The 57,671-nt window shown below is 68.4% G+C and carries 47 protein-coding genes (1 of these 47 running past the window's edge); 24 read left to right on the top strand and 23 right to left on the bottom strand.

Annotated features, from left to right (window positions below; all coding sequences use genetic code 11):
* The 3 genes in view from IPG05_03995 to IPG05_03985 are tightly spaced (each overlapping or abutting the next) and all read right to left on the bottom strand, a layout consistent with a single transcriptional unit that may run on beyond the window.
* Positions 1-612: the 5' end (the start) of a TIGR01777 family protein gene (locus IPG05_03995; GenBank protein ID MBK6494254.1), read on the bottom strand. The gene continues 759 nt to the left of window position 1, outside the view; only the first 612 of its 1,371 coding nucleotides appear in the window; the start codon lies at positions 610-612; its stop codon lies off the left edge, out of view.
* The gene (locus IPG05_03990; protein ID MBK6494253.1) at positions 609-1,703 is read right to left on the bottom strand and encodes a CBS domain-containing protein; all 1,095 of its coding nucleotides are present in this window, start codon (positions 1,701-1,703) and stop codon (positions 609-611) included. The genes IPG05_03995 and IPG05_03990 overlap by 4 nt, the downstream gene beginning before the upstream one ends.
* Positions 1,703-2,953 carry an FAD-dependent oxidoreductase gene (locus tag IPG05_03985; protein ID MBK6494252.1) on the bottom strand — a complete coding sequence of 417 codons (1,251 nt, stop codon included), beginning with the start codon at positions 2,951-2,953 and terminating at the stop codon, positions 1,703-1,705. The genes IPG05_03990 and IPG05_03985 overlap by 1 nt, the downstream gene beginning before the upstream one ends.
* Positions 2,954-3,132: 179 nt before the next feature.
* Between IPG05_03985 and speA the strand changes: the two genes are divergently transcribed.
* Positions 3,133-5,079 (top strand): biosynthetic arginine decarboxylase, encoded by a 1,947-nt coding sequence (gene speA, locus IPG05_03980; GenBank protein ID MBK6494251.1) that lies wholly within the window; start codon positions 3,133-3,135, stop codon positions 5,077-5,079.
* Between the two features lie 106 nt (positions 5,080-5,185).
* Here the strand turns inward: speA and IPG05_03975 are convergent, their stop codons facing one another.
* Positions 5,186-6,472, bottom strand: coding sequence for a citrate synthase (locus IPG05_03975; protein MBK6494250.1), 1,287 nt, complete (start codon positions 6,470-6,472; stop codon positions 5,186-5,188).
* A gap of 110 nt (positions 6,473-6,582) precedes the next feature.
* Between IPG05_03975 and IPG05_03970 the strand changes: the two genes are divergently transcribed.
* The 7 genes from IPG05_03970 to IPG05_03940 all read left to right on the top strand — a co-directional run bounded on the left by IPG05_03970 (position 6,583) and on the right by IPG05_03940 (position 15,595).
* On the top strand, positions 6,583-7,485 hold the full coding sequence (locus IPG05_03970; GenBank protein ID MBK6494249.1) for an ADP-ribosylglycohydrolase family protein: 903 nt from the start codon (positions 6,583-6,585) through the stop codon (positions 7,483-7,485).
* Between the two features lie 289 nt (positions 7,486-7,774).
* Positions 7,775-9,310 (top strand): hypothetical protein, encoded by a 1,536-nt coding sequence (locus IPG05_03965; GenBank protein ID MBK6494248.1) that lies wholly within the window; start codon positions 7,775-7,777, stop codon positions 9,308-9,310.
* Complete coding sequence (locus IPG05_03960; protein ID MBK6494247.1) at positions 9,307-11,349, top strand: hypothetical protein; 2,043 nt, start codon at positions 9,307-9,309, stop codon at positions 11,347-11,349. The genes IPG05_03965 and IPG05_03960 overlap by 4 nt, the downstream gene beginning before the upstream one ends.
* On the top strand, positions 11,346-12,848 hold the full coding sequence (locus IPG05_03955; protein MBK6494246.1) for a hypothetical protein: 1,503 nt from the start codon (positions 11,346-11,348) through the stop codon (positions 12,846-12,848). Before IPG05_03960 ends, IPG05_03955 begins: the two co-directional genes overlap by 4 nt.
* Positions 12,845-14,302, top strand: coding sequence for a cytochrome c3 family protein (locus tag IPG05_03950; protein MBK6494245.1), 1,458 nt, complete (start codon positions 12,845-12,847; stop codon positions 14,300-14,302). Before IPG05_03955 ends, IPG05_03950 begins: the two co-directional genes overlap by 4 nt.
* Positions 14,303-14,432: 130 nt before the next feature.
* A complete protein-coding gene (msrB, locus tag IPG05_03945) occupies positions 14,433-14,834 on the top strand; it encodes a peptide-methionine (R)-S-oxide reductase MsrB (protein MBK6494244.1) in 402 nt (133 codons plus the stop codon).
* A gap of 95 nt (positions 14,835-14,929) precedes the next feature.
* A complete protein-coding gene (locus tag IPG05_03940; protein MBK6494243.1) occupies positions 14,930-15,595 on the top strand; it encodes an outer membrane beta-barrel protein in 666 nt (221 codons plus the stop codon).
* Between the two features lie 229 nt (positions 15,596-15,824).
* Here the strand turns inward: IPG05_03940 and IPG05_03935 are convergent, their stop codons facing one another.
* The 4 genes from IPG05_03935 to IPG05_03920 all read right to left on the bottom strand — a co-directional run bounded on the left by IPG05_03935 (position 15,825) and on the right by IPG05_03920 (position 22,271).
* Complete coding sequence (locus IPG05_03935) at positions 15,825-16,478, bottom strand: hypothetical protein (protein MBK6494242.1); 654 nt, start codon at positions 16,476-16,478, stop codon at positions 15,825-15,827.
* A 267-nt stretch (positions 16,479-16,745) separates the two neighbouring features.
* Complete coding sequence (locus IPG05_03930) at positions 16,746-18,587, bottom strand: acyl-CoA dehydrogenase family protein (GenBank protein ID MBK6494241.1); 1,842 nt, start codon at positions 18,585-18,587, stop codon at positions 16,746-16,748.
* Entirely contained in the window at positions 18,584-19,261 is a 678-nt protein-coding gene (locus IPG05_03925) for a TetR family transcriptional regulator (protein MBK6494240.1), read from the bottom strand. The genes IPG05_03930 and IPG05_03925 overlap by 4 nt, the downstream gene beginning before the upstream one ends.
* Before the next feature lie 220 nt (positions 19,262-19,481).
* On the bottom strand, positions 19,482-22,271 hold the full coding sequence (locus IPG05_03920) for a TonB-dependent receptor (protein ID MBK6494239.1): 2,790 nt from the start codon (positions 22,269-22,271) through the stop codon (positions 19,482-19,484).
* A gap of 197 nt (positions 22,272-22,468) precedes the next feature.
* Between IPG05_03920 and IPG05_03915 the strand changes: the two genes are divergently transcribed.
* A complete protein-coding gene (locus tag IPG05_03915) occupies positions 22,469-23,557 on the top strand; it encodes a phytase (protein ID MBK6494238.1) in 1,089 nt (362 codons plus the stop codon).
* A gap of 171 nt (positions 23,558-23,728) precedes the next feature.
* Here the strand turns inward: IPG05_03915 and IPG05_03910 are convergent, their stop codons facing one another.
* The 7 genes from IPG05_03910 to dinB all read right to left on the bottom strand — a co-directional run bounded on the left by IPG05_03910 (position 23,729) and on the right by dinB (position 33,813).
* Positions 23,729-25,639: a serine/threonine protein kinase gene (locus IPG05_03910; GenBank protein MBK6494237.1), complete on the bottom strand. Its 1,911-nt coding sequence runs from the start codon at positions 25,637-25,639 to the stop codon at positions 23,729-23,731.
* Positions 25,636-27,603: a serine/threonine protein kinase gene (locus IPG05_03905; protein MBK6494236.1), complete on the bottom strand. Its 1,968-nt coding sequence runs from the start codon at positions 27,601-27,603 to the stop codon at positions 25,636-25,638. The genes IPG05_03910 and IPG05_03905 overlap by 4 nt, the downstream gene beginning before the upstream one ends.
* On the bottom strand, positions 27,600-29,555 hold the full coding sequence (locus IPG05_03900; protein MBK6494235.1) for a serine/threonine protein kinase: 1,956 nt from the start codon (positions 29,553-29,555) through the stop codon (positions 27,600-27,602). The genes IPG05_03905 and IPG05_03900 overlap by 4 nt, the downstream gene beginning before the upstream one ends.
* Positions 29,552-31,513, bottom strand: coding sequence for a serine/threonine protein kinase (locus IPG05_03895; GenBank protein MBK6494234.1), 1,962 nt, complete (start codon positions 31,511-31,513; stop codon positions 29,552-29,554). The genes IPG05_03900 and IPG05_03895 overlap by 4 nt, the downstream gene beginning before the upstream one ends.
* Before the next feature lie 101 nt (positions 31,514-31,614).
* Positions 31,615-32,073 carry a hypothetical protein gene (locus tag IPG05_03890; GenBank protein ID MBK6494233.1) on the bottom strand — a complete coding sequence of 153 codons (459 nt, stop codon included), beginning with the start codon at positions 32,071-32,073 and terminating at the stop codon, positions 31,615-31,617.
* 101 nt (positions 32,074-32,174) lie between these two features.
* Positions 32,175-32,561 (bottom strand): NADPH-dependent 7-cyano-7-deazaguanine reductase QueF, encoded by a 387-nt coding sequence (gene queF / locus IPG05_03885; protein ID MBK6494232.1) that lies wholly within the window; start codon positions 32,559-32,561, stop codon positions 32,175-32,177.
* Positions 32,562-32,595: 34 nt separating this feature from the next.
* Complete coding sequence (dinB, locus tag IPG05_03880; GenBank protein ID MBK6494231.1) at positions 32,596-33,813, bottom strand: DNA polymerase IV; 1,218 nt, start codon at positions 33,811-33,813, stop codon at positions 32,596-32,598.
* 38 nt (positions 33,814-33,851) lie between these two features.
* On the opposite strand from dinB, the gene IPG05_03875 reads away from it, so the two are divergent.
* From IPG05_03875 to IPG05_03840, 8 genes are all read left to right on the top strand, one after another.
* Positions 33,852-34,742 carry an NAD(P)-dependent oxidoreductase gene (locus IPG05_03875; GenBank protein ID MBK6494230.1) on the top strand — a complete coding sequence of 297 codons (891 nt, stop codon included), beginning with the start codon at positions 33,852-33,854 and terminating at the stop codon, positions 34,740-34,742.
* A complete protein-coding gene (locus tag IPG05_03870) occupies positions 34,739-35,581 on the top strand; it encodes a tRNA (cytosine(32)/uridine(32)-2'-O)-methyltransferase TrmJ (protein MBK6494229.1) in 843 nt (280 codons plus the stop codon). Before IPG05_03875 ends, IPG05_03870 begins: the two co-directional genes overlap by 4 nt.
* Positions 35,582-35,710: 129 nt before the next feature.
* The gene (locus tag IPG05_03865) at positions 35,711-36,280 is read left to right on the top strand and encodes a cytochrome c3 family protein (protein ID MBK6494228.1); all 570 of its coding nucleotides are present in this window, start codon (positions 35,711-35,713) and stop codon (positions 36,278-36,280) included.
* A 1-nt stretch (position 36,281) separates the two neighbouring features.
* Positions 36,282-39,329 carry a 4Fe-4S dicluster domain-containing protein gene (locus IPG05_03860; protein ID MBK6494227.1) on the top strand — a complete coding sequence of 1,016 codons (3,048 nt, stop codon included), beginning with the start codon at positions 36,282-36,284 and terminating at the stop codon, positions 39,327-39,329.
* 1 nt (position 39,330) lies between these two features.
* Positions 39,331-40,695, top strand: a complete 1,365-nt coding sequence (gene nrfD / locus IPG05_03855; GenBank protein ID MBK6494226.1) for a polysulfide reductase NrfD — start codon at positions 39,331-39,333, stop codon at positions 40,693-40,695.
* Positions 40,695-41,204: a DUF3341 domain-containing protein gene (locus tag IPG05_03850; GenBank protein ID MBK6494225.1), complete on the top strand. Its 510-nt coding sequence runs from the start codon at positions 40,695-40,697 to the stop codon at positions 41,202-41,204. Before nrfD ends, IPG05_03850 begins: the two co-directional genes overlap by 1 nt.
* Positions 41,194-41,799, top strand: a complete 606-nt coding sequence (locus IPG05_03845) for a cytochrome c (protein MBK6494224.1) — start codon at positions 41,194-41,196, stop codon at positions 41,797-41,799. The genes IPG05_03850 and IPG05_03845 overlap by 11 nt, the downstream gene beginning before the upstream one ends.
* Complete coding sequence (locus IPG05_03840) at positions 41,799-43,064, top strand: hypothetical protein (protein MBK6494223.1); 1,266 nt, start codon at positions 41,799-41,801, stop codon at positions 43,062-43,064. The genes IPG05_03845 and IPG05_03840 overlap by 1 nt, the downstream gene beginning before the upstream one ends.
* Positions 43,065-43,186: 122 nt before the next feature.
* On the opposite strand, the gene IPG05_03835 is transcribed toward IPG05_03840, so the two are convergent.
* The 3 genes from IPG05_03835 to IPG05_03825 all read right to left on the bottom strand — a co-directional run bounded on the left by IPG05_03835 (position 43,187) and on the right by IPG05_03825 (position 45,387).
* Positions 43,187-44,086: a hypothetical protein gene (locus IPG05_03835; protein MBK6494222.1), complete on the bottom strand. Its 900-nt coding sequence runs from the start codon at positions 44,084-44,086 to the stop codon at positions 43,187-43,189.
* Complete coding sequence (locus tag IPG05_03830; GenBank protein MBK6494221.1) at positions 44,055-44,579, bottom strand: sigma-70 family RNA polymerase sigma factor; 525 nt, start codon at positions 44,577-44,579, stop codon at positions 44,055-44,057. The genes IPG05_03835 and IPG05_03830 overlap by 32 nt, the downstream gene beginning before the upstream one ends.
* Positions 44,580-44,670: 91 nt before the next feature.
* Positions 44,671-45,387, bottom strand: a complete 717-nt coding sequence (locus IPG05_03825) for a hypothetical protein (GenBank protein ID MBK6494220.1) — start codon at positions 45,385-45,387, stop codon at positions 44,671-44,673.
* A 261-nt stretch (positions 45,388-45,648) separates the two neighbouring features.
* Between IPG05_03825 and IPG05_03820 the strand changes: the two genes are divergently transcribed.
* Positions 45,649-46,107, top strand: a complete 459-nt coding sequence (locus IPG05_03820) for a cupredoxin domain-containing protein (GenBank protein ID MBK6494219.1) — start codon at positions 45,649-45,651, stop codon at positions 46,105-46,107.
* On the opposite strand, the gene IPG05_03815 is transcribed toward IPG05_03820, so the two are convergent.
* From IPG05_03815 to IPG05_03800, 4 genes are read right to left on the bottom strand one after another with little or no spacing between them, the layout of a single operon-like run.
* Positions 46,094-46,960, bottom strand: a complete 867-nt coding sequence (locus IPG05_03815) for a phosphatase PAP2 family protein (GenBank protein ID MBK6494218.1) — start codon at positions 46,958-46,960, stop codon at positions 46,094-46,096. The genes IPG05_03820 and IPG05_03815 overlap by 14 nt on opposite strands.
* Positions 46,961-46,992: 32 nt before the next feature.
* Complete coding sequence (locus tag IPG05_03810; protein MBK6494217.1) at positions 46,993-47,970, bottom strand: NAD(P)-dependent oxidoreductase; 978 nt, start codon at positions 47,968-47,970, stop codon at positions 46,993-46,995.
* On the bottom strand, positions 47,967-49,205 hold the full coding sequence (locus IPG05_03805; protein MBK6494216.1) for an N-acetyltransferase: 1,239 nt from the start codon (positions 49,203-49,205) through the stop codon (positions 47,967-47,969). Before IPG05_03805 ends, IPG05_03810 begins: the two co-directional genes overlap by 4 nt.
* Positions 49,103-50,284, bottom strand: coding sequence for a pyridoxal phosphate-dependent aminotransferase family protein (locus tag IPG05_03800; GenBank protein MBK6494215.1), 1,182 nt, complete (start codon positions 50,282-50,284; stop codon positions 49,103-49,105). Before IPG05_03800 ends, IPG05_03805 begins: the two co-directional genes overlap by 103 nt.
* 111 nt (positions 50,285-50,395) lie before the next feature.
* On the opposite strand from IPG05_03800, the gene IPG05_03795 reads away from it, so the two are divergent.
* The 4 genes from IPG05_03795 (at position 50,396) to IPG05_03780 (ending at position 55,967) form a co-directional block, all read left to right on the top strand.
* Positions 50,396-52,663 carry a M6 family metalloprotease domain-containing protein gene (locus IPG05_03795; protein MBK6494214.1) on the top strand — a complete coding sequence of 756 codons (2,268 nt, stop codon included), beginning with the start codon at positions 50,396-50,398 and terminating at the stop codon, positions 52,661-52,663.
* On the top strand, positions 52,663-53,046 hold the full coding sequence (locus tag IPG05_03790; protein MBK6494213.1) for a hypothetical protein: 384 nt from the start codon (positions 52,663-52,665) through the stop codon (positions 53,044-53,046). Before IPG05_03795 ends, IPG05_03790 begins: the two co-directional genes overlap by 1 nt.
* Before the next feature lie 145 nt (positions 53,047-53,191).
* On the top strand, positions 53,192-54,550 hold the full coding sequence (hemG, locus tag IPG05_03785; GenBank protein MBK6494212.1) for a protoporphyrinogen oxidase: 1,359 nt from the start codon (positions 53,192-53,194) through the stop codon (positions 54,548-54,550).
* Positions 54,551-54,557: 7 nt separating this feature from the next.
* Positions 54,558-55,967, top strand: a complete 1,410-nt coding sequence (locus IPG05_03780) for a dipeptidase (GenBank protein ID MBK6494211.1) — start codon at positions 54,558-54,560, stop codon at positions 55,965-55,967.
* Positions 55,968-56,124: 157 nt separating this feature from the next.
* Here IPG05_03780 and IPG05_03775 read toward each other — a convergent pair whose 3' ends face one another.
* A complete protein-coding gene (locus IPG05_03775) occupies positions 56,125-56,592 on the bottom strand; it encodes a hypothetical protein (GenBank protein MBK6494210.1) in 468 nt (155 codons plus the stop codon).
* Positions 56,593-57,132: 540 nt separating this feature from the next.
* Here IPG05_03775 and IPG05_03770 point away from each other — a divergent pair.
* Together IPG05_03770 and IPG05_03765 are read left to right on the top strand one after the other, a co-directional pair.
* Complete coding sequence (locus IPG05_03770) at positions 57,133-57,429, top strand: BrnT family toxin (protein ID MBK6494209.1); 297 nt, start codon at positions 57,133-57,135, stop codon at positions 57,427-57,429.
* Positions 57,416-57,671: BrnA antitoxin family protein (locus IPG05_03765; GenBank protein ID MBK6494208.1), on the top strand; the 256-nt coding region annotated here is incomplete at its 3' end. The genes IPG05_03770 and IPG05_03765, both read left to right, overlap by 14 nt.

Below are 57,671 nucleotides of genomic sequence, written 5' to 3'. Positions count from 1 at the left end.
CTCGGGATCCCATCGGATCCCTCCCGGGAGCGCGCGGCGCGACACCGGGACGACGGTGTGCCCCTGTGCGGTGAGGAACGGGGTCAGGGCCGTGCCGACCATCCCCGATGCGCCGGTGATGGCGATCCGCATCGGTGCGAGTGGGGTGGTCATCTGCTGCTCCAGGTCGTGGCGGGTGACGTCGTGACGGTAGCGGAACATCCGGTCGAGTTGGCGCGCCAGGATCGGTGCGCCGATGGCGCGGCCCAGCAACCCACCGGGCAGGCTCGCCGTGATGGTGTCGTCGAGCAGGGCGCCGTCGGGGTGATCGCGGAAGCGGTGCGCGTGATGCCACGTCGCAAAGGGGCCGCGCACCTGCACGTCGTCGAAGCCGACCCCGGGTTCTACGGCCTCGTGACGAAGGACCCAGCGGAGGGCGATCGGACCCCGGCGAAGTCGCAGCGTCACCTGCAGGCCCTCCGTCAGCGCATCGCCACTCCTGGCGAGGATCTCCACCTGCTCCCAGGGCGGTCGCAAGCGCTCGAACGCGCCCGGGGCAGCGTGCCATCGCCAAAGTGCGCCTGCCGTGGTGGCCATCGGCGTCCGCCGTGCCACCACCACCGGGCGGCTCATGCGGGCGTCGGTGAGCCGCCCGCGCGCAGCTGGCGGACCAGCAGCACATCGGTGACGTGCTCCCGCGTGATCAGCCCGACGAAGCGGCCATCGGCATCAATCACCGGCAGCGCCTCGCGGTCGGAGGCAAAGAGCTGTTGCGCGGCGGCGAGCAACGGCGCGTCCACCTGTACCACGTGGTCATCGCGTGGTGGCACCATCGCCGACGCCACCGGGGCATCGACCCCGTGCACCGCGATGCCGTGGAGCACGTCATCGCGGGTCAGCACGCCGAGCAGTTCGCCGGCGGGTGAGGTGACGGGGAAGGCCGACTGCTGCCCGTGGGCGAAGAGCGCCACGACGTCCTGCAGCCGACGGTGCGGTGCGAGGACGCGGACGTCGGTGGTGGTCAATCGCGCGGCCGTCTGCTCGTTGCTCACGTGTCGCTGTTGCACCATCTGCAGCTCGGCCTGCGCGCCGAGGAAGACGAAGAGCGCGATCAGCAACAGCATCGGAGCGCCGTTGAAGCCCAGGACCGCGAAGCCGACCGCCACGACCTGGCCGACGCGCGCGGCGATGCGGGTGCCGCGCACCAGCCCGAGTCGACTGGCCAGCAGCGCGCGCAGTACGCGGCCGCCATCCATCGGGAAGGCCGGGATCAGGTTGAAGACCAGCAGGATCAGGTTGGTCCAGCAGAGCGATTCGAGCAGTGGCAGGTTGCCGAACTCCTGCGGCAGCACAAAGCCCGAGCGGAGCCCGACGGCCACGCCGGTGAGGAGGACGATCAGCAGCGTGACTGCGGGGCCGGCAAGCGCTATCACCAGCTCCTCGCGCGGCCGCTCGGGGAGGTTGGCGATCCGTGCCACGCCGCCGATCGGGGTCAGGAGGACGTCGGGCGTGCCGATGCCGTAGTGGCGTGCGGCGAAGATGTGCCCGAACTCATGCAGCAACACCGAGAGGAAGAGCAGCACCAGAAACGCGAGTTCATCGGCGGCCCCGGCGGCGCCGGCGTCCTGCCACCCTTCCCACGCATACCAGGCGAGCAGCAGGATGAGCGTCGCGTGCACGCGCACCCGGGTTTCGCCGACGCGGCCAAGGCTGATGGACCACATCACGCCGCTCCGCGGTCGCGCAGCAGCGCCTCGGCCGCGCGGCGGCCGGAATGCAGTGCACCATGCAGCGAGGCGGTCTCGCGATGGTCACCGGCGACATACCGGCCCGCGCGCAGCCGCACCGGCCGGGCGACGGGGTCGAGATCGTCGGGCAGTTGATCCGGTTGAGCGTAGCGGATCCGATGCACCCGCAGCAGACGCCACGTCGCCACCGAGGCGCCGAACCAGGTGGACGCCTGCTGCCGGACTGTACGCTCCAGCGCCTCGTCACCCTCGGGGTGGTCGTCGATCACGGCAATCGTCACCAGCGCCTCGCCGGCGGGGGCCACCCCTGCGGACAGTTCGCTCATGACGACAAGCGAGTTGATCGGACCACGCCCCTCGCCATTCAGCAAGAGGTCACGACCGCGCCAAGGCGCCGCTGGTGCGGCGAATGCCAGCGAGATGGCGGACCGCGGTCGGGTCGGAGCCGGGAGTCCGAGCAGCGTGGCGGCAGTGTCTCCTTCGGTCGCAATGATCATGTCGGAGGCGGGGACGAGTTGGCCGTCATCGAGCCGCACGCCCTCCTCTTCGAGCGCCACGACGCGGCGGTGCAGCTGCACGGTGCCGGGCGGCAGTCCCCCGGCCAATTGCGCCGGGATGGCCCCCATGCCGCGTGCGGGGATGGCGGTGTCGCCCTGCGCCATCATTCGCATCACGAAGTCGAGCATGCGGCTCGAGGTGGCGAGATCGCGACCGAGGAAGATCCCGCCGAGCCACGGTTCCAGAAAGGCCGTGGTGAAGTCGGCCGAGAAGCCGAAGGCCTCAAGGACGGTGCGCGCTGACGTCGCGGGGCGTGCAAACATTTCATCGAGCGATCCCTCGAGTGCGCGCTGGCGCAGCCGCAGCACTGCGGCCTTGTCACGCCAGGAACCCAGCCCGTCGAGCAAGGAGGCCACGGCGGGCCCCGGGCGGCGGAAGGGATCGGCGAGCCGGTGCCACGCCTCGCCCGCGCGAACGACCGCACCGGGTTCGAATGCGCACAAGTCGAGCGCCGCGTAGTCGAGGACCGCTCGGCATTCGGGATAGGCCGTCAGCAACACCTGGAAGCCTCGGTCCACGAGGAAGCCGTCGACCGTGTCGGTGCGCACGCGACCGCCGACGCCGTCGCTCGCCTCCAGGACGGTGCACGGCACACGTGCCGCCGTCAGGTGGCGCGCCGCCGCAAGCCCTGCCAGCCCGGCGCCGACGATCACCACGGGGGCGGTCATCCGGCCGATTCCCCGCGGGGCCGGCTCCGGCCCTCCTCGCTCCCCGATCGTGCCATCCTGCCTCCTGGTGGACCTCGTGCCTGGGATACCCCGCCCGGGGGGCGGCGGTCCGCTATCCCGTGCCGCCCGCGCCCGTTAGCTTTGTCGCCCCGAGTGTCCGATCACCCTTGGAGTCGCCGATGTCTGTGCACCGCGCCCCGTACGTCCTCCCCGCCAACGCCGATCCGTCGCGCTGGACCGTCGCGGACGCCGAGAAGTTGTACAATATGGCGGGCTGGGGCCTCGGCTATTTCCGGGTGAACGAGGAAGGCCACGTGACGGTGCATCCGGACCGGGCGCCGGAGCACGGGATCGACCTCTACCAGATTGCGACCGACCTGAACGCCCAGGGGGTCGGACTCCCCCTCCTCCTCCGCTTCTCCGACATCCTGCAGTCGCGGATTGCCGAATTGGCCGATCGCTTCAGCGGGGCGATCGAGGAGTTCGGCTACGAGGGAAGCTACACCACGGTGTACCCGATCAAGGTCAACCAGCAGCGCCACGTGGTCCAGGAGATCGTCGAGTTCGGCACGCCGCACGGCGTCGGGCTGGAGTGCGGCTCGAAGCCGGAGCTGATGGCGGTCCTCGGACTGCACGAGTCGACGTCGCACCTGGTGATCTGCAACGGCTACAAGGACGAGGAGTTCATGCGCCTCGCCCTCATCGGCCAGCAGCTCGGCCATCGGGTGATCATCGTCCTCGAGCAGCTCACCGAACTCGACGTGCTGTTGAAGGTCGCGGCCGAAATGGGTGTCGAGCCGACGGTCGGCGTTCGGATCAAGTTGGCCACCGAAGGCTCGGGTCGCTGGGCCAAGAGCGGTGGCGAGAAGTCGAAGTTCGGCCTCTCCGCCGTGGAGCTGGTCCGGCTGCTCGACATCCTCACGGCGGCCGGGAAGCAACACCTCCTCAAGCTGGTGCATTTCCATCTTGGCTCGCAGATCACCGACATCCGCTTCGTGAAGGCGGGGCTCGCCGAAGTCGGCCGCTACTACGTCGAGCTGCGGAAGATGGGCTTCGACATCACCCACGTCGACGTCGGGGGCGGGCTCGGGGTCGACTACGACGGCTCGCACTCCACGCGCCCGGCGTCGATGAACTACACCATGCGGGAATACGCCAACGACGTGGTGTACACCATCGGCGGCATTTGCCGCGACGAGGAGGTGCCGATGCCGCACCTCATCTCCGAGTCGGGGCGCGCCATCACGGCGCACCACTCGCTGCTGCTCATCAACGTGATCGATTGTGAATCGCAGTTCGCGCCGCGGCCCGTCACGCTGGGCGAGGATGCGCAGCAGCTGTTGCTCGACATGCAGGAGAATCTCGACTCGCTCACCCATGACCGCGTCGAGGAGGCGTTCCACGACGCACTCTTCGCCAAGGAACGCGCCCAGGAGTACTTCGCCACGGGCGTCTATACCCTGCGCGAACGCGCCGACGCCGAGCAGCTCTACCTGACCACGCTCAACGCGTTGGCCGGGGCCATCGGCGACGACCGCGCCTCCTACCCCGAGATCGCAGCGCATCTCGAGACGACACTGGTCGACCGCTACTTCTGCAACTTCTCGATCTTCCAGTCGGTCCCCGACAACTGGGCCATCGACCAGCTCTTCCCGATCATGCCGATCCACCGGCTCGGCGAGATGCCGGAGCGTCGCGGCACCATCCAGGACGTCACCTGCGACTCCGACGGCGTGATCGACCGCTTCACCGGCGGGCGCAAGGGCAAGCCGTCGCTGGAGCTCCATCCCTGGCGCGAAGGGGAGCCGTACATTCTCGGCATCTTCCTCACCGGTGCCTACCAGGAAATCCTCGGCGACCTGCACAATCTCTTCGGCGACACCAACGCGGTGCACGTGCGCCTCAAGGAGCACGGCTACGAGATCACCGACCTCGTCCACGGCGACACCGTGACCGAGGTGCTGACCTACGTCCAGTTCCATGCCTCCGACCTGCTGGCGACCTTCCGCCGCAAGGTGGCCCGCGCGTCGGCGCTGAAGCGGCAGGAGGCCAATGCCTACATTGCCGACTACGTCGCCGGGCTGGAGGGGTATACGTATCTGGAGGGGGAGCTGGCCGAAGACTAGTCGTAGGTCGTAGGTCGTAAGTCGTAAGTCAGTGAGGCCGGCATCCCGTTGGGGAAGCCGGCCTCATCGCTGTTCGACCTATGACCTACGACCTACGACCTACGACTTACTTGCGCATCACGAGCGGCACGAACTCCCGCTCTTCGGGGCCCGTATAGATCTGCCGCGGCCGGGCGATCTTCTGCTCCTTGTCGGTGATCATCTCTTCCCACTGTGACAGCCAGCCGGGGAGGCGGCCGAGCGCGAAGAGCACGGTGAAGTAGTCGGTCGGGTAGCCCATCGCCTGGTAGATCAGGCCGGAGTAGAAGTCGACGTTCGGGTAGAGCTTCCGGCTGATGAAGTACTCGTCCTCGAGCGCGATCCGCTCCAGTTCCAGGGCGATTTCCAGCTTCGGGTTGAGGCCGGTCTGCTGGAAGACGTCATAGGCGACCTGCTTGATCAACTTGGCGCGCGGGTCATAGGACTTGTACACGCGGTGGCCGAAGCCCATGAGGCGATCGCCGCCCTTCTTGACGGCCTCGATGAACGCGGGGATCCGGTCCTTGGTGCCGATCTCGTCAAGCATCCGGAGCACGGCTTCGTTGGCGCCGCCGTGCAGCGGACCATAGAGGGCGGCGATGCCGGCGGAGACGGCCGAGAACGGGTCGACGCCGGAGGAGCCCACGGCGCGGACCGCCGAGGTGGAGCAGTTCTGCTCGTGGTCGGCGTGGAGGATCAGCAGGATCTCGAGGGCGCGCTGCAGCACCGGATTGGGCTCGTGCTTGCCGCCGATGCTGAACGTCATGTTGACGAAATTGCCGATGTAGTCGAGGTCGTTCCGCGGGAACTCATAGGGGAGGCCGCGGGCGTGCCGGAAGCAGAACGACGCGATCGTCGGCAACTTCGCCATGAGCCGGACCTTCTGGATATAGCGATTGCGCGGATCGTGGATGTCCTTGGCGTCGGGGTAGAACGTGGAGAGCGCCCCGACCGCGCCGAGCAGCATTCCCATCGGGTGCGCGTCGTAGCGGAACCCTTCGAGGAACTTGATGATGTTGGTGTGCACGTAGGTGTGGAAGCGGATGTCGTGTTCCCACCCGGCCAGCTGTTCGTGGGTCGGCAGTTCACCCGCGCTCAGGAGATAGGCCACTTCGAGGAACGAGGCCTGCCCGGCAATCTGCTCGATCGGGTAGCCGCGGTAGCGGAGGATCCCCTTGTCGCCGTCGATGAAGGTGATCGCGCTGCGGCAGGCGGCCGTGTTCATGAACGCCGGATCGTAGGTCATCAGGCCGAAGTCCTCGGCATTGACCTTGATCTGGCGGAGTGCGGTCGCGTGGATGGTGTCGTCGGTCACCGGCACTTCATACTGCTTGCCGGTGCGATTGTCGGTGATGGTGAGGGTGTCGCTGGCCACCGTGGTCCTCTCTGTGTCGAGAGTGTTGCGCAGGATGCTGCGGGCGTGCCGGAAGATAAGGCCCCCGGCCCCCCGGTGCGCCGCGGCGGGGGAGGCGCTTTCTTTGCGGCATGACGCCGCCCCCTGCTACCCCCGCGCTCGACACCGATGCTCGCCGCACCGGCTTCCTGGTGGGAGCCGTCGTCGGCGCTCGGCTCGCCGCACGCACCGCCACCTGTCACGATCCGGATGCGGTCCGCGAGGCGCTGGCGGGGCAGGGGGTCGTACCGTTGCCGCCGCCGCCCGGCCGCCGGCCGGCCGCCGTCGCACTGGGCGACGGCCTGCTGGAGGAATTTCTCGAGGGAGGGGTGGACCTGCGCCGCCTCAGCGGTCGCTACCTCGCGTGGTGGCGGGAGGATGGCTTCGAGGCCGGCCCACTCCTGGAAGCCGCGCTCGCGCAGATGGCCGAGTTCGATGCGCCCGCCGCCACCCTTCCCGCCGCTGGCACCGCCCCGCTGGTGGCCGCGCTCCCCGCCGCGCTTGCCTCGGCGACACCCGCCACGATGGTCTCCGGCGCCTTCCATGTGGCGCGGCTGCTCGATCCGTCGGAGCACGCGGCGCTCGCCGCCGTGGCGCTCGTGGTGACGGCGTCACGCCTCCTCGACGGTCAACGCGATTTCATCCCCGATGTGCTCGCGCTGCTGCGCAGCAATCGCGCGTCGGAGGCGATGCTCGAGGCGGTGCGCGCCGTGCCCCGTGATCCGCGGCGGGCACCACCGGCCCCGAATGGCGAGGAACCCGACCCCACGACCACGCTCGCCTGGCTGCTCTGGCAGCTCCAGCACCGGCCCCGCGGGGTCGAGGCGCTCACCGAGATGGTGCAGCGCGGTGGCATGAGCCCCCTCGTCGGCTCGCTCTTTGGAGCGATGATCGGCGCGCGAGACGGCGTCGGCAACTGGCCCGCCGCGTGGATTGGCGACGCGGGCGAGGATGTTCATCTGCGCGAGTCCATCGCACGACGGATGCATGGGTGATCCTCCGGTAATCCCGACTCAAAGGATCCCCGTATTTTCCCGTATTTCCGAGCGTTGCAGTCGCACTTGAATGTGCGATCTCATCTGGCGCGCCCCGTGAATTCCGACTACAATGATGCTGTCCACCGGATGGAAACGTTCACCGGAAGGAAGTCTCAACGTGGCATTGCAGTTCCGTAGTTTCCCTGATCACACTGACTCGAGCGTCGCGATTGCCGACGACCGCAGTCGCCGCTTGACGCGCTCCCTCACAGTTGCCATCAGTTCGTTCCTTCATCGGGAGGCCCCGATGTCTTTCCTCCGTTCAGTCGCCCGTGTCGCCTTCCTCGCGCTCGTCGCGGCGGGATGCACGACCACGGAAATCGTCTATCGTGATCGCGAGCCGTTCAACGCCCCGCCCGATGCGGCGAGCGGCCTGCTCGGTTACTACAAGGTCTCGACAAAGCAGACCAGCTGCGGCAATTGCCACGTCGGCCACCAGTCGCGCTGGGTCCAGACCAAGCACGCGCTGGCGCACAAGACGCTGAAGGACCTCAACACGGCGCCGACGGCGACGTGCTGGGGATGCCACACCGTCAACGAGCGCGGCAACGCGCTGACGACGGCGGCGGGCTGGAACGTCAAGACCGACTCCGCCTATCAGGACGTGCAGTGCGAGGCGTGCCATGGTCCCGGCGGCCTGCATGTGCAGAATCCTGAAGTGCGGGCGACCTGGCCGCTGGCGCGCGTGACGATGACGGTCGACGGCGCCTCGTGCGCCGCCTGCCACAGCGGGACCCACCATCCCTTCGCGGATGAGTGGAAGCTGAGCGGCCATGCCCAGGTGGTGACCACCAGCACCTGCGGCGATGCCTGTCACAACGGCAAGACGGTCCTGAAGGCGTGGGGCGTGACGACCACCAACTACGTCGAGCGCGATTCCGTCGGCGCCGCCCCGATCACCTGTGCCGTCTGTCACGATCCGCACGGCTCGGCCAACCCGGCGATGCTGCGCTTCCCGATCGAGACGCCCGATCGCGAGCAGAACCTCTGCATGAAGTGCCACATGCGCCGCGGTGAGCCCGAAGCAGGGCGCAGCACCCCGCACGCGCCGCAGGGCTTCGTGGTGCTGGGCATCGGCGGCTACCGTCCGTCCGGCGTCGTGATCGACACCCTCATCGGACTGACGACGCACGCCAGCACCGCCAACCCGCGCCTCTGCGCCGGCTGCCACGTGAACCGGTGGACCATCACCGATCCGGCCACCGGTGGCTTCGTCTTCAACGCGAGCGGCCACAGCTTCAAGGCGATCCCCTGCCTCGACGCGAACGGCAAGCCGAACAACCTGGAGACCTGCGCCTTCTCGCCGCCGGCGCGTTCCTTCAAGACCTGTGTCAGCGCCGGTTGCCATGCCACGGAGGCCATCGCGGCGGGTCGCCTGGCGAGTGCCCGGAACGACATCGAGCTGCTCGCAGCGCAGATCTGGACCGACCTGAACGCCAACCAGACCATCGACGCGGCACCGACGGATGGCGGGTACCTGGCCATCATCAAGCGGGACATGCCGCTGGAGCTCTCCAACCCGACGGTCATCACGCCCGCGCGCGGTGCCGAGTTCAACGTGAAGACCTTCGCCGAGCGCTACTCCAACGGCGACCGCTCGAAGGGCGTCCACAATCCGTTCCTGGCCCGCGCCCTCCTGGGCGCCAACATCAATGAACTGCGGGCGCGCTACGTCCTGCCGGCTCCCCCGGCCGCCGTGAGTGCACTCGTGGAGCAGTCGCTGCAGGCCGCCGCCGTCCGGCAGCCGAACTTCATCACGACCCGGCACGTGTCCGGGGAGTGAGCGTCTCCACCCTGTTCGTCATGCAGAATCCCCCCGGCGCCGACACTGGCGCCGCGGGGGATTCAGTGCGTGCGGTCGGCGACACCCTCGGGGCCGCCGTCGGCATGTTGCGTGACACCCTCACGCCGCCGCCCCTCCCGGGCGGCGTGGCCGAGACGGTCCGCTTCCTCATGTCGGTGCCGCAGTGGGTCCAGATCGCCGGCGTCGTCGTGGGCGGGCTGGTGGCGCTCGCCGCCGTCTACCTGCTCTGGCAGAAGCGCGACCGCGAAGTTGGCTGGTTGCGCACCCGCTCCCGCGAGATCCAGTTCACCCTCGCGGGCGGTGCGTTGATTGCGCTCTTCGTGGCCGGGTTCGCCGGCATCAAGAGCTGGAACTACATGCAGCACGACAATGGCTTCTGCACCGGCTGTCACGTGATGGAGAAGCCGTTCGCCCGCTTCCAGATCGGTGCCGGCAAGCACGACACGCTCCAGTGCCACAACTGTCACCAGCAGAGCATCTTCGCCAGCACGCGGCAGCTGGTGCTCTGGGTGGCCAATCGCCCGACCGAGATCGGCAAGCATGCCCCGGTGCCGAATACGCGCTGCGAAAGTTGCCATTCGCTCGAGGGGCCGAAGACCAAGAAGTGGGAACATGTCCGCAACCTCGCGGGGCATCGCGTCCACTTCGATTCCGATTCGCTGCCGCTCAAGGACCTCCAGTGCGTTACCTGCCACGGGCAGGAGGTGCACAAGTTCATCCCCTCGGCGCGCACCTGTCAGCAGTCGGGGTGCCACGAGAAGCAGGGGATCAAGCTCAACAAGATGACCGACCTCGCGGAGATCAATTGCGCGGTCTGCCATGCCTTCCGGAAGGATCTCCCGGCACTCGCGACTGACAGCGCCGCGCGGCAGGCGCTGGTCCCTGCAGTCGGGCAGTGCACCGCGTGCCATCAGATGAAGGCTCGGCTCCCGAACTACCGTGTCGAGCGCGATCCGCACGACGGCACCTGCGGCGCCTGCCACGATGTCCACGCGCACCGGACACCAGAGGATGCGCGCGGCTCCTGCGACAAGTGCCACGCCAACCTCGAGAAGAGCCCCTTCCACGCGGGGCCAAGCCACAAGCGCGTGGCGAAGCAGTGCCTGACCTGCCACGAGCCGCATGCCGCCTCGGTCGACGCCTCGGATTGCGTCGGCTGCCACACCCAGGCGCGGAAGCGGGGCAACGTCAAGCCGCCGCTCCCGTTTGACACCATGAGCGTCGTCCGGACGCGGGTCAGCGCGGTGCATGCGCCGGTGCTCACGGCGCCGATCGAGGAGCCCATGCCGCCGCGCGGCAAGGGAGACGTCCCGCCCGAGGAGGATCCGCCTCCCGGGCCCTCGGTCGCGTCCGCCGTCCCGATCATCCCCTCCGCTCCAGTCGATACGTTCCCCCATTCGCGTCACACGTCGCTGGCCTGCATCACCTGTCACACGTTGAGTGGGGCCGGAGGCAAGCTCGTCTTCGCCGTGCCGCGTGGCTGCGACCTCTGCCATCACCAAGCCCTGTACCGCGGCACGCTCGAGCCGAAGGCCTGCGCTGCCTGCCATACCACGGCCAAGATCGAGGGCCCGCGCGTGGCGCTGATGTCGGTGCAGGGCCCCGAGCATCCCCCGCGCGTGCGCGAAGTGCGCTTTGCGCACGGGCAGCACGCCGCCACCGTGCAATGCGTCGACTGCCATCGACCGCCGAACGCCATGCCCACCGACAGCGTGCGTCGTTGTCAGGGGTGCCATGTGCCGCACCACACCGTCGGCCGCGATTGCGCGACCTGCCACGCGGCCGTCACGTCGCAGGCGGTGGTGCGCGCGGTGCACGTGCGACAGACCCACTCGGCGTGCGACAAGTGCCACCGCGCCACCGTCATCAACGCGCTGGTGCCGAACCGCACCTTCTGCGTGACGTGCCACGAGGCCCAGCGAAACCACAAACCGGCCGGGGAGTGCAGCACCTGCCACTTCCTGCAGTCGCCCGCGGAGTATCGCTTCCATCTGATGACGGCTGGGGACGCGCAATGACCGGCGGCCGCGAGGCGTTGCGGATTCTGATGGCGCTCGCCGTGCTCGGCGCCGCACCGCTGACGGCACAGTCCTGGCGCCTGCGCTTCGACGCGGCCGCGCAGCGTGTGGCCATTCGAGCCATCTCCCCCGACAGCATCACGGAGGCCGAGGTGCAGACCGGCCCGACAGGCGGCCCGGTCTCGCCCGATGGTTTTGCGGTCACCTGCTTCAACAACGGCTTCTGTCAGTTCTTCCGCCCCGGCAGTGTGCGCCGCGGGATGCCCGCGATGGCCTCCACGGACCTGACGATGTGGGGGCTCGGCGTGCCTGGGCTCCGCGTGCGGGTGCATGCGCGCCTGAACACCGACCTCGCCGGAGAACAGGCGTGGGCGGGCACGACGCCGCGTCTCCAGGTGACGGAGGGCTTTGCCGAGTACATCCGCGACGGCCTCACGGTGCAAGGTGGGCGGCTGCTCGATCAGGGTCGACTCGGCAACGCCGGGCTCGGGGTGATTGACGGTGCTCGTGCCGCCCTGCGCCTCGATCGGCTGCCGCTCGACCTCTCGCTCTATGGCGGGTGGGGGATGGCGCGCGGCACGGTCTTGCCGGTGACGTCTCCCGCGGTCAATCCGTTGCTGGACTACAACCCGGGCGTTCGGCAGATCGTGGCAGGGGGCAGCATCGGGGCGCGACTGCGCGACGTCGACGCAATGATCGAGTATCGTCGCGAAATCGACCCGCTCACGAACTACATGGTGGCCGAGCGTGCGGGCATCTCCACCCAGCTGCGCCCGTTCAAGCGACTCTCGCTGGTGGCGGGCGCCGACTATGACGTGGCGCTGGCGCAGCTCGGTACGGCCGAGGCGACGCTCGCGTACAGCGCGCCACGACTCTGGGCGACCGTCGGGGCGCGACACTACCGGCCATACTTCGATCTCTGGACCGTGTGGGGCGCCTTCTCGCCGGTCCCGTACCGCGGCGTGAATGGCTCGCTCGCGGTCGGCGTGGTGAAGAACCTCCAACTGCGCGGTCGTGGCGAGTGGTTCCGCTACGAGCCCACCGAGGCGAGCACCCCGCAGGTGAATGCCAAGGAGAGCGGATGGCGGGCCGGTGTCGAGGCCACGCTGACGCCCCGCCCGCAGTGGGTCGTGACGGGTGGCGCGCACACTGAGCGCCTCCCGGGCGCGAGCAGCGTGGGCGTTGATGCCCGCGTCTCCTGGCATCCTCGGGATCCGATCACGCTGTCCATCGAAGGCGGTTCGCTGCAGCGTCCGCTCGAGTTTCGGTTCCAGGATGCCGGCTTGACCTGGTTCGGCGCCGCGGCCAGCTATCATGTCGCCGAGCGGTGGCAGGTCGGTGCCACGGTGGATCGCTACTGGGAATCGCGCGATCGACTCGACGCCGCCGCCTTCGACTGGAATCAGTGGCGCCTCGGGTTGCGCGCCTCGATGACGCTCCGATCCAGTGCCGATCGGTGGGCCTTGCCGCCGGCGCGCCCGGCCGGGAGAACGCCATGATCCGTCGCATCAGCGGACTGGTGCTGCTCCTCGGAACCGTCGCTGGCATCGCGATCGGCGCGGCTCGTGCGCCGCGCGCCCCCGATCCGTTCGATCACGGCAAGCATGCCAAGTTGTTCGTCTCCTGCACGGCATGCCACGTCGGTGCCGAGCGGGCCGGAGTCAGCATCTTCCCGACCGCCGCCCAATGCGCCACCTGCCATGACGGCGCGGCGCAGCGCATCGTCGATTGGCAACCGCGCGTCGGTCCGCCGATCACCCACCTGAATTTCAATCACCGCGTCCACATTGAGCGGCGTCGGGCCCGGCATGCCGACTCGTCCGGCACCTGCGTCGACTGCCATGCCACGGGCGGCGCCCAGTGGATGGACGTGCGGGGGCCCGACGCCCCCCAGTGCCTGAGCTGTCACAAGCTTGGACGCGAGAATCACTTTTCGCTGCCCGATTCGGCGTGTGCCACGTGCCACATCGCCCTGTCGAAGGCGACGGGCCTGAGCCGCGAGCGGATCGCCCGGTTCCCGCGACCGCTGAGCCACGATGACCCCAATTTCCAGTCGAAGGCTGGTCACGGGAAGCAGGCGAAGGCCACGGTCGGGACGCAGCAGGTCGCCTCGAGTTGTGCCACGTGCCACGTGCGGCCCTACTGCACCTACTGCCACGTGAACGCGCCAGAGATTCCCGCCATTCAGGCGCTCGGCTTCTTCAACGCGGCGGTGGCGTTGCCGAGGAAGTTCGACCAGCCCGCCACGCACCAACGGGCGGATTTCGAGTCGCAACATGGCAAGCAGGCCGGGCACGGGGCACAGGCATGCCAGACCTGCCACACGCGGGAGAGCTGCGCGGTCTGCCACGTCAACCAGTTGCCGGCCGCGGCACGCGGCCTCTATCCGGCAGGCCCCGGTCGTGGGGCCGGCGCGATGCCGAAGGCGAAGGCACCGTTGACCCACACGCCGACCTGGCCAACCAAGCATGGAACCGTCGCCGCGGCCACGATGCAGACCTGCGCGTCCTGTCACACACGGCAGAGCTGCCTGACGTGCCACGTGCCGAACACCGCCAATCGCGGGCAGTACCATCCCGCGAGCTTCCTGACGCGGCATCCGGCCGATGCCTACTCGCGCGCGAGTTCGTGTGCCGAGTGCCATAACCAGCAGCAGTTCTGCCAAAGCTGCCACCAGCAGTCCGGCGTCGTGTCGCAGCGCGCCCTCCTCGGCGCCGGCGGCTATCACGACGGCAATCGCCAGTTCTTCGTGGGCCATGGGCAGGCGGCGCGGCAGTCCCTCGAAAGCTGCGCATCGTGTCACGTGGAGCGGGATTGCCTGACCTGCCACTCGGCGCAGAAGGGCCGCGGCTTCTCGCCGCACGGCCCCGGGTTCGACTCCGAACGGATGCTCCGCAAGAATCCGCAACTCTGCATGGCGTGCCACGGCACGGCGATCCCCCGCCGGCAATAGCGTCCAGGCCGGGCAGGGAACCAGAAACATCCGACAGGCGTATGTTCCGGGTGTGAGACCTTCACCCCCGGAGCGTGCCGTGTCGTTTCAAAAGCCCACCGACGAAGAACTCCGTCGCCGCCTCAATCCGATGCAGTATCGCGTCACCCAGCACGAGGGGACCGAGCCGCCGTTCGAGAACGAGTACTGGGACCGTCACGAGGATGGCATCTATGTGGATGTCGTCTCGGGCGAACCGCTCTTCTCGTCTCGCGACAAGTTCGACTCCGGCACGGGCTGGCCGTCGTTCACCAAGCCGATCAACCACGACGCCGTGGCGACCCGGACCGACCGCTCGCTGCCCTACATGACGCGCACCGAGGTCCGGTCCGCGCAGGCAGACTCGCACCTCGGCCACGTCTTCGATGATGGCCCAGGGCCCGAGGGGGTTCGTTTCTGCATGAACTCGGCGGCGCTCCGGTTCATTCCGGTGGCCGAGCTCGAGGCGAACGGGTACGGGGCGTATCGGGGCCTGTTTGAGGATCGACCGTAACGTTTTGAAACAATTGCGTTCGGGGTCCCGTTAGGTCGGCGTCCGGCACCCCGTCTCGGAGGGTGACCGGACGCTTGACCATCGAGGAGGTTCCCATGCGTGTACCCACCATCGCCATCCGGCCGACCCTGACGCGCGGGTCGTTGCTGCTCTTGCTCCTCATGCCAGCCGCGGCACCAGCCACAGCGCAGCAGCTTTCCCTCGGTGCCGGCTACACAAGAATGGAAGGCCGCATCGGCGACTCCCAGTCGGATCATGGGATGATCGTCCGCCTCGGCGTCGACCTCGTCACCCGCCGGTACCTCACCTGGGGCCTCGAGGGGGGCGTGGAGCGGCTGAACGAAGTCCACCGTCAGTCGACGACCGACTGCTTCCTTCCTGGTGGCGGGACCGGTCCCTGCCACTTCGATAGCCGTAACCGGGACACCGGCTGGTCGTTGGGGACCACGCTGCGCATTGCCCCGGCTGAGGGATCGGTGCGCCCGTACGCCGTGGTCGGGCTCGGCTACCTCACGGTCCGCGAGCGCAACCGGCAGGTGGTCACCGACGACACCGGCGCCACACTGCCAAACTTCTCCTACGACGCAAGCTTCAATGACCAGGCGCTGCAGGGCCATTTGGGCGCCGGCGTGACAGCGCGTCCGGCGTCATGGCCCGTCGCGCTCTACGCCGAGGGGCGGATGACGCGGCTGATTCACAATTACTCCGGCGGGATCGTGGGGAATTGGAATCCGACGATTGTGGTGGGGGTGAGAAGGTAGGTTGACGGGTGAACGGTGAACGGGGGCGGGCAATGCCCGCGCAGGGTGAGGAGTGAGGGGTGAGGGGTGTGTTGTCATCCTGAGCGAAGCGTCGGCGGAGCCGGCGCGCAGTCGAAGGACCTCTTCCCGATGCGCTCGGAAAGAGGTCCTTCGACTCCGCCCGCTTCGCGGGCTTCGCTCAGGATGACAGAGCGCGTACCCCTCACCCCTCACCCCTCACCAAGATGCGTTACGGCGCCTTGACCAGATTCACGACGGACGACCCAGCCCGCACGCGCATGTTCGAGGCGGGATCAGCTGGCCCGGTGAACGTCCCGCGCAGATAGCTGTAGATGCCGATGGCGGGGTTGATGGCGCTGGCCGGCACGACCGTGGTGGGGAAGCTGCTGCTCCGCGCCGCCGGGGGCAGGGAATCGGTGTGCCCGTTGCCCGCCCCATTCACACTGTAGGTCATGGAAATGGTCCAATAATCGGGCTGCGGGACGGAGGTCCACGTCACGGTGAGCGGCTGGCCGTACGTGATCACCTGGTCCGCGACCGGTGCGGTCAGCGTAGGCCCCTCGATCATCGTCGCCCGCCCCTCGACGACGTCGCCGTCATGCTCCACGCGGATCACCAGCTCCTCCCCTGCAGCGAGGGCGGAGCCCCGGTCGTAGTTGTAGCTCCCCGTGCTGCTGGCCGGCAGCGTGGTCCCGTTGATCTTGACCACGGCATCGGTCAGCGGCGCGCCGTCACGACTCAGCGAGAAATTCTCGAACCGCGGCCCCATGTCGCCGCCGGCAATGAGGATCGGCCCAGGATCGCCGTTGCCAGTGGGGTCGTCGCTACACGCCGCCACGGCGGCGGAGAGCACGAGGGCAGTGAAGAGCGCAGTGCGGGTCATGAGGTACTCCGGGTCGCGGGATGAGATCAGCCAGCCGTTCGGCTAGTATCGGGTGCGGATCCAATTGTTTGCGCCGCGCGGAGTTCGATGGCGCGGACAGGGGGGTGACGCCCGGGTCCGCGCACATTGGCACACTCGGCGATGAGTGCGTCCTGCGCGCAAAGGTGAAAGGTGAAAGGTGAAACGCGAATGCTTTCGCTGTTTCACCTTTCACCTGGCGACCGCCTCAATCGTCCATCACACACTTCACCGGTCAACTATCGGTGCTCACCCCTCACGAACAATCCCCGCCTCCAACCACGTCATCTCCTCCTTCACGACCCGCTGCGCGAGCTGATAGGTAGCCACGTCATCCGGCCCGAACGCCTGCCGGAAGAGGTGATCCACGCGCTGGCGGGCGTGCCGACAGAAGACGTCGGCGACCGCGACCGCATCGCGGTTGCCCGCGCGCGCCATCGTCTCGGCTCGGCTGATCGCCGCGGTCATCGCGAAGAGTTCGGCGCCGACATCGACCAGGCGGAAGAGCACGGCCTGGCGCTGCTCCAGCTTCGGGCCGAAGCGGACCATGGCATGGAAGAGCGTGCGCGCGAGCTTGCGGGAGCGGCGGCCGACGAAGCGGAGATGTCCGGCGAGCGCGCCGAAGTTGCCGAAGCGCAGCCACTCCGTACCGAGCCAGAGTCGCGGATACCAGACGGCGTAGAAGCCCGCCGAGCGGAGCAATGCCTTTCCCTTCGCGGCGAGCGGCATCCGTGGGTCGATCAGATCACCGGCGACCTTGAGGTGGGTGTCGACGGCTTCGCGCGCGATGAAGAGGCGCATGATTTCGCTGGAGCCTTCGAAGATCCGGTTGATCCGCGAGTCACGATACATCCGCTCGACAGGGTCGGGCACTTCGCCGCGCATCCGGAGCGAGTCGGCGGTCTCGTAGCCGCGCCCCCCCTTGATCTGCAGGCAGTCGTCGACGATGCGCCCGCTGATCTCCGAGTTCCAGAGCTTGGCGATCGCCGCCTCGAGGCGAATGTCGGTGTCGCCGCGATCGGCGAGCAGCGAGGCGAGTTCCGCGACTGCCTCCATCGCGAAGGTGTCAGCAGTCATCTTGCCAAGCATCTGGGCCACCGCGTCGTGCTTGCCGATCGGCTTCCCCCACTGCGTGCGCGTCGCCGCCCACTTCCTGGCGATCTGGAGCGCGCGCTTGGCGCCGGCGACGCCCGAGGCCGGCAAGGTGAGCCGTCCGGTGTTGAGGGTGATCAACGCCAGCTTCAATCCCTTCCCCTCGCCCCAGATCACGTTCTCGGCGGGCACCTTCACGTTGGTGAAGCGCATCACGCCATTCTCGATCGCCTTCAGTCCCATGAAGCCGAGCCGGTGCACCACTTCGACGCCGGGCATGTCGGCCTCGACGATGAAGGCGGTGATCCGCGTCCCGGTCTTCGCCATGACCACCATCACCTCAGCCACGGGACCGTTGGTGCACCAGAGCTTCTCGCCGTTGAGGATCCAGTGGGTCCCATCCTCGCTCTTCTCGGCGGTGGTGGCGAGCCCGGCCGGATCGGAGCCGACGCCGGTCTCGGTCAGGGCAAAGGCGGAGATGGCCCCCTGGGCGAGGCGGGGGAGGAAGCGCTGCTTCTGTTCCGGTGTGCCAAAGAGCTTCAACGGAACGGCCACGCCGATCGACTGCGACGCCGAGAGCAGGGCGGTGAGCGACCCGTCCTGCGACGTCACCATGCCGATCGCCTTGGTGTACATCAGTTGCGAGAGGCCCAGGCCGCCGTACTGCTCGTCGATCTTGATGCCGAAGGCGCCCATCTCGCGGAGTGATTGCACCACGTCGGCGGGAACCTTCCCCGCGCGATCGATGGCGTCGCTGTCGACCTCCTCGCGAAGGAAGCGTTCGAGTTCCTGGAGGAAAGGGGCGGCCTTGGCGACCATCGCGGGATCGGGGGCGGGGAAGGGGTGGACCAGGCCGATCGGCAGGCGCCCGGCAAAGAGCTCCCGCAGGAACGACGGCGCGGTCCATTCCGCTTCGCGGGCCGCTTCGGCGACCGCGCGCGCCTCGTCGACCGACGGAGCGGCAGGAGCAGAGGCGGTGGGCGTGAGGACGTCGGTCATCGGGGTCTCCGCTTGGTCGGGGTGGCGCGGCGGGAAGGGAGCGCGCCGAGCAACAGGGTGGTGATGTGCCGCTTGCGGGCCGTGAGGAACGCGCCCGACGGGCGATCGAAACCGATCGCCGGGACGAGCGTGGTCTCGTGCAGCGCCGGAAACCAGGTGAGCGCGAGCATCGAGAGGAGGAGGTGCATGACCTGCGTCCGTGCGCGCGGGGCAAAGCCGAGTTCCTGGGCCAGCGCGGTGACCGCCTCACTGCCGACGGCCTGCCGGAGCGACCGCGAATCGAGGCCGGCGCCCTCGCCGAGCGCCTCGCGCTGGATCAGCCGGAGGAAATTCGGATGCGCCACCACGAAGTCGACGTAGTCGGAGACGACGCCAGCGAGGACCTCCGCCGGGGGCCGGGCGCTGCGCATGGCGCGGAGCTGCCCGGCGCGGATGGTCTCCAGCGCATCGGCGAAGGCCTGCTCGAGCACCGCGTGGTACAGCTCGGCCTTGGAGCCGAAGAAGTAGCCCGGGGTGCCGCGCGAGAGACCGGCGCGCACGCCGACCGCAGCGAGCGAGGTGGCCTCGTAGCCCAGCTCCGCAAAGAGCTCGGCGCCGGCCTCGAGAATGGCGGTGCGGCTGCGCTCCGCGTCGCGGAGCCGCGCGGGTGGGGCGACCGGGGTGGGGCGGGGCATCGGAGAACCTCGCTTACTTGTCAGCAAGCAAGTTAGGGGCGGGGGCGGCGGGGGGCAAGGGGGAGGAGTGACCAGTGACCAGTGACCAGTGACCAGTGACCAGTGACCAGTGAACGGTGAACAGGTCACAGGTCACGGGTCACAGGGTGCTGCTCCCTGGAACCCAACCCCGCACCAATCCACCGTTCACCGTTCACCGTTCACCTACCCCACCCTGCCGTCAGAAGTCGATCTTCAACCCCGTCTGCACCCGGCGCCCGTAGAACTCGTCCTGCGCCAGGCGGCCGCGGGTGCCCTGGAAGTAACGCAGCGGGCGGTTGTTGAGGTTGTTGGCTTCGACGAAGAACCGTGCCTTCGGGGTCAGGGCAAAGGTGGCGTTCGCGTCGATGTCGGTGCGCCGGTCCGCCCAGCGGTCGAAGAAGGCGTCCTCGTTGTAGCCCCCCTCGCCGGCGTCGAGCGCTTCGCTCTGGTAGTTGAGCGCGACGCGGAAGGCGAGTCGCGTGCCATCGTAGGAGAGGGAGGCGTTCGCGCTGTGCTTCGCCGTGCCGAGGAGCGGCAGCTTCTCGTTCTCGCGCCCGGCGATGTCGAGCCCTTCCACCTTCGAATCGGTGTAGGTGTAGTTCAGGTAGACGCCCAGACCCTTCAGGACGCCGGGGAGGAAGTCCAGCTGCCGCTGCACGGCGACTTCCACGCCGGTGAGGCGCGCCTTGGCGCCGTTCCGCGGCCGCGAAATCTGCGCGAAGGTCCGCCCGGTGACGGCATCCACTTCGTTGAACGCGGTGAAGTTGTAGATGAAGTCGTCGATCTGCTTGTGGAAGACGCCGCCGGAAACGAGACCGACCGAGGCGAAATAGCGTTCCGCGGTCAAGTCGAGGTTCATCGCACGCGTCGGCTTCAAGTCCGGATTGCCGGTCGACAGCTCGTCGTCATCGAGCGACACGGAGCGGTACGGCACGAGGTCATAGTAGTTCGGCCGAGCCAGCGAGTTCGTCCACGCGGCCCGCACGACGGTGCTCGGCGCGGCCTGCCAGCGCAGGTTCACGCTGGGGAGGACATCGGTATAGGACTGGCCGCCCACGGTGGGGGAGATGGTCTCGTCGTCCACGTTGAACTCGAAGCCGCGGTAATCCACCTTGGTGCGCTCGACGCGCGCGCCGCCGATCAGCGAGACGGCCGCGCCGAGGCGCTGCTCGACCTGGGCATAGCCGGCGGTGATCGTCTCGGTCGCCGTGAAGTTGCCGGCCGCGTACTCTGCCGGCTGGTCCGAGAGCGTGAACTGCGCCGCGTTGAAGAGGTCGAGGGCGGCCAGCTGGGCGGGCGTCGTGAAGACGCCGTACTGATAATTGCCGGCGTAGTTCCGATCGGTCGTGAAGTCGGCGTTGCCCTTGAGCGTCAAGTTGGCAAAGGCGCTGCCGGTGACCGGTGCCGCGAAATCGTAGCTGTTGTCGCGGAGCTTCTCCTTGTCGCGGTAGCGCGCGCCCACCTTCAGCGTGGTGCCCCGATCGCCATCCGCCAGCGGAAGCCGGAGGTCCAGGCGCCCGTTGCGATCGCGGTCCTCGGTGAAGCTCTCCAGCTGCTCGATCCGGCGGAAGGTGTAGCGGTCCGGGGTCACCAGCGCGGCGTTGACCGGCGCGAACTGGGGCGTCTGCTCATCCGAATAGTCGGCGGTGTAGGCGATGTTCCGCACGCGCCAGTCGATGTAGCGCTCGTCCGGGCGAGTCTCGGAGGCCTTCGCCGTCGACGCCGACCAGCTGACCTGCGCCCGGCGGCCGATCAGATGCTCGCCAGAGAGCTGATAGCTCTGGGTGCGCTGGTCTTCGAGGCGAGTGGCCTTGAGTCGGTCCTCTGGACCGCCGCCCTTGGTCTGCCGGCGGATTTCGGTGTTCTGCACCCCGCTGGCATTGGGCGCCCCGAAGATGTAGCGTGCCCGGAAGCGGTTCTCCCAGTCATTGCGGTTGTTGTAGATCGCCCGGAACATGACGGTGTTGCCGGCATCGAAGCGGTAGTCCACCGAGCCGGAGACCGACTTGCGAATCCGCTGGATGTCGTAGCGTCGAACGTCGAACTGCGTCGCGTAGGCCGCACCGGCCGCCGTCTTGTCCCAGACCCCTTCCTTGTTGTCCGAGCCGTACTGCTGATCGTAGTACGAGCCGCTGGCGATGACGCCGAGCCGGTCGTTCAGGAAGCGCGTGCCGATGATCGCCGAGCCGAGCAGGACCGGCTCGTTGCGGATCCAGTTGTAGCCGGAGCCGAGCGTGGTCGAGAGCCGGAAGCCTGTCGGTGCTGCGCGGGTCACGATGTTGACCGACCCGCCGATGGCGTCGGCATCCATCTCCGGCGTGAGCGACTTGTTGACCTCGACTGCCTGCACCATGTCCGCCGGGATCAGGTCGAGCTGCACCTGGCGAACCTCGGCCTCCGCCGACGGGACCCGCTCGCCGTTGACCATGACCGAGTTGAAGCGCGGCTCGGTGCCACGGATCGACCCGAAGCGCGCCTCGCCCTGGTCGATCGCGACGGTGATGCCGGGGATGCGCTTCAGGGCGTCGCCGATGTTGGCATCGGGGAAGCGGCCGATCTGATCGGCGGCGACGACGTTGGTCACGTTCGCGGCGTTCTGCTGCTGATTGAGGGCCGAGGCCTGGCCGCTACGCGTGGCAGTCACCACGAGGGTACCGAGGTCGGTCGTGACCGACCGGAGCCGGAAAGTCGTGCTGACCGTGCGCCCCGCCTCGACGGTGACGGTGGCCCGGGCCACGGCGTAACCGATGTAGCGGGTGACGATCTCCTGCCGTCCGGTGGGGAGGCCAGTGAGGAGGAATCGCCCAGTGCGGTCCGTGAGCGCCTCGCGCGTGGTGCCCTCGACACGGACGACCACGCCGGTGAGCGCGATGCCCGAGGCGTCATCCACCACGGTGCCGGCGACGGCGCCCTGCGCCAGCGCAGCCGCGGGGAGGAGCAGGGAGAGGGCGGCCCAACGGAGGGCGCGGGACAGACCGACAAACGGCATGAGTCGAATCCTGAGGCGAGGGTGGTCAGGGTGTGCGGAATGCAACGGGCAGATGATCTCTCCCGCCTGTCACGAGTCACGGTACGGCGTGTCGCATTTCGGTCACGACCACCTGCTCTTTCTGTGAAACGTTCGTGACATGTGGCCGCGAGATTCGTCGCCGATCAATTCTCCTCCCTTCCGCGCGAGGTCGCGTCGTGTCCTTCTCGTCGTCCGTTTCGGCGTTGCTGGTGCTCCTCCTTCTCTCGGCGTGCGACCGTCCGGCCGCGCCGCCTGCCACCGACGTGACAGAGCGTGCACCAGTCGCCGCGGACGTGCGCGAGGCATGGCAGACCGTCCGCGACACGCTGATGGACATCGATTCCCCGGCGATCTGGCACGGACCGAATGGCGAAGCGTGGCTGCTGGTGTCGGCCAAGGCGGGCGACCTGATTCGCGTCCACGAGGCGGCCACCGGGAAGTGGCTGCGGGATGTCGGGACGACGGGGCGGGGGCCGGCGCAGTTCGAGCGACCGAACGGCCTCGCGGTCTCGGGGGACTTGCTGTGGGTGGTGGAGCGCGATGGCAGGCGCGTGCAGGTGCTGCAGCTTCCGGCATTCACGCCGCTCGGGAGTTACGGCGAGGATGACCTGGTGAAGCCCTACGGTGTCACGATTGCGGACCAGGGTGCGGGGCGGTACCGCACCTGGATCACCGACAGCTATGAACTGGTGGCGGACTCGGTGCCGCCGGACAGTGCGCTGGGGCGTCGGGTGCGGGAGTATCAGGTGATGGTCGAAGGCGGGCGCGCCACGGCCAAGCTGTTGCGCACCTTTGGGGATACGACTGGCGCCGGCGTCTTGCGCGTGGTCGAGTCGATCATGGCCGACCCGGCCAATGATCAGCTGCTGATCGCGGAGGAACTGGAGGGGGCGTCACAATTGAAGCGCTATACGCTCACCGGCCGCTTCACCGGCGACACCGTGCCGCAGCGCTTCTTTCCGAACCAGGCGGAAGGGATCGTCCTCTATGCCTGCGGCGACACTGCCGGCTATTGGGTCGCGACCGACCAGGGGAAGGTCATCAACACCTATCACCTCTTCGATCGGAAGACGCTGGCCCATGTCGGTGCCTTCGGGTCGCCCACCATCAAGAACACCGATGGCATCGCGCTGACGCAGCGTGCCCTCCCGGGGTTCCCGGCGGGCGCGCTCTTCGCGGTGCACGACGATGGCGGCGTCGCGGCGATCTCGTGGGAGGCGATCGCGAAGGCGACGGGCGTGCGGGGTGACTGTACGGCGAAGTAAGAAGCGGTGAGGGGTGAGGGGAAGTTGTCATCCTGAGCGGAGCACCCCGCAGGGGTGCGCAGTCGAAGGACCTCTTCCCGATGCGCTCGGAGAGAGGTCCTTCGACTTCGCCCGCTTCGCGGGCTTCGCTCAGGATGACACAATCGGCCCCGTTCACCGTTCCCCACTGCGCTACGCCGGCGTCGGCGTCATCCCTGGCGACCGCCGCGTCGGACCCCGCCGCAGCAATCGGCCAATGCCGTGATGCGCCCCGAGGTCGGTCAGCAACTCCCGCTCCAAGGTGCGGGCGTCATGCAGCTGCGCGGTGAGGGCGCCAGTCGGCACGGTGGCATCGTCGAGCCGCAGCAACTGCAGGCGCAGCTGCTCGAGCGCCGTCAGCGCGGCCGTGATGCGTCCACCGACCTTGGCCCGCATTGCCGCCTCAGCCGGCGAGTCGTGACTCGGATCGCCGAAGTGGCTCGCGATGGTGCGCAACGACGCCACCCGGCGGCGGAGGTCCCGCGCCACCGTCGGCAGCTCGGCTGCATCGTGGCGCGCGCCGGCCGGCAAAGCGCGCCACAGCTCTTCGATGGCGAGGTCCAGTACCAGCTCGGTGGGGCGGTGCAGCGTCTCGGCGGCGGCGATCCGCTTGCCGAGGCCCACGCGCGTCAGGCCGAACCAGAGCGCGCCGAGTGGGGAGTTCCAAAACGCGCGGCGAATTCCCTCGCGCGTCCCGGGCCGGAGGAATGGGCGGGTCGGGGTTAAGACCGACAGCCCAAGGCTCGTCCAGAATCCGACGAAGGCCCACCTCGCCACTTCACGATAGAAGTCCTGGATCAGCCAGTCATACCGCCAGTCCGGTTCCATGCGGACCATGACGGCCATGGCGAGATAGGCGACCAGGGAGACCACGACGGCGTCCGAGGTGAGCCGGCCCACCAGTGGGATGGGGGTCCGCGACGATTCCGGATCGGCACGACGGAGGGTCAGTCGAAGATCCTCAATGCCGAAGCCTGATCTTGCAAGGCGTCGGATCTGGTGGGCGGCCATCGCGACGTGGATCGCTGCTGCCACCACTAGGCCCGGCACCGCGAAGATGAAGAGGTAGGCCATCCAGAGGGCGATCCTGTCGGTGTAACTCCCGGCTCCACCCGCCATTCCCCCAAACATGGCGGTAATCGTCGCGGCGAATGCGTAGAACGTCCGTACCTGCTTCCAATGCCCGCGCCAGCGCTCCAATGGCGCTGCGAGAGGCACTGCCACCTGATGCCCCTCCCACGAACCGATCCACGCCTCCACCGTCGTGGGACGCTCCACTGGAGCCTTGGCGAGCGCCCCCTCGATCGCCGCGACGATCCTCCGCGGCACCGCAGGCGCCGCGGACGCGAGCGATGGCACCGGGGCCGTCACCTGCTCGAGCAGCACAGCCGCGCTGTCGTCACCATGGTAGGGGAGCCGTCCAGCGAAGGTGGCCCACGCCACGGTGGCGAGTGCGTAGAGATCGCTTGCGCGCGACGCTGATTCTCCCTGAATGACTTCTGGCGCCAGGTATGCCGGCGTGCCGAGCAGGGGACCGTCGCCGTCGCCATCGACGAGGGCGGCGATGCCGAAGTCCACCAGCACGGCGCGGCCGGTGCTCCGTTCGAGCAGGATGTTGTCGAGGGTGACGTCACGGTGCAGCACGCCAGTGGCATGCGCATGCCCAAGCGCCCACGCGACCTCACGGATGACGCGTTCCCCCTCCGCGACCGACAGCGGCCCGGTGCGGTGCAGTCGCTGCGCAAGCGACTCGCCATCGATGTAGCCCATGACCAGGTAGGGCCGCCCTGCTGCCTCGGCGACCGCATAGGTCGGGGCGATGTGCGGGTGGGACAATGCCGCGCTGGTGATCGCCTCGCGTTCGAACCGGGCCCGCATCGTTGGGTCGGCGGCATGGTCGGCGGCGAGTACCTTGATCGCCACGGGCCGGTCGAGCGACACATCGCGCGCCAGATAGACCGTCGCCATCCCGCCACGCCCGAGTTCGCGCTCCAGGGACCATTGTCCCGCGAGTGCGTCCTGCAGCGCGAGAAACTCGTCGTCGGGCGAAGCGGCGGTGTTCATGCGGCGGCGCGCTCGGGCGGTGGTGTCGGCGTTGGCGTGCCTGGACTAGTGGTGCGCTTCGGCCGATGCAACAAGCGGCGAACCTCGGCGTGCCCGGCGACGTCGCGGTGGAGCGACGCCTCGATGGCCCGCGCGGCCTCGAGTTGCTGCGTGAGTGCGCCGGTCTGCTGCCGGTCCGCGAGCAGCCGGAGCAGTTGCAGCCGCACGCGCTCCAGCGTGGCGATCGTCTCGCGATGGCGCACCTCAAGGCCGAGACGCGTCTCGACGATTGCCGCGCGATCGACATCGGAGACCCCATCGCTCGCCTCGCTCTCCTGCAGCGACGTAATCAGCCCGCGCAACTCGGTCGCGCCCCGCTCCAGCGTGTGGGCGAGTGCCGGGACGTCACCGAGGTCGGCGCGCAGGGCATCCGGTATGGCACGCCACAGATCGTCCACGGCCAAGCCCAGGACCATTTCGGTGGGGCGGTGCAGCGTCGAGGCATTCGCGGCCAGGGTACGCTGCCCTCGTCCGGCGAGCGCGGCGAAACGCTGGGCCACCGACGTGCCCCAGAATCGGTCGAGCAGCCGTCTGGCCTTTCCCTGTGCCGAGATCCGGAAACCGGGGGACACGAAGCCGACCCCGACGCCGATCATCGTGAAGAGGTAGAGCGTCGGCATGAAGCCGGTGAGGCCGAGTACCCACATGCGCACCGCCTCTGAAGTGAATGTCAGGAGGCTGATGTTCGGCTCGATGACCAGGAGGTCGATCAGGATCGTAGCGGCAAAGACGACGGTCAGGTCGAGAATCACCCGGCTTGCGAGGGGCCGCATTCCCTCCCGCTCCTGCAGGATGCGCTCTGCAGCGCGCCAGTGCGGGAGCGCCGCCTGGACATCGGCCAGGGTGAATCCTTCGCCGCGGAGACGTCGCCACTGCGCGAACTCGAACATCAGGTGGGTGGCGAGCGGGATCGCCGAGAGGGACAACGCCGTGCTGACCATCATCGCCACGAGAACGCGCTGATCCACCGTGCGGTAAAACGCATAGGCCAGGAGGGACGAGGGCAAGGCGAGGAGTGGGGTCGCGATCGAATAGATCGGCGCGATCCGCTCCCACCGGGTGAACCACCCCCGGAGTGGCGCGGCGATCGCGATCGGCTCCGGCGCCCGCTCAAGTGCCCCCAGGAACGCCGTGGCACTCGCCGGGCGAGCATCGGGGTCCTTCGCCAGGCATTGCATGATGCCACCCACCAGCCGCGGCGACGCCCCCTGCGCGAGCGGCGCCAGCGCTGGTGCCGGCTGCATCAGGTGCTTCGCGAGCACCGCCGAAGCATCCCCCGCGAAGGGGAGCTTGCCGGTGAGCGCGGCCCAGCCCACGACGCCGAGGGCATAGAGATCACTCGCCGGCGTGGCCGCATCACCGCGGATCAGTTCGGGGGCGAGGTACCCCGGCGTGCCGAAGACCGGTCCCGCGTCGATGGTATCACTGCGTTGCGCGAGTCCGAAGTCGCTGAGCAGCGCGCGCCCCGTGTGCCGCTCAATGAGGATGTTGTCGAGGGTGAGATCTCGGTGCACCACGCCGTGGGCGTGGGCGTGGTCGAGCGCCCAGGCGATCTCCCGGAGGACGCGCGCGGCGTCGTCGGTGGGCAGTGGCCCGCGACTCCGGAGCCTGGCCCCGAGCGTCTCGCCGTCGATCATCGCCATCACCAGCAGCGGCGCCGCGTCCGATTCCTCCACGGCATAGATCGGCACGATGTGCGGATGGGCCAGCGCCGCGGCGGTGCGAGCCTCGCGCAGGAAGCGGGCACACGCCTCGGGGTCGGCGGCCAGTGCGGGATGCAGCGCCTTGATCGCGACCGGCCGCTCAAGGCGGAGGTCGCGCGCCAGATAGACGGTCCCCATCCCGCCGCGGCCGAGTTCACGCTCGAGTGAATAGCGGCCGAGCAGCGCCTGCTGCAGCGCGATGAACTCGGCCCGCGCCGTCACGCCGGCGTTGCCTTTGGCGTCAGGCTCCTGTTCGGCGCCCGCCCCTGTCGCAGCAGCCGCTTCACCTCGGCGTGCGCCCCGAGCTCGAGCAACAGCTCCTGCTCCAGCGCGCGCGCATCGTGCAGCTTCGCCGTGAGTTCTCCACTCATCGCCGCAGCGCCGCCGACCCGACCCAGCACCATCCGGAGCCGCTCCAGCGCGATCACCGCTCGCTCCTGTCGCGTGGCCAATCGTGCGTCGAGCGCGTCGGCCTCGGCGGAGCGCCGCACCCGCGGGCCCTGCAGCGCGGCGCGCAGTTCGCGCGCCTCGGCGACGCGGTTGCTGAGTGCCCGCGCAATCTTCGGCAGGTCGGCGGTGCCTTCACGCGCGCTCGGGGGCAGTGCCTGCCACATCTCCTCGATGGCCAGGTCGAGCACCAGTTCGGTGGGGCGGTGCAGCGTGCGGTCGGTCCCCTCGGACTTGCCGAGGCCGAACGAGGCCAGCTTCAACATCCCCGCGCCGAGGGCGGAACCCCAGAAACCGTCGCGGAGGCGTGCCCAGAGACCATTCGGCGTGAAGTGGAACGCGGGCACCAGGAAATTGAAGCCGAGGCCGGAGAAGAAGGTCAGTAGGCAGTACTGGCTGATGGAGGCGGCGAGTTCCATCACGTCCCCGAAGCGCGACCAGTCGCTGCCGGTCGGCGAGTAGGGCAACAGGAAGGGCACCAGGCCCATGGCAAGGAGGAGCCAGGTGAGGCCGGTCAGCCACGCCACGTCGTTGACCACCCGCCCAAGCAGCGACGGTGTGCGTCGCCCCACGCGTTGCGCCGCCTGACGCGCCCGTGCGAGCGCCTGCACCAGGTCACCGTGGTGAAAGCCGGCACTCGCGAGACGGCGCAGCAGGCTCATCTCGATGCCGAGGTGCACGATGCCGATGACGGCGAAGGTCATCGCGGCAAAGAAGCCGGCGGACAGCAGACTGCCGTACCGACCATAGAAGGGCAAGCTGTTGAAGTTGGTCATGGCGCCGATGCTCAGCATCGCGGTGACCGACATGCCGAGGGCGTAGAACGGGCGCACCATTTCCCATCGCGTGACCCAGCGGCGAAGCGGATCCGCGAGCGCCACCCGTTCGCCATCGCCCGCCACCAAGGCGAGCCAGGCCTCGGCACCATCGGGGCGCTCGTCGGGGTCCTTTGCCAGCGCGGCCTCGAGCGCGCGTGCCAAGCGCGAGGAGGTGCCCGGCGCGGCCCGCAAGAGCGGCGGGACCGGTTCCGTCAGGTGCTTGAGGAGGAGTGCCGGGGTGTCGTCCGCCATGAACGGGGTGTGCCCAGCGAGCATGGTCCAGCCGGTGACGCCGAGCGCGTAGAGGTCGCTGGCGGCGGTGGCCTGCGCGCCCTGGATCACCTCGGGGGCGATGTACGATGGCGTCCCGAGCAACGGCTCCTCGCCGTCGCGATCGACCGCGGCGGCGATACCGAAATCGGCCAGCACGGCCCGGCCTGTCTGCCGTTCGAGGAGGATGTTCTCGATGGTGACGTCGCGATGGACGATCCCCATCGCGTGGGCGTAGGAGAGCGCCCATGCCACTTCGCGGAGGATGCGTTCGGCGTCCTCGCCCCGCAGCGGGCCTTCGCGACGCAGCCGATCACCGACGCTCTCGCCGTCAATCAGCCCCATCACAAAGAAGACCAGATCGTCCTGGGCCTCCACGGCATAGATCGGAACGATGTGCGGATGCGAGAGCCGGGCGCCGGTGCGGGCCTCGCGGAGGAAGCGCTCGCGCTGCTCGGGGTCGGCGGCGAGGGCGGGGTGGAGCACCTTCAGCGCCACGGGCCGATCGAGCGCGACGTCGCGAGCGAGGTAGACGGTACCCATCCCGCCGCGACCGAGTTCACGCTCGATGGACCAGGTGCCAGCCAGCGACTCCTGCAAACGCTCGAAGAGCTGCGCCTCGTCGGCGGGTGCCGTCACGCAGCCTTCGGGGTGGGCGTCGGCGTGGAGCTCCCGTCGGCGCGGCGCACCGGGCGGCCGAGCAACACACGCACCTCGTTGTGGGCCGCGAGATCGACCAGCAGCGACTGCTCCAGTTCGCGCGCGCCTGCAAGGTGCGCGGTCAACTCCTGGCTCTGCTCCTTCGAGGCCACCAACCGGAGCAGCTGCAGTCGCAGACGCTCGAGCGTGGCGACGGCCTCGCGGTGGCGCAGCTCGACCGCCTCGCGCGACGTCGTCAACCGGCGTTGCTCCAGTTCGTCGTGGTCGGTCTCGCGCTCGCTCTCGCGGAGGCGGTCGGCGATGTCGCGCAGCTCGCCGGCACTCGCTTGCAGCATGTGCGCCAGCGCCGGCACGTCACCGAGCCCCTCGCGCAGCGCCGCGGGGATCGCGTGCCAGAGATCGTCGACGGCGAGGCCGAGGACGAGCTCGGTGTTGCGATGGAGCGTCGAGGCGGCCGCGAGGCGCTGCGGCTGGCCCAGTGAGGCGAGCGTCGTCACGGCCGCGGCGAAGCGCGACTGCCAGAAGCGCTCGACCAGCCGACGGAAGCGACCATTCGGCGCGATCCGGAAGCCCGGCGAGGCGAAGCCGATGCCGACCCCGGTGAGCGTCGCGAGATAGAGCGTGCTCGACAGGGTGAGGATCGTGGACTTCACGTAGATCGCCTCGGCACTCCAGCTGTACCACGATTCGATGTTGGGATAGATGAAGCCGAAGACGATCGCGAGCACGACGGCGCCGACGACCGTCAGGTCGAAGACGACGCGCCCGGGAAGCGGCGGGATGCCCTCCTTGCGCCGCTCGCGCTCGAGGGCGTCGCGCCAATGGGGGTAGGCCGCGCGAATGTCCGCAATGCCGAAGCCGACGCGGTGCAGGGCACGGAGCGCCCACGCCTCGAAGCCGAGGTGCGCCAGCAGCGGGATGGCCGTGATGCTCAGCACCGACGAGACCCCGGCCGCAACGAGCAGCGCGCGCGATTCGAACCGCTGGGCTCCCCAGAACAACAGCCACGTCTGCAGCGCGAGGATCGGCGTCGCCAGCGAGTAGATCGGCCGGAAGCGTTCCCAGCGTGTGAACCAATGCCGAAGCGCCGGCGCGATCGCGACCGGTTCCGGCGCGCGCTCCAACAGGCCCAGCAGCGTCGCCGCATCGGCAGGTCGCGCGTCGGCGTCCTTCGCGAGGCACTGCTCGACGGCCGCGACGAGTCGGCGCGACGCACCGCGCGCGAGTGGTGCCAACGCGGGCGCGGGTTGCACCAGGTGCTTCGCGAGCACGGCCGCTGCCGTCTCCGCTTCGAATGGCGCTCGCCCCGCCAGCGCATGCCAGGTCACCACGCCGAGGGCATAGAGATCGCTCGCGGGGGTGGCCGGCTCGCCGCGAATCACCTCGGGGGCGAGATAGCCTGGGGTGCCGAAGCGTGGTTGTGCCTCGATCGCCTCGAGCGCCGTCGCGAGGCCGAAGTCGCCGAGCAACACGCGCCCGGAGTCGCGCTCGATGAGGACGTTCTCCAGGGTCAGATCGCGGTGCACCACCCCTTGGGCGTGGGCGTAGCCAAGCGCCCAGGCGACCTCGCGCAGCAACCGCTCCCCTTCGTCTGGTGGCAGCGCGCCGCGGCGGCGCACCCGTGACCCCAGCGTCTCCCCGTCGACCAGGGCCATGACCAGGAAGGGGCGAGCCCCCTCCGCCTCGACGGCGTAGATCGGCACGATGTGCGGGTGCGCCAGACGGGCCGCCGTGCGGGCTTCGTGCAGGAAGCGGGAGCGCGCGGCAGGATCGGCCGCGAGGTCCGTGTGGAGAAACTTGATGGCGACCGGACGGTCCAGTTTCACGTCACGCGCCAGATAGACCGTCCCCATCCCGCCCCTCCCGAGTTCGCGCTCGAGGGAGTAGCGGCCCAGGACGGATTCCTGCAGGGCGATGAATTCGGGGGAGAGGGCCATGACGCCGCCTGCTTGAGCAAGAATCGTGCGGTCGCTGGCTGACAAAACGGCGGCCCCCACCAGCAGGTCGGTGGGGGCCGCCGCTCACGTTTCAGGATGCGTCAGGGCTTCTTGGTTGCCGTCCAGGTCACCCGGCCGAGCACGGAGTCGTGCTTCTCGGCCAGCATCGTCACCCCGGTGCCAACGAGGGCCCCGCTGGCATCGAGCCGACCAACAGACACCCACATGACCTTGGCCTTTCCCATCATCGGGGCCACATGGGGCTCAGAGGTCACGATCATGCTGTCGCCCGCAAGGACGGTCGTGTACTTGACGTCCTTCTGCCCCGGCTCGGCAAAGACCCCGGTGCTGTCGCTGGTCGTGGTGGCAGTCCACGTACTGACCACCGAGTCGGTCCCGGCCAGCTTGGAGGTGCCGTTCCAGCTGCCGGTCACCTGGGCGACCGTCAATGCCGGCGGTGGCGCCGGCGCGGCGGGCGGGGTCGAATCGCCTGGAGCGGGGGCCTTCTCGCCACCAGCGCAAGCGGCGAGGAGGATGGTGCAGAGCAGGGGAAGACGCATGGTGGTGGGCTCTCCGGTCCGAGGGTGGCGACAGGCTGCAGAACGGGCAAACGGCGCCACCTTGAGGATGCAGTCCGGTACCGGAACCAGCAAGCCGCCAACTACCCCGGAAGCGCCACCGTGCACGTCGTGAGGAAGCCGCCGCGGACGTTGTAGACCGTCGTGACCGAGAGGCGCTTCGCCTTGAGCACTCGCTGCAGGTCCTCCGCGAAGCGCGCGGTGGCGTGCTCCTGGAAGATCCCCACGTTGCGATAGCTCATCATGTAGTACTTGAGGCTCTTGAGCTCGATGCAGGCCTCGCTCGGGACGTACTCGAGCGTGAGCCTCGCGATATCAGGCAGTCCGCTGAAGGGGCAGACCGCCGAGAACTCGTCCGTGGTGGTCACGATCTGCTGATCGGGCCCCTGATACGGAAAGGTCTCGAGGACGGCCACGTCGATGGCCTCGGGTCCGGTGAATGAAATGGTGCGGCCTTCGGCGGTCGCCATGCAGTGCTCCAGAAAGAAGTGTCCAGCCGGAAATCTAGTCGGCGTCCCCGTCGGCCTCGGCGCGACGCGGATCGGGGCGGCCGACGAGCCGGGCACTCTGCATCGCCTCGAAGCCGAAGCGTGCCCGTACGGCATCCACCGCGCGCGAGACGTCGCGCGCCTTGCCCCGCGCTTCCGGCTCGAAGAGGTCGGGCGCCTCGGCCTGGCCGAGCGCGGTCGCGGCGATGCCCAGGAGCCGGACCGCTTGTCGCTTGCCACGGGCGGCAGCGAGTGCCGGCGCGAGCAACCGGCGCGCCGCCGCCATCAACTCGGCATCGAGCGCGGTCGGCGACGTGAGCGTCGTGCGTCGCGTGACGGTCGTGAAATCGGAATGCCGCAACTTGAGCACGACGGCACCCGCCTGCAGCGCTTCGTCGCGGAGCTGGCCCGCGACGCGTGCCGTCAGCAGGTGAAGCATGCGGTCGAGGGCCGCGGCATCGGTGACATCGCGCGGAAAGGTGGTTTCGCGTGACACCGATTTTGGTGGGCCCGAGGCGCGCACGATGCTGCCCCCCGCGCCGTCGGCGCGTCGCTTGAGCGCGATCGCCTCCTCGCGGCCGAGCAGCGCGCCGAGCTCGTCGAGTGGCATCTCCTGCACCTGGGCGACGTCGTTGAGCCCACGCGCGGCCAGACGGTCCGCGGTCTTGGGGCCGATCCCCGGCAGCGCCTTCAGCGGCAATCCCGCCAGGAAGCCGCGCTCCCAGCCGCTGCGCACTTCGCAGACGCCGCGCGGTTTGGCGTAGTCGGAGGCGAGCTTCGCCAGCATGCGATTCGGGCCGATGCCGATCGAGCAATCGAGATCCGCGCTGCGACGCACATCGTGGCGGATCTGCGTCGCCACCTCGAGCAGCGAGACCGGGTGCAGCAGATCGGTGCCGCTGAAGTCGAGGTAGCCCTCGTCCATGCCGGTCATCACCACCAGCGGCGCGTGCCGCTCGAGCACGGTGCGCACCGCACGCGACGCCTCCTTGTACCAGGCGAACTCCCCCTTCACGAACGTCGCGCCCGGGCAACGCCGTGCCGCCTCGGCGATCGGCATTCCGCTCCGCACCCCGAAGGCGCGCGCCCCGTACGAGGCCGACTGCACCACGCCGCGCGATTGCCGCCGACCGCCGACGATCAGCAGGTCGACGCCCTCGAGGGCGGGGTCGTGGCGGCGGCAGACCTCGACGAAGAAGGCGTCGAGATCGCAATGCAGGATCCGGGTGGACATCCCCTAGATTCTAGCCGTCCCGCACGATTGGAGTCGTGATGAAGATCGGATTTGCCGGCCTGGGAGCGATTGGCACCCCGATGGCCGACCGCTGCGCCGCCCGCGAGGGGCTCGCCGTCTGGAATCGGACCGCGACCAAGGCGGAGGCGTTCGCCACCGACCACCCCGGCGTGTCCGTGGCCCGAACTCCCCGCGAGGTGGCGGCCGGGATGGATGCAGTGATCACCTGTCTTCCCACGTCGGGCGACGTGGCCGCCCTGCTTGAGGGCTCCGATGGCCTCCTCGCCGGCCTGGCGGCGGGGTCCATCCTGGTCGATTGCACCTCCGGCGACCCGGCCACCTCGCGTGAGATCGCGGCCCGTTTGGCCGAGGTCGGCGTCGCCTTCGTCGATGCGCCGGTCAGCGGCGGCCCGCCACTCGCGGCGAAGGGCGCGTTGACGATCATGTGCGGCGGCAGCGCGGAGGACGTGGCCCGTGCCGAGGAGGTGGTTGCCCCGTTCGCCGGAAAGGTGGTCCACCTCGGCCCGGTGGGCGCCGGGCACGCGATGAAGGCAGTCAACAACGCATTGCTCGCCGTGCACATTCTTGCGCTCGGCGAAGGGATGGTCACGCTGGCCAAGGCGGGGATTGATCCGCGCGCGGCAATCGACGTGCTCAATGCATCGAGCGGCCGGTCGTTGGCGAGCGAGGTCCTCATTCCCGAGCGAGTGCTCACCGGGCTCTACCCGCAGCTCTTCCGCCTGGCGCTGCTGGAGAAGGACATCGGCATCGCGGAGGCGCTGGCGCGCGAGCTGGGCGTGGCGGCTCCGGTGCTCGCGTCCGTGCGCGAGGAGTACCGCGGTCTGCGGGCCTCGCTTGGCGAGCAGGCCGACTATCTCGATCCGATCCGTGCGGCCGAAGCGGCGGCCGGCGTGCTGCTTCGCGGATGACCGACCAGCTGCAGGGCGAGCCGCCGGTGTTGATCCTGGTCGCGATCCAGGATCTGGTGAACCTCGCGTCGTGCATCCGCATCGCGAAGAACTTCGGCGTGATGGATGTGCGGCTGGTGCAGCCCGAGTGCCCGATCGATCACTATCGCATCGAAGGCGTCGCGCACAACACGGCGGACCTCCTTGAGAGGATGACGATCCACGATTCCCTCGACGAGGCCTTCGCCGACCTGACCCACGTTGTGGCACTGACGGGTCGGGAGCGGACCGCCAAGCGGACCACGCTCCGCCCGCGCGAGGCGGCGGCAGAGCTGGTGGAGCGCTCTCGCGTCGGACGGGTGGGGATCCTCGCCGGCCGGGAAGCGCATGGGCTGCAGAACGAGGAGCTCGACCGCTGCGCCCAGCTGGTGACGATCTCAGCCAACCCCGACTACTCCTCGCTCAACCTGGCGCAGGCATGGGCCGTGATGGCGCACGAGCTGTGGGTGGCCCGCGGCGGAGACAGCATTCCGCTCAAGGCCCCCCGGCATGCCGCTGGCCCGGCCACCCATGAGCAGCTCGAAGCGCTCTTTCAGGACTGGGAAGGGGCGCTGACGGCGATCCAGTTCTTCAAGAAGCGCGATCCGGAGCTGGTCATGCGAGGCTTCCGGGAAGTCATCTTCCGGGCGGACCCCGACGGCCGAGAGGCGACCCTCCTCCGAGCGATCGGCCTCGAGGTCGGCCACTATATGCGCCGTGCCGGGCTCCTGCCCCCCCGGCCACGCGACAGTGCCGCCGGAACCCCGGTGGAACCGGCGGGTACCGCCGTCGATCCTCCTCCATCGGTTGACGGGCCGTAGTTGAACGGAGGGGGGTCCTCCGCTAACTTTGCGCCCGGCAGAAGGGGTCGTCGTTCGACCCCTTCCTATTGCAGGACCTCGATCGTGAAATCTTTCACAAAGTCGGATCCTCTTCGGCGGTCAGCGACTATGCGCAAGCGGTTCTTCCGTGGACTTGGTGCGGCAGTGGCGGTGATGGGCGCGATGGCGCTTCTCACGCCGCTCGGCGCCCAAAAGGCGGCCCCCCCCACCATCGCGGCCCTCACCGACTCGTCGGCGTTCAAGGGGCCGAAGCAGCCGATCCTCTTCCGGCACGATGTGCACGCGGGGATGCTGAAGATGCAGTGCCAGTACTGCCACTACTCGGCCAACGTTTCGTCCGAGCCTGGCATTCCGAGCATGCAGACCTGCATGGGCTGCCACATCGCCGTGAGCGGGAAGACCAAGGAGAACAAGGTCGAGATCCAGAAGCTCAAGGACGCCTGGAGCAAGAAACTCCCGGTGGAGTGGACGCGCGTGCACGAGCTCGCCCGCCACGTTCACTTCCCGCATCAGCGCCATATCAAGGCGCTCGGGGCGAACGCCTGCGCCACCTGCCACGGCAACGTCGCGCGCATGCCGCAGGTCTACAAGGTCAACAACGTGAACAACATGGGCTTCTGCATCAGCTGTCACATCGAGCGGAAGGTTTCGCGCGACTGCACCGTGTGCCACTACTAGTATGACGACGCGACTGCCTGACCAGGGAGCGGCGATGGCCGACGAACAGGGAACCACCGGGGTCGACCGGCGACAGTTCCTCAAGGTGCTTGGCGTCACTGGCGCGGGAACGGCGGCCCTCTCGGGCTGCTCGACCGACCGAGTGGCGAAGCTGGTCCCCTATCTCGTCCAGTCGGAGCAGCAGGTGCCCGGCGTGGCGACGTGGTATGCCAGCACGTGCACCGAGTGCGCGACGGGTTGCGGCCTGCACGTGAAGACGCGCGAGGCACGGCCCATCAAGCTCGAGGGAAATCCGGAGCATCCCGTCAACGCGGGGACGCTCTGCAGCCGTGGCCAGGCCGGGTTGCAGGCCCTCTACAATCCCGATCGTCTCGGCGCCCCCATGGCGCGGAATGCCGCCGGCGGCTTCGACGAGATCACCTGGGACGACGCCATCGCCCGCCTCGCCGCCAAGGTCGCCGCGGCACCGGGGAAGGTCGCCGTCCTCAACGGTTACGGTCCGTCCACATTCACCGGCCTGGTGCGCGACTGGGTCGCCGCCATCGGCGGTCAGGTGGTGCAGTGGGAGCCGTTCGCGCGTGAGGCGGAACGGAAGGCGAATGAGCTGAGCTTTGGTCGCACCGACCTCCCGAGCTACCAGTTCGGCGCCGCGAAGCACATCCTCTCGTTCGGCGCGGACTTCCTCGAGACCTGGGGTCCGGTGGTCGAGCAGCAGCGGGGCTTCGCCACCTCGCACGGCATGCATGACGGCACGATGTCGAAGCATGTCTTTGTCGGCCCGCGGATGTCGCTGACCGGCGCCAATGCCGACGAGTACGTGCAGGTCGCTCCGGGGCAGGAGACCCTGGTCGCCCTCGGCATCGCGCATCTCGTCGCCGAGAAGCGTGGCCATCCGCAGGCTGGTTCGCTGTCGAGCTACACCCCCGCCATGGTGGCCAAGGAGACGGGGGTCAGCGAAGCGCAGCTGACCGCCATCGCCGATGCCTTCGCGGCGGCCCAGCCGTCGCTCGCGGTCGCCGGCGGCATCGCCGCGCAGCACCGCGGCGCGATTGACCTCTGTGCCGCCGTCAACACGCTGAACCTGGTCGCGGGCAACCTCGGCAAGACGGTGGTCTTCGGCGCCGAGCCGGCGACGAACGATGGCTACGCCGGCGTGACTGGTCTCTTTGACGCGATCGACAAGGGGCAGGTCGGCGTGCTGCTGGTGCACGAGGCCAACCCGCTGTACGCGCTGCCGAAGAGCGGCAAGTTCACCGAGCGTTTCGCCAAGGCGGGCTTCAAGGTCTCGACCGCGCAGGTGCTCGACGAGACGGCGGCGGCGTGTGACCTGATCATTCCGAACCTGCACGCGCTGGAGCGGTGGGATGACCTCCGGCCGCGCGCCGGCGTCACCGGGCTGCTGCAGCCGGTCACCGAGCCGGTGTTCGCCGCGAAGCACACCGGCGACGTCCTGCTCGCCGTGGCGAAGAAGGTCGCCGGCCCGATGGCTGCCTTCACCGCGCCGAACTTCGAGACCTACCTGAAGAGCGCCTGGGCGCCGACGCTGGTGGGCGATGCCGACGACGCCTGGCGCACCGCGCTCGGCAATGGTGGCGTCTACGCGGCGGCCCCGGCGACGGCGCAGCCGACGACGCTCGGCACTGGTGCGCCTGCCTGGAAGGCGCCGACGTTCGACGGGGACGGCGCCTACACGCTGCTCCCGTACGCCTCGTCGATGTACTACGACGGCCGTGGCGCCAACAAGCCGTGGCTGCTCGAGAATCCTGATCCGATGACCAAGATCACCTGGCAGAGCTGGGTCGAGGTCCACCCCGACACCGCCAAGGCGATCGACGTCCGCGAGGGCGAGATCCTCGAGCTGACGTCGCCGCACGGCAGCGTGCGCGCGCAGGTGTATGTCTTCCCGGGCGTCCACCCGAACGTGCTCGCTATGCCGCTCGGCCTCGGGCACACCGAGTATGGCCGGTACGCCAAGGGTCGCGGCGCCAATCCGCTCGACCTCCTCGGTGCGGCCGACGGCCAGGGCTTCCTCCCGTACGTCGCCACCAAGGTCTCGGTGAAGACCACCGGCGATTACCGGAAGGTCTCCAAGACGGAAGGCAATCCGCGGCAGTTGGGCCGTGGCATCATCGAAGCGATGCCGCTCGCCTATGCCGCCAAGGGGATGACACCGAAGGAGGCGTACAGCGCCGCCGGTCATGCCGAGCACGAGGTCAACACGCCGAAGGAGACCGAGGCGATCGACGGCTGGTATGAGGCACAGAAGGAGCGCTGGAAGCTCGGCAACTACGCCGACGATGCCACCCCGAAGTGGGGGATGGCTGTCGACCTGTCGCGCTGCACCGGCTGCTCGGCCTGCGTCACGGCGTGTTACGCCGAGAACAACATTCCGACCGTTGGCGAAGAGCAGATCTTCAAGGGCCGCGAGATGAGCTGGATGCGCATCGAACGGTACTGGGAAGGTGGCACCGACGGCGAGAAGCTCGAGGCGCGCTTCGCCCCGGTCATGTGCCAGCACTGCGACAACGCGCCGTGCGAGCCGGTCTGCCCGGTCTACGCGGCGTACCACACGCCGGACGGCCTCAACGGCCAGGTCTACAACCGCTGCGTCGGGACGCGCTACTGCAGCAACAACTGCCCGTTCAAGGTCCGCTACTTCAACTGGCTCAAGTACAACGAGACCGCCTGGCCGGCGCCGCTCAACCTCCAGCTCAATCCCGAGGTGACGACGCGTGCCCGTGGCGTGATGGAGAAGTGCACCTTCTGCGTCCAGCGCATCCGCGACAAGCAGAACATCGCGAAGCTCGAGGATCGCACCGTCCGCGATGGCGAGATCCTGCCGGCCTGCGTGCAGGGCTGCCCGTCCGGCGCGCTCACCTTCGGCAACGTGAAGGATCCGGAGGCAGCGGTGGTCAAGGCAAAGCGCGATCCGCGTGGCTACACCATGCTCGAGGAGACCAATGTGCGGCCCGTCGTGACGTACCTGGCCAAGGTGCTCCATCAGGAGCCCGTCGCCCATGCACCGGCCGCCGCCGGGGAGGGCCACTGAGATGGCCGTGATCGCGCACGATCCGTCCCTGCCGACCCAGACCCACGGTGAAGTCACCCGTGACGTCCTGGCGACCATCACGTCGAAGCCGACCAAGGGCTACTACATCCTGCTCGGCACCATGGCGTTCCTCACCGCGGTGCTTCTCGGCACGGTGACGCTGTTGTTGAAGGAGGGCCTCGGCCTCGCCGGCTACGCCCCGCCGATCATGTGGTCGGTGTACATCACGACCTTCGTCTTCTGGGTCGGTATCGGCCACGCCGGCACGCTGATCTCGGCGATTCTCTTCCTCTTCCGCTCGCCGTGGCGTACCGCGGTGTACCGGGCGACGGAAGCGATGACGGTGTTCGCCGTCATGACGGCCGCGCTCTTCCCGATCATCCACATCGGCCGGCAGTGGATCTTCTACTGGCTGATCCCGTACCCGAACGCGCGCTACCTCTGGCCGAACTTCAAGTCGCCGCTGCTCTGGGACGTCTTCGCGATCTCGACCTACCTCACGGTGTCGTCGACCTTCCTCATGGTCGGCCTCGTGCCGGACATCGCGGCGGTCCGTGACCACGTCAGCGGCTGGCGGAAGAAGCTCTACGGTGCGCTCGCGCTCGGCTGGACCGGCGCGGACTCGCAGTGGCGCCACTACAGCCGCGCCTACCTGTACCTGGCCGCCCTCGCGACGCCGCTGGTGCTCTCGGTGCACTCGGTCGTTTCGTGGGACTTCGCCGTCTCGATCGTGCCGGGCTGGCACGGGACGATCTTCGCCCCGTACTTCGTTGCCGGCGCGATCTATTCCGGCATCGGCATGGTGCTGACGCTGATGATCCCGCTCCGCAAGGTGCTCAAGGTCGAGCACATGATCACCGACTACCACTTCGACAACCTCTCGAAGCTGACGCTGTTCACTGGCACGATCCTCTTCTACGCCTACGCGATGGAGTACTTCGTCGCCTGGTACTCGGGGAGCACCTTCGAGCAGGTGACCTTCTGGCGGCGCGCGTTCGGCCCGGCCTGGTGGGCCGGCTGGACGATGATCATCTGCAACGCCTTCGTCTCGCAGCTGCTCTGGTTCAAGAAGATCCGGACCAACCTGACGTCGCTCTTCATCATCTCGATCTTCATCAACCTCGGGATGTGGTTCGAGCGCTACGTCATCGTCACGTCGTCGCTGTCGAATGACTACGTCCCGTACGCCTGGGGCCAGATGAACCCGACGTGGGCGGACTGGCTCGTCCTGCTCGGCTCCTTCGGCTGGTTCGGCCTCTGGTTCACGCTGTTCTACAAGAACTTCCCCATCGTGGCGATCCAGGAGATCAAGGAAATGATCCCGATGCCCCGCCGGAAGGCGTCCAGCCACGGGGGGGCGCACTGATGGCCGCCTCCGTGTCGGGCGTGCTGGCCCACTTCGCCCATGTCGATGCCGCCGCGGACGCGATCCGCGAGCTCAAGGCGACGGGGCACAAGGACCTCACGGTCTACTGTGCCGCGCACAACCACGAGCTCGAGGCCGCCGTCGGCGACCCGATCTCGCCGGTGCGCCTCTGGACGCTCTTCGCCGGCCTGACCGGCTGCGCCGCCGGCTTCTCGCTGGCGATCTGGATGTCGAGCGACTGGCCGCTCCTCGTCGGCGGCAAGCCGATCACGGCGATCCCGTCGTTCGTCGTCATCGGCTTCGAGCTGACGATTCTCTTCGGTTCGTTGGCCACCGTCCTCGGCGTGATCATCCTCTCCGCGATGAAGTCGCTCAAGGGCCGGCCGTATCATCCCAAGTTCAGCGACGACCACATCGGCGTCTTCGTTCCGTGCCGAGCCGATCAGGCCGCGGCGGTCGAGCAGCTCCTGACGGGGCATGGCTCCGTGGAGGTCACCCGTGATGCGTAAGGTCCTCCTCGCCGCCGTCCTCCTGGGGACGGGTGGTTGCAACTGGTGGTACAACGAGGTGCCGTCGCCGGACCAGCTGATGCACAAGGTCCCCTGGTTCGACCACATGATCCTCTCGAAGGGCGTGCATCCGTATCAGCGGACCGACATCCCGCGGAACGTCCCGGCCGGGATCGTTCCCGTTGGCGGCGGTGAGCGCGACTGGCGCGTTGGCGATCCGTCGGCGGCGTTCCCGCAGTACGGCTTCGACACCGTGGTGGCCAACCGTCAGGTCCGTCCGACCACGCCGCCCCAGCCGGGCGCGCGGAGCGGCCAGGAGCTGTACGAGGTCTACTGCTCCACCTGTCACGGTCAGACTGGCGTCGGTGACGGCCCCGTCGGCCCGTATGTCGCGGCGTTTTCGCTGCTGACGCCGGTCGCGCGCGGTTGGTCCGACGGCTACCTCTACAGCATCGTTCGGTATGGCCGGGCCGGCATGCCGCAGTACGGCGACAAGATCATCCGCCGCGATGAGCGCTGGGCCGTGGTCGATTACGTGCGTTCGCTGCAGGCGGCCTCGCCGCTGCCGGCCGCCCCTGCCGGAGGGACCAAGTAATGGCCGCCGATCTGATGGCGATCCGCGACCGGTTGGTCGAGAAGAGCCTGACCGCTGACTACAAGAATTTCACGATGATCGGCGGCGGCCTCGCCGTCGTCGGTCTCGCGCTCTTCGTGATGGCGTTGATGGGCGAAGGGTCGCACCGCGCCTGGCAGACGTTCCACGTGAACTGGGTCTTCTGGACCGGCCTCACCGGCGGCTCGATCGCCATCACGGCGGTGCACAAGATCGCCAATGCCAAGTGGTCGGGTGTCATCATCCGCCTCTCGCAGGCGATGTCGGCGATGATCCCCGTGTCGCTCATCGGCGCCGTCCTCGTGCTGACGCTGGGCTACCACGACATCTACGGCCACATGGCCGAGGAGCTCGGCGGGCTGTCGCACGGCAAGGCGCTCTGGCTGTCGCGGCCGTGGATGGCCGTGCGCCTCGTTGGCGGCCTCGCGCTGCTCTACTGGATCGGCATCCGCCTCATCCGCACCGACATCCTCGCCGACCTGGCGTTGATGAAGGGGAAGGCGGGGGCGCGGCAGGCCAAGTACGACGCGATGTTGCAGGGGTACGACGAGGCGAAGAACCACACCAGCACCTACAAGCTGGCGCCGATCTATGCCGCGGCCTACGCCATGGTCTTCACCATGGTCGCCTTCGACGCCATCATGGCCCTGCAGCCGCACTGGTTCTCGAACCTGCTCGGCGGCTGGTACTTCATGGGATCGTTCCTCGGCGGCCACATGCTGCTGGCGCTCCTCATGCTGCACTCGCGCAAGGCCGTCGGCCTCGACGAGTTCATCTCGGCCAAGCAGCGCCACGACCTCGGCAAGCTCTGCTTTGGCTTCACGGTGTTCTGGACCTACCTGATGTGGGCCCAGTTCCTGGTGATCTGGTACGGCAACCTTCCGGAAGAAACCGGCTTCGTCTTCGCGCGCCTCTGGGGACCGTGGCGCCCGGTCGGCACCGCCGTCTTCCTGGGGATGTTCGTGATTCCGTTCACGGGCCTTCTCGGCGTTGGCCCCAAGAAGATGCCGCTGACGATGGGCCTCTTCGCCACGATCTCGCTCTGCGCCCTCTGGCTCGAGCGCTACCTGATGGTGATGCCCTCGGTCACGCTCGAGGCCGGCCCGGTCTTCGGCCTCCCCGAAGTCGGTCCGATCCTCCTCTTCCTCGGCCTCTTCTTCCTCTGCTACGGCTGGTTCGCCAAGACGTATCCGATGGTGAGTCCGCGGCTGGCGATGATCACGTTGGAGAAGGAGCAGGGGCACTAGAGGGTCGTAAGTCATAGGTCGTAAGTCGTAAGTCCAAGAAGGAAGAAGGCCGGCATCTCAATGGGATGCCGGCCTTCTTCGTTGTCCCTACGACCTACGACCTACGACTTACGACTTACGACTTACTCCAGCCTCAACTTCGCCGTCAACGCATCGACCGAGTCCTTTGGCAGTGCGGCGGAGATGGTCACCAACCGGAGCGTGCGGATCGTCGACTCGCCACTGGTGACGTAGTCCGGCTTGGTCCGGAGGGCGACCGAGGAGGAGAGCCCGGAGGCTTCCACGGCCGCGTGCACCGGCTCCACGCGATCCTCGGGGCCTTCGATGACCCAGACGGCGCGCCCGTCGGGCAGCCGCTGCTTCACGAAGAACGTCGGCCGGATACCGACCCCGTTCCGCTGCAGCCGGACGCCGGTCACCGGGAGGCCGTCGAGGCGCGCGAGGGAGCCACCGGCAGCGGTCAGCGCCTCGTCCCAGCTGATCGCTTCCCAGCTGATGGCGGGGTCCACGTCGGCCACCGGGGCCAGCGCGACCATGCCCCGGCCGGCGGCGGCCGGACGGACCATCTGCGGCCGCAGGGTGGCCTCGACGGCAAGTCGCTCGCTCCGCGAACGGTTGGCGGTGCCCTGCAGCGCCGCGTTCTCCAGGAAGGAGGCGTGCATCGCCGGCGCCACGAAGGCCATCGTCGAGAGGCGCGGTGTCGGGAGGGCGAGGGTCGCGGGTTGATTCGCGAGCCAGCCACCGAGCATCAACACGCCTACCGCCGCCGCGATACCGGACTGCCGGCGCCGCGAGGTATGCTGGACCATCGGCAGCGCCCGACGGTGGCCCAGAGGGGCAGCGAAGGCGAGGATGGCGGTGGCGCGGTCACGCGTCGCCACAGCCTCGGAGTACGCTGCACGGCAGATCAGGCATCCAAGCAGATGTTCCGCGATCTCGGCTGACTGCACCTTGGAGAGGGCACCGTCCAGCCAGGCGTGGAACTCCTCCTCAGGCACGTGCGGACGAGCGCACCTGCTCATCGGATTCCTCCAGCATGTCGTGGGCAGCCACCAGACGCTTGCGGGCGCGGGCGAGGGTCGTGCCCACGGCGCCGACCGCCAGCCCAGTCTGTTCCGCAATTTCAGGATAGGACAATCCGGCATCCCACAGCAACAGGACCTCGCGATCTCGCGGCGAGAGCGTGGCCAGGGCGCGCTGCACCTCGGCCTGCTGCGCCTCCGAATCCATTCGCTCCTCGACTTCCTTGCCCACCGAGGGCGAGGCGATCGGTTCGTGCGTCAGCAGGACCAGGTGCTTCCGGCGGCGAATCGCCGAGCGAGCCTCGTCGCGCGCAATATTGGCGGCAACGGCGAAGACCCAGGAACGCGGCTTTTCGGGCTGGTGGTGCAGGGCGCGCATGAAGACTTCCTGCGCAAGATCCTCGGCACGATCGGCATCCCACACCTTGCGGTACAGGAAGCGGACAACGGAGTCATAGGTGGTGCGGTAGAGACCTTCAAGATCGAATGCCATTGGTCCTCCAGGGGGCGAGAGACGCCACATAGAAGACGCACGCCACGCGCCATCTTGCACACATCAACGCAAGCGATTGTCCTGCAACGACTTACAGCGGTATCCGTCGGTTTCGGAAGGCGCACCCCGGATGGAGACCTGTCCTCTTTTCAGGCCAGTGTGAACACATCAGCGGCTTGGCGGGGCGGCCGTCGGCCCGGAGCCGCCCATGCAGATCACAATGTAGCCCGTCCTCCAGCAAGTAGGTACAGGCCGAAATGATCTCCGCGTTGAGCAGCTGGTCGTCCTCACGCTCCACCTTGCACAGGTAGGGAGACTTCCGGTTCCTGAGGAGGAGCTCAAGTCGAGTCTGCTTCGGCGTGCACCGGATATCCACATGCAGGTCTCGACAGCAGGCCGCCTTGCGGGTGTGGTCGGCGGTGCGGCAAGGCGCCTCGGCGCATGGGTTCAGGTCCGGGGCGAGGTCGTGCTCGAGCACCGGCAGCATGCGGTGCGGCGCCTTCAGCGTCCGGGTGACCAGGCGATGATTGTCGACGATCTTGAACTGGTCTCCGCCGAGGCGGCGCGGGGCAGGGGGCCGCTTCGGGATGGCGACTTTTCCGGTGTAGCCATAGCCGCCACACCGGACGGAGCCGTTCTCCAGCTGTTCCAGATGGCGACAGGGGACATGCACATCAGCGTCGACCCAGAGCTCTTCGTCGTCGACGAAGGTCTTCCCGAAGTCGATGCGCTGGGTGTGGCCAAAGAGCCAAGTGGCGTCGTGGTCCTCGTCCCCTTCGATGGCCGCAACCCGAATGGTGAGCTTCAACGACCGGCAATGTCCACCAACCGATCTACATGGAGGGAGCGGCATGACAATCCGTGGCGAGAGGTGCTGGGGGGGCTGGTGACCGGGCGGAAAGTAGCGGAGCCGGACGGAATCGCCAGCGGCGGGTTCCCCTTGCCTAGAGGATCGACGGCCATGGCGTTATCCTTCCGCCTTCCCGTGATCCTGGTGGCCGGGAGCCGGCGCTGCCGGGGGGCAGCATCGACGCATACATCACACACCAGGGATGAGGCAAGACGAACAATGCGCGTTCCTGCGATGATTGCTGCAGTGGCCCTGGTGCTCGCGGCCTGCGGTGGAGAGAAGAAGGAAGGGGCGGAGTCGACCGAGACTCCGGAAGCGACCGCACCGACGACGGCGGCCGTGACGGGCACCACCCACGTGGTCGAGATGATCCAGGACGGCACGACGTTCAAGTTCTCGCCGGCCGAACTGACCATCAAGGCCGGCGATGCCGTGACGTTCAAGAGCGTCTCGGGCGGCCTGCACAACGTCCAGTTCCATGCCGACAGCATCCCGGCCGGCGCGGCGGCGGTCATCGATGCGGCGATCCTGAACAAGCAGGGTCCGCTGGCGTCGGCGCTGCTGAACACGGGCGAAGAGATCACGATCAATTTCGCCGGCGCGCCGGTGGGTGATTACCGGTTCACCTGCCTGCCGCACATGGCGATGGGCATGCACGGCAAGATCACCGTCCAGTAAGCTGGACGTTGGTTGCACCATCTTCGCGGGGGCGTCCATCGGACGCCCCCGCGTTGCGTTGCCCCCACGCCATCACCAACGGAACGCTCACACCAAGCAGCACGCCCGCCGCGCTGTCGACGACGTAGTGCATCTGGCAGTAGACCACGCCGACGGCCAGCAGCGCGGTGGGCACGGCCATCGCCATGCCGAGTCGGCGCGAGCCGAGCCAGGCACCGACAGTGGCGGCGACGGTCGCGGCAACATGCGACGAGGGAAACGCGGCACCGAACGCGCTCCCCCGGGCGAGCGTGGCATAGACAAGCCGCGCCGCCTCGTTGTCGACGAAGGCGCCGGTTGGCCGCGCGAACTCATAGTAGGGTCCCGCCACCGGCAGCAGCAGATAGGTGACGTAACAGAGCAGAAAGGTCGCGATCAGCCCGTCGAGGTAGCGCTCGAGTGCCGCAGGGCGGCGCTGGGCCAGGAAGACGATGACCGGCAACGGGACCAGGATGTAGTAGGAGAAGTAGACGCCGTGCAGCAGCGTGGACCAGAACACGCTCGGCGCGGCGCGCCACCAATCACGACTCGGCTGACTGTGGAAGAGCCATGCATCGGCGGCCTGCAGTGGCGCGTCCCATGTGGTGGCGGCGCCGAAACCGTTCATGACATCGATCGCGGAATAGAGACCGGCCAGCAGCACCACCGGATAGCTCGCGCGCAGGACGCGCCCCACGACACTGTGGGAGGCGCGGGTGATCAGCCAGGTGAGGAGCGGGAGGCCGAGGTGCGCCCCGATGATCCACGGCACGCCGCGCTGCGTCAGCCGGGTGGCGCCGAGTGCGGCGACGACGAGACCGTAGCTCGCCACCATCACGTCGACGCGCCGCCACGGCCACGCCGCCGTCAGAGCCAGCCTGCCTGGCGATACCAGTCGTGAGTGTGGGCGAGTCCGGTGGCGGCATCGAAGCGTGGCTGCCAGCCGGTGGCCGCGATGAACGGGGCGGCGTCGCCCGTCCAGGCGGCCTGGAAGAACTCGTTCGCCTTGTCGGCGCGGAGGATGGTCTTGCGACGGAGCGCCGCGGCCCAGGCTCCGGTGGCCGTGAGTGCCACGCGGGCGGCCCATTCGGGGATTGGCAGCAGGGTCACATTGCGGCCCATGGTGCGACCGATCTCGCGGACGAGCTCCGCCGAGGAGAGCCGCTCCGGATGATTCACGTAGTACGTCTTGCCAAGGAGAGCCTCGCCTGCGGTGCCGGCGAGCACGATCGCGTCGGCGAGGTCCTCGACATGCACGACGGACACTTCCATCGAACCGTCGCCAAAGACCGGGGCGATGCCAAGGCGCGCCGCCTTGAAGACGGTGATGAGATTGTCGCGATCGCGCGGGCCGTAAACCGTCGGCGGGCGCAGGATCACCCATGGCAGGTCGGCGCCGCGCAACACCAATTCCGAGGCGAGCTTGCTCCGGCCGTACATGGTGACCGGGGCGTCGAGTCCGTCGGCGCCCTTGGGACGCCCCCGCGCGGCCGGCCCACCCGCGGCCATTGAACTGACCAGCACGATCCGCGCGGTCCCGCCATCGGCGCGCGCGGCGTGCACGACGTTGGCGGTGCCGTCGCGATTGGCGAGGAGGAATTCGGCTTCGTCGACGGCGCCGGTGAGCGCCGCCACGTGATAGATGACGTCCTGCGCCGCCGAGGCTTCGGCCAGCGCCGGCTTGTCGCCCAGATCACCGCGCACGAGTCGAACACCGCGGGCCGCCAGATCGGCGGCCTTCGCGGGCGAACGGATCAGCGCGGTGACGGTGTCCCCGCGCGCGAGCAGGCGATCGATCAGGTGCCCACCCACGAAGCCGGTCGCGCCGGTGACCAGCGCCCTCATGTGACGGGGCGGTCGAGCAGCCGGTAGGTCTTGTACGGGGTGAAGCCGGTCTTGGTCAGGCCCTGGATGATCGCCGTGTTGTCCTCGAGCAGCCAGCCGGCCTCGCCCCAGCCGATCCCCGCCGCCGCGGCCTTGCTCCAGATCCAGTGATAGAGGGCCGAGTCGATCCCCTTGCCGCGCCACTCGGGGACGACGCCGAGCAGGAGGATGCGCGCCCGCGTGATCTGCTTCGTCTTGAGCTTCCAGAGCATCGTCAGCGAGGCGGGGAACATCCCGCCCGAGTGGTTGCCGTGCAACACTTCATTGAGGTCAGGCATGGCGAGGCCGAAGGCGATCGGCTTGCCGTCCTTCTCGATGAACGGGACCAGGTTCGGGATCACCACCGGCTTGAAGCCTGCCGCCAGCGCATCGATCTCGGCGTCGGTCATCGGGACGAAACCCCAGTTGCTCTCCCAGCAGGCATTGTAGAGCACCTTGACCAGCTCGACTTCCTTCTGGAAGTGCTTCATGTCGAGCGCCCGGATGGTGAGGCCGTACCGCTTGGTGAGCAGCGCGACGGCGCGGGCGGTGCGCTCGGGCGGCTCCAGCGGATTCTCCAGGGAGCCGGCCTGCAGGCAGATCAGGTCCTTGGCCTTCGCGAACCCCGCCGTCTCGAGCAACGTGAGATAGTATGGCGGATTGTGCGGCATCATCAGCGTGTTCGGCGTGTCGAATCCGTCGATCAGCAAGCCGCACTCATCGTTGACGGAGAAGGACGCCGGCCCGCGCAAGGTGTCGAGGCCCTGCGATTGCACCCACGCCGACGCGGTGTCGAGCAGCGGCGCCGCCACGGTGAAGTCGTTGATGCACTCGAAGAAGCCGAAGAAGCCGACGCGGTCGTGGTGCACTTCGTTGTGCAGCCGATTGTGAATCGCGGCGACGCGCCCGACGACCTCGCCGCCGCGCTCGGCCAGGAAATACTGGGCCTCGGCGTGGGCAAAGAAGGGATTCTTGGTGCGGTCGAGGAGCTTCTTTACTTCGGCGCGAAACGGCGGGACCCAGTTCGGGTCCCGCCGGTGCAGCCGATACGGCAGATCGATGAAGGCGGCGAGGTCCTTGGCGGTCTCGACTCGCCGGATGACCGGCGCAGTGCTCAGATGACCCCCAACTCCTTGCCGATCCGCCCGAAGGCCTCCAGCGCGGTGTCGATCTGGGCCGGCGTGTGGGTCGCCATCACGCTGGTGCGCAGGCGGCACTGCGACGGCGGCACCGCCGGCGGCACGACCGGGTTGGTGAAGACGCCGGCGTCGTACAGCTTCCGCCAGAAGACGAAGGTGGTCTCGAGCGGCCCGATGAGCACCGGGATGATCGGCGTGACGGTCTCGCCGATTTCGAAGCCGAGGGCCCGGAAGCCGTCGGCCAGATGCTTGGCGTTGGCCCACAGCGTGGTGCGCCGCTCGGGCTCGTCCTGCAGCACCTGGAGTGCGGCGAGCACGCCGGCGGTGTTGGCCGGGGGGAGCGAGGCGGTGAAGATGAACGGCCGCGAATGGTGCTTCAGGAAGTGGATCACCGACTCGTCCGCGGCGACGAAGCCACCGACCGAGGCGAGCGACTTCGAGAAGGTGCCGGCGATGATGTCGACCTGGTCCTGCATCCCCCAGTGGGCACCGGTGCCATCGCCGTTCGGGCCGATCACGCCGAGGGCATGGGCGTCGTCCACGACAAGCGCCGCGCCGAAGCGATTGCAGATCTTGCTCAGCCCCGGAATGTCGGCGATGTCGCCTTCCATCGAGTAGACACCGTCGACGACCACCATCGTGCCCTTGCCGGTCGTGTTGCGCTCGAGCAGGCGGGTGAGGTGGTCGAGGTCGCCGTGATTGAAGCGCTGCGTGTCGCCGTACGAAAGCTTGGCGCCGTCGACGATACAGGCGTGGTCGAGCTTGTCGAGATAGACGGTCTCGCCACGGCCGAGCAGGCCGGAGATGAGGCCGAGGTTCGCGCCGTAACCGGTCGAGAAGACCAGGGCCGATTCCTTGCCGAGAAACTTGGCCAGCGCCGCTTCGAGCTGTTCATGCAGGTCGAGGGAGCCGTTGAGGAAACGCGATCCCGTGCAGCCGGCACCGTAGCGGTGCAGCGCCTTGGTGGCGGCCTCGAGCACCTTCGGGTGGTGGGTCAGCCCCAGGTAATTGTTCGAGCCAAGCATGATCCGCTTCTGACCGTCGATGGTGACGACGGTGTCCTCGGATTCCGAGATCGGCTTGAAATAGGGGTAGAGGCCGGCCGCTTGAATCTCGCGGGCCTGGGTAAACTGGCGACACTTGTCGAAGAGCATCACCTGGGCCTCCTGCGTGGGGTGCGTCTCAGTCGCCACGGTTCCTCGCGGAGTTACGGGTGGAACTTCGAGTGGGATGGGGCCTAAGTTGGTCATGGGCCAAGGGGGAAAGCTATGACCGACGGCAGGGCGAGACAAGGCGAAGGACGCCCCGCAGGGGCGGGACGGCGAGGGGGGCTTCGGTCTCTCCTCGGGGCCGGCCTTGCCCTGCTCGCGGCCCTCCCGGTCGCTGGGCAATACCCGCGTGCCCGGCCCGGGCAGTTTGAAGTCCGCGGTTTCGACATCGCCCCCGACGGGGCGTGGCGGCGGGTCACGGCGCGAATCGCCGCCACGCGGGCCGCGTTGCTCCGCGACGGCGCGTTGGCGCGCCTGAACGCGGGTGACGCCTCGATGCAGGTCTCGGGTGGGTACTTCGTGCCGGTGATCCCGATGACATTTCCTGGGGTGGCGCAGCCCTTTCCGTCGGCTGACTATCAACAGGTGCTCTTCTCCGCGACCCCGGTGGGGCAGGCGTGGAGTCTCAAGACGTTCTACGGGGCCCAGTCGCGAGGGCACATCACCCTCGACGGTTCGGTCTTCGACTGGGTCACGCTGGACAGTGCCGCCGCGTACTACGAAGACGGCTGCAATGGCATCGGCGTGAATGGCCCCTGTCCGGCCCGAGTGCGGAGCCGGATGGCCGATCTTCTCCTCGGGGCCCTCGACGCCGTCTCGTTGCGCGGCGACAGTGCCACCGTGTGGAATGCCTACGACAACGATGGCCCCGACGGCCTCCCCAATTCCGGCGACGACGACGGCATTGTCGACTTCGTCACCTTCCTGCAGGCTCGAGTCGATGGGGCGTGCGGCGGCAGCGGCTTGTGGGCCCATCGCTTCCGCATCTCCGGGTGGAACAGCGGGCAGGCGTACACGACCCGCACCCCGCGGCGCGGTGCGGGCGGCGCGATCATTCCGGGGAGCTTCCTCCGCGTCAACTCCTACACCTTGCAGAGCGCGGTCGGCGGCAACACGGCCTGCACGGCCGGACAGATCATGCCGATCGGCACCGTGGCCCACGAGACCGGCCATGCGTTCGGCCTCCCCGATCTCTACGACACCGATGCGGCTTCGAACACCGAGGGGATCGGCGAATGGGGGCTGATGGGCTCGGGCAATTATGCGCGACCGTGGTCGCCGGCCTCCTTCGAGGCGTGGTCGCTCGCTGAGCTCGGGTGGGTCACGATCGACACCCTCGCGAGTGCCGCCGAGCGCTCGGCGGCGGCGGTGCAGAGCGGGGACACCGTCTACTACGGGGCGACCGCCGACCCCTCGACCTACCTGCTGCTCGAGAATCGGCAGCGGGTCGGCAGCGATACCGCGATGATGAACCCGGCGTTCAGTCGGATGAAGGGGCCCGGTCTGCTGATCTGGCAAATCGACGCAGCCCGAGTCGCCAACAGTCGCTCCGGCAACACGGTCAACACCGGCGTCGCGCAGGGTGTGGCCCTGGTCCAGGCGGACGGGCTCAATCAGTTGCGCTCCCCGATCACGGGCATCAGGAATCGTGGCGATGCCGGTGATCCCTTTCCGGGGACGACGGCCAATCATGAGTTCGGGCTCGCCACCTCGCCCCAGGCTGCGCGCGCCGATGGCACGCCGCTGCAGGTCCGCATTGACCGCATCACCACCGAGGCCGGGGGGCGTGTCAGCTTTCGGTACGTCCGGCGCGCACCGACCGTCATCGCGTCGCGCGCGGCTCAGGCGCGCGTGCGCGTCAACGCGGTGGCCAGTCAAACGTATCGCGAGGTCTTTCCTCCTGGAGAGGTGGTGACCATCACCGCGGACTCCATTCAGGCGAGTCTCGACGGCCGCAGTGCGCTGCGGTGGCTGAGCTGGAGCAACGCCGGGCCACGGACCCAGGTGCTGGTGACGCGGGCCGGACCGCCCGACTCCCTCTTCGCCGATTTTGCCGCGGCGCATCGAGTGCGCGTGGCCGTCAACGGCCCGGGCGTCGTGACCTCCTCGCTCACCGGGGTCGTCGGCACCGGCGCCTTCTTCGATGTCGGCGTCGCGCTGCGGCTCGACGCGGTGCCCGGGCCGGGGGTCGAATTCCTGGGGTGGCGGGGCGACAGCATCACCCCCGCCGCGTCGATGAACGTCACGCTGCAGCATCCCTATGACCTGACCGCGGATTTCGTCCAGGTCGTCGCCGTCGATCCGACCGCGGCGGTTGCCGCGATCCTTGGCGGACCGGCACTCGCGGCGGACCAGCGCCTCTATCTCGATGTGATCGGCAATCGCAATGGCGGGTACGATGTCGGCGACCTGCTCGCATGGCTGCGGCGCACGGGCCGGCCCCTGCCGACGGCACTCCGTCGCGCGCTCGGCGCGGGGGTACGCTGATGCGGCGCCTCGTCGTCGTGACGGTGCTGCTGGCAAGCTGCGGTGGGACCGACGTTCCGCCGCCGACACCGGGCGAGCTGGCGATTCACCTCACGACGCCGGCGGGCGCGGCGGCCGGGGCGATCGTCCTCACGGTCAGTGGTGGGGTCGTGGGCAGTGTCGTGCCCGCCGGTGGCCTCGAGGACGCGATGACCATCGACGCCAGCGGAACCCACTTGCTCCTGCTGGGGGCGGCCAATACCGGCGAGATCGCCGTGCTGCGGATTCCCGATCGCGCACTGGCGAGCCGCTATGTCGTGCGGGTCGAGCAGGTTGCCGACGGGTCGACCTTCGCACTCCTCGACGCCGCGCAATGGGGGGCCACGCTCGTCACCCGTCCCTGACGCGACCAGCCTGCGCTATCTTCGCAGGCATTCCCAGACATCACCCCCGTCTTCCCCTCACGCCCACAGGGTGCATCGTGGACCTTTCCGAGCGTCCTGGTCGGCTGCGGCATTCGAGCGTCCCGGCGCTCGGGAGCCGCTGAGGGTGGCACGCATCGCCATCGTCGGCGCCGGGGCCGCAGGCCTCGTCGCGGCGCGCCGTCTGCAGGAACTTGGCGCCGAGCCGCTGTTGTTCGAGGCCGCGCCGCGCGTGGGCGGCTCGATCGAGACGGTGCGCCGCGACGGCTGGCTGGCCGAAGCGGGGCCGAACACGATCATGGAACCGGATCGGGACGTGCGCGCCCTGCTCGACCGCGCCGGCCTTGCCGATCGCATCGTGCACCCGGGAGACGCGGTGAGGCGGCGCTACATCGTCCACGATGGGGTGCCCCAGGTGCTCCCCCTGTCGCCGGGCGACCTCGTCGCCACGCCGATCCTCTCGGTCGCCGGTCGGTTGCGGATGCTCAAGGAGCCCTTCGTCGCGAAGGGCAGGGACGATCCGGAGGAGACGGTGGACGCCTTTGCGCGCCGGCGCTTCGGCGATGAGGTCGCGAGCAGACTCTTCGATCCTCTGGTGGCAGGTACCAGTGGGGCCGACCCGACGCAGCTGCTGGCGCGCTTCGCGTTCCCGAAACTCGTCGAGTACGAGCAGCGCGGGGGCTCGGTGCTCAAGGGGGCGGTGCGCTCGCGCAGCCAGGCGCGTCGCCGCGGGGAGGTGCTCGGCGGCGGACTCTGGTCGTGTCGCCTGGGTCTAGAGGAGATCACCGCGCGCCTTGCGATGATGCTCGGGGCACAGGTACGGTCCGGGGTCGCCGTCGTGCGCGTCGCGGCGCGAGGCGGCGGCTACACCGTGCAGACCGCGGACGGCACCTCCACGGACGTCGACGGCGTGGTCTTCGCCTGTCCGGCGACGGCCTTCGCCACCCTGGCACTCGATCTCCCCGGCGGCGAGGCGATCCGGAGCCTTGCCACGATCCCCCATTCGTCGCTGGTCACCGTCTCGCTGGGGTATCCCCGCGAAAGGGTCGCCCACCCCCTCGATGGCTCGGGCCTGCTGGCGCCATCGTGCGAGCGGCGCCGGATCCTTGGCGCGCTCTTCCCCTCGACGCTCTTTCCGGAGCGCGTCCCGGTCAACCACGTCCTCCTCACGGCCTTCGCCGGAGGAATGCGTCAACCGCAGGTCGCCGAGATGGCCGACGCGACCGTCGTCGAGATGGCGCGTGCGGAGCTGGGTGACCTCCTCGGCGTCACCCGTGAGCCGGCCTTCTGCGAGGTGCGCCGGTGGCGGGCGGCGCTGCCGATTGCCACGTCCGGGCATGCGGCACGGATCGCACCGGCCGAGGCGTTGGAAGCGGATCGATCCGGACTACTGTTCACCGGCGCCTGGCGTGCCGGCCTGGCCGTGCACGAAGTCATGTTGGGTGGTCTGCGCGCCGCCGAACGGATCATTGCCGCGCATCCCTGAGCGGCCGATGCTACGTGGCGGGCCGGACGTTACGTTTCGGGCAGCCCCCACGCCATCGCCGTCTCCCTCGCCTCCGGAGTCCGTCGTGAACCGCTTTCGTTCCGTCCTGCCCCTGCTGACGTTCGTCGCTGTCGCGTGCGCGTCCGGCGCGCCCCCGGTGGCCGCTCCGGCGCCCGCCGGGGCTCCGGATGCCAAGATGGTGGCCAAGGCCCACGCCATCCACGACCGGGTCCTGTCAATTGACACCCACGTCGACATCTCGCCGGCGCAGTTCCGCGTGGGGATGCCCAACTACGCGACCGATCTCCCCGGCCGCCAGCAGGTCGACCTGGTCAAGATGGAGAAGGGCGGCCTCGGCGGGGCGTTCCTGATCGCCTACGTCGGGCAGTCCACCGACCTGACCCCGGCGAGCTTCGCCCGCGCCAACTCCCAGGCGCTCGAGAAGTTCGCCGCGGTGCACCGCCTCGTCGATTCAATCGCGCCGACGCGCGCGGCGCTGGCGCTGACCGCGGCTGATGCGCGCCGGATCCACAAGGAAGGGAAGAAGGTGATCTTCATCGGGATCGAGAACGGCTTCTCGATCGGGACCGACATCACCAACGTCGCGAAGTTCCACGCGCTCGGTGGCCGCTACATGTCGCTGGCCCACAACGGCCACTCGCAGCTCTCGGACTCGAACACCGGGGAGCGCGACGGCGTCTGGCTGCACCATGGCCTCTCGCCGCTGGGCCGCGAGGTGATCGTCGAAATGAACCGGGTCGGGATGATGATCGACATCTCCCATCCGTCGAAGGAATCGATGATGCAGACGCTGGCGATCACCAAGGCGCCGATCATCGCGTCCCACTCCGGCGTCCGCGCCATCTGCAACCACAGCCGCAACCTCGACGACGAGCAACTGCGTGCGTTGGCGAAGAACGGTGGCGTGGCTCAACTGGTCGCCTTCAACGGCTACGTGAAGTGCAACGCCGACGCCGCCGCACGCGACGCCGCCCGCCGCGACGCGATCGCCGACCTCCGGAAGCAGTTCGGGATCACGGCCACGCAGCAGGCCCAGGTGACCGCCCAGGTCGAGGCGCTGCCGAACGAGGCGCGGAACCGCTACCTCGCCGCGCAGGAAGACATCACCAACCGCCGCTACCCGGCCGATGCGGCGGCGACGGTCGCCGACTTCGTCGATCACATCGACTACGCCGTCAAGTTGATCGGCATCGATCATGTCGGCATCTCCTCCGACTTCGACGGCGGCGGCGGTGTCGAGGGGTGGCGCAACGCGGGCGAGACCTTCAACGTCACGCTGGAACTGGTGAAGCGCGGCTACACCGAGGCGCAGATCGCCAAGATCTGGGGCGGGAACCTGCTGCGGGTGATGGGAGAGGTGGAGAAGGTGGCGGCGGGGATGCAGAAGAAGTCGTAGGGCGACGAAGTCGTAGGTCATAGGTCGTAGGTCGTAGGTCGTAAGTCGTAAGTCATCCCGAGTGAAACGAGGGACCCGCGTGATGGCTGCCACGCAGGTCCCTCGCTTCGCTCGGGATGACGGCGTTCAGGACCTACGACTTACGACCTACGACCCCTCAGAACTGCACATCAAACGACCCGTTCGTCACCGACCGCGTTCCCGTGGCGGAGGTCCCCGGCGAGGCGGCGGCGGTGAAGGTAAAGGTGCCGGCCGCGCGGGTGGCGGTCAGCGTCGTCACGGTGATCGAGCCCGCGCCCCCAACGAGCGAGGAGGTCCACGCCGGGGTGCCGGTGGTGACCTGCACCAGCTGCGCGACACCGAGGTTGCCGGGTCCGACATTGAAGGTGCCGGTCGCGGCGACGCCCGGGATGGTCAGCTGGATCTGGTAGGTGCCGTTGGTGCCGCTCACGGCGAGCACGTTGCCGCCGTGCGTGCCCTGCACCGCGAGCGTGCCGCTCCAGGCCGTGCCAGCAACGGTGGCGGACATGGTGTTGTCATCGCCGGAATTGGTGCCGGAGTCGCTGCCGCAGGCAGTGACGAGCAGGGTGGCCAGGGTAAGGACGGTCGGTCGGGCAAGGCGCATTGGGCGAGACTCGCGGAAGGTGGTGGGGGTGCGGTCAGTATGGCGTATCCCCTGAGGATCGCACCGCCCGGCTCGCGCCGCAAGGCGGGGGCGCCCCCGTTTGTCGTGCCAGATCACCGCCACCTTCCCCAACGTCGCGGCGTTCGTGGTCGGGTGGTTTGGTCGGTGAGGCCGTGAACGCAACCGTCCTCGGCCCTCCAGCTTCCCAGCGCGTCCACAGTAGCGCCCCTCGCTTCGCAGGATAAATCGACACCCCTGCAGGCGAGGAGGTCGAAATCGCGCTTCCTTCGGGGAATTCGAGGCCTGACGGGGCGGGGAAGGTGGTCGTTCCTGGCAGGGGTGCAGCTTCTCCGGCGACCTGGAAGCCCCTGCGGCGATTCGACCGGTGAAACCAGCCGCCAGGTTTCCCGATTAGGCTGCAGGCGCTACCGTTCTTCAGGATTGGGCCGCAGGGGCTGCGGGTCCAATACACGTTAGGCCTATCGCCGGACTCTTGCGCCTCGTATAGACCGGGTATATACATCCACCGTGGCCGCCGACATCTTTGACCGATTGGCCCAGTGCACGGGCTTTGAGTGGGACGCCGGCAATGCTCCCAAGGTCGTGGCGCGCCATCAGGTCACACCTGGGGAATGCGAGCAGGTGTTCTTTCACGAGCCCCTGCTCATTGCCCCGGACCCTCGGCATTCGAAGGTCGAAGAGCGGTGGGCCGCGTGGGGCCAGACCGCGGAGGGGCGGACCCTTGCGATTGTCTTCACCCTGCGGGGCGACCGGATCCGCCCTCTGTCCGCGCGCGACATGAACCGGAAGGAGCGTCAGCGATATGCCGAAGCCTAAGCTCAAGCCGATCCCGAAGTTTGCGACCGAAGCCGCTGAGCAGAAGTTCTGGGCCACGGCGGATACGACGGAGTACTTCGATTGGACGCAGGCGCGTCGTGTCGTCTTCCCCAACCTGAAGCCCACGACCACCCCCATCTCGATGCGCTTGCCCGAGACGCTGCTCACGGACCTGAAGCGGCTCGCGAACGAGCAAGACGTCCCGTACCAGAGCCTCATGAAGGTCTACCTGGCGGAGCGCG

The organism is Gemmatimonadota bacterium, from assembly GCA_016704275.1.
Taxonomy (GTDB): Bacteria; Gemmatimonadota; Gemmatimonadetes; order Gemmatimonadales; family GWC2-71-9; genus Palsa-1233.
The sequence above is the reverse complement of the archived record's forward strand: the minus strand, read 5'-3'. Positions and strand labels throughout refer to the sequence as shown.

Coding starts and splice junctions, on each gene's coding strand:
- IPG05_03985 (MBK6494252.1), bottom strand. CDS start 2,953: ATGACCGCCCCCGTGGTGATCGTCGGCGCCGGGCTGGCAGGGCTTGCG.
- IPG05_03865 (MBK6494228.1), top strand. CDS start 35,711: ATGCGCAAGCGGTTCTTCCGTGGACTTGGTGCGGCAGTGGCGGTGATG.
- IPG05_03850 (MBK6494225.1), top strand. CDS start 40,695: ATGGCCGCCTCCGTGTCGGGCGTGCTGGCCCACTTCGCCCATGTCGAT.
- IPG05_03860 (MBK6494227.1), top strand. CDS start 36,282: ATGACGACGCGACTGCCTGACCAGGGAGCGGCGATGGCCGACGAACAG.
- IPG05_03930 (MBK6494241.1), bottom strand. CDS start 18,587: ATGACCGACGTCCTCACGCCCACCGCCTCTGCTCCTGCCGCTCCGTCG.
- IPG05_03820 (MBK6494219.1), top strand. CDS start 45,649: ATGCGCGTTCCTGCGATGATTGCTGCAGTGGCCCTGGTGCTCGCGGCC.
- dinB (MBK6494231.1), bottom strand. CDS start 33,813: ATGTCCACCCGGATCCTGCATTGCGATCTCGACGCCTTCTTCGTCGAG.
- IPG05_03950 (MBK6494245.1), top strand. CDS start 12,845: ATGATCCGTCGCATCAGCGGACTGGTGCTGCTCCTCGGAACCGTCGCT.
- IPG05_03830 (MBK6494221.1), bottom strand. CDS start 44,579: ATGGCATTCGATCTTGAAGGTCTCTACCGCACCACCTATGACTCCGTT.
- IPG05_03780 (MBK6494211.1), top strand. CDS start 54,558: ATGCTACGTGGCGGGCCGGACGTTACGTTTCGGGCAGCCCCCACGCCA.
- IPG05_03815 (MBK6494218.1), bottom strand. CDS start 46,960: ATGGTGGCGAGCTACGGTCTCGTCGTCGCCGCACTCGGCGCCACCCGG.
- IPG05_03965 (MBK6494248.1), top strand. CDS start 7,775: ATGTCTTTCCTCCGTTCAGTCGCCCGTGTCGCCTTCCTCGCGCTCGTC.
- IPG05_03920 (MBK6494239.1), bottom strand. CDS start 22,271: ATGCCGTTTGTCGGTCTGTCCCGCGCCCTCCGTTGGGCCGCCCTCTCC.
- IPG05_03925 (MBK6494240.1), bottom strand. CDS start 19,261: ATGCCCCGCCCCACCCCGGTCGCCCCACCCGCGCGGCTCCGCGACGCG.
- IPG05_03935 (MBK6494242.1), bottom strand. CDS start 16,478: ATGACCCGCACTGCGCTCTTCACTGCCCTCGTGCTCTCCGCCGCCGTG.
- msrB (MBK6494244.1), top strand. CDS start 14,433: ATGCAGTATCGCGTCACCCAGCACGAGGGGACCGAGCCGCCGTTCGAG.
- IPG05_03970 (MBK6494249.1), top strand. CDS start 6,583: ATGACGCCGCCCCCTGCTACCCCCGCGCTCGACACCGATGCTCGCCGC.
- IPG05_03810 (MBK6494217.1), bottom strand. CDS start 47,970: ATGAGGGCGCTGGTCACCGGCGCGACCGGCTTCGTGGGTGGGCACCTG.
- IPG05_03795 (MBK6494214.1), top strand. CDS start 50,396: ATGACCGACGGCAGGGCGAGACAAGGCGAAGGACGCCCCGCAGGGGCG.
- IPG05_03775 (MBK6494210.1), bottom strand. CDS start 56,592: ATGCGCCTTGCCCGACCGACCGTCCTTACCCTGGCCACCCTGCTCGTC.
- IPG05_03875 (MBK6494230.1), top strand. CDS start 33,852: ATGAAGATCGGATTTGCCGGCCTGGGAGCGATTGGCACCCCGATGGCC.
- speA (MBK6494251.1), top strand. CDS start 3,133: ATGTCTGTGCACCGCGCCCCGTACGTCCTCCCCGCCAACGCCGATCCG.
- IPG05_03840 (MBK6494223.1), top strand. CDS start 41,799: ATGGCCGCCGATCTGATGGCGATCCGCGACCGGTTGGTCGAGAAGAGC.
- IPG05_03870 (MBK6494229.1), top strand. CDS start 34,739: ATGACCGACCAGCTGCAGGGCGAGCCGCCGGTGTTGATCCTGGTCGCG.
- IPG05_03790 (MBK6494213.1), top strand. CDS start 52,663: ATGCGGCGCCTCGTCGTCGTGACGGTGCTGCTGGCAAGCTGCGGTGGG.
- nrfD (MBK6494226.1), top strand. CDS start 39,331: ATGGCCGTGATCGCGCACGATCCGTCCCTGCCGACCCAGACCCACGGT.
- IPG05_03835 (MBK6494222.1), bottom strand. CDS start 44,086: ATGAGCAGGTGCGCTCGTCCGCACGTGCCTGAGGAGGAGTTCCACGCC.
- IPG05_03955 (MBK6494246.1), top strand. CDS start 11,346: ATGACCGGCGGCCGCGAGGCGTTGCGGATTCTGATGGCGCTCGCCGTG.
- queF (MBK6494232.1), bottom strand. CDS start 32,561: ATGGCGACCGCCGAAGGCCGCACCATTTCATTCACCGGACCCGAGGCC.
- IPG05_03895 (MBK6494234.1), bottom strand. CDS start 31,513: ATGGCCCTCTCCCCCGAATTCATCGCCCTGCAGGAATCCGTCCTGGGC.
- IPG05_03890 (MBK6494233.1), bottom strand. CDS start 32,073: ATGCGTCTTCCCCTGCTCTGCACCATCCTCCTCGCCGCTTGCGCTGGT.
- IPG05_03940 (MBK6494243.1), top strand. CDS start 14,930: ATGCGTGTACCCACCATCGCCATCCGGCCGACCCTGACGCGCGGGTCG.
- IPG05_03910 (MBK6494237.1), bottom strand. CDS start 25,639: ATGAACACCGCCGCTTCGCCCGACGACGAGTTTCTCGCGCTGCAGGAC.
- IPG05_03990 (MBK6494253.1), bottom strand. CDS start 1,703: ATGTGGTCCATCAGCCTTGGCCGCGTCGGCGAAACCCGGGTGCGCGTG.